The organism is Nioella ostreopsis (genome assembly GCF_004000255.1).
Classification (GTDB): Bacteria; Pseudomonadota; Alphaproteobacteria; order Rhodobacterales; family Rhodobacteraceae; genus Nioella; species Nioella ostreopsis.
Map to the genome: position 1 here is coordinate 110,670 of NZ_RCIQ01000007.1, position 54,819 is coordinate 165,488.

A 54,819-nucleotide genomic window follows, 5' to 3' on the forward strand; every position below is an offset into this window, starting at 1 on the left:
GAAAGTTGCCATGGAGTTGCTCGGTGCCCTTAATAAAACGACCCTCCGCATGCGGGCGGCAGTCGTGATTAATGAAATTGAAGGGCAGGCACTCGATAACCAGAACCGTCAGCGCGGACACCTGCCCCCATGCGCTGGCAATGTGCTACCGCAGGCAGAAAGCAGACCAAACGTGGCTTTTCTTATGTGTCAGATATTATGTGTCATTTCTTGCATATTCCGTGCCCTGCTGATTGTCCCCGGTACTCAGGAACACGGTCAGCTCGTTCTGATGGGCACGGGTCATCGGATCGGGCACCAGGCCGATCCGCATCGCCAGGGCCGCAAGGTCGGCACGATTGCGGCAGCCGGTCTTGCTCTGCAGGGCGCTGATCCTCTGGCGAACCGTTGAAATGGACACGCCAAGCCGGGCCGAAATCTCCTTGTCGGTCATGCCCGCCCCGACGGATTCGACGATCTCGCGCTGCTTCTCGGTCAGCTTGTTGCGTTCCATGAATTCGGTCTTGAACAGCTCCATATGCCGGATATGGGCATAGAGCGCACAGGCATGCAGCACCCACCCGTGCTGCGCCATCAACTCCTCGAACACAGCCCTAGGCAGATCGGCGGCCAGCATCATATGCGCGGCCTGCCCCGGATCGGTCATCCGCATGGGAATCGCAATGCCGCTGCGCCCGCCATATTTCTCGGCTGTCTGTTTCAGCAGAAAGGCCCGCTCCTCATCCATGTTGTGCATGAGGTCGTGATACTCGTATCCGGTCAGGACCGGTTCCAGACGGTTGATCGAGTGCAGCCGAAAGGTCGATTTGCGCCGCACCCGAGTGTCGGTATTGGCAAAATCGATCCAGCTGGAATCCATCGTCGTGCGGATGAACTGAACCTTCTGCCAGTTCTGGTAATCGGTGGCGATCACGTAATCGACAAGCGTGATCCCCTTGCGCTTCGCCAGATCGACGAAAAGCTGCCAGACCTCTTCAGAGGTGGCCGTCTCATTCAGGGCCGTCACAAAGGTAAGAATATCCTGCGGAAGAACCGTGCAGGGTGCGGCATTCAACTCGGAACTCTGGGTCAAAGGGATCCTCATCTGATCTGGGCCCATTGCGTTTTCGAAATGCGTTTGGGGTCAAAAACGGAAGAGTCTCATAGGACGCCCCGCGCTTCAAGACACCGCGCATGTGGTGGCTGGTCGCTCCCATACGGCTGGCAGCCGGGCACCGCGCATTGCTTACGGCTCCCCCTGCAACCGACACTGATCAGGAGGCCTCGGACTGCGCCAGTTTCGCAATGCTGGCCGCGTCCAGCAGTTCCACGTTTCCGCGCGTCTGCTTGATCCAGTCGCGGCGCTGAAACTCCGACAACTGGCGTGAGATCACCTCTCGTGCGGTGCCCAGTTCGGCGGCCAGTTGCTGATGCGTGGCCTTGACCGTCTGCCCCTGCTTCAGGTCCAGCAGCTTCTGTGCCAACCGGATATCCATGCGTTGAAAGGCGATGTCCTCGATGACGTGAAACAGGTCGGTGATCCGCTTGGAATAGGCCGAAAAGACGAAGGTGCGAAACTCCTTGGACTGGGAAATCAGGTCGTCGAACACCGAGCGCGGAATCGCGGCGGCCTTGATGTCGGTCTCGGCTACGCCCTCGGCGCTGTAATCCTCATAGGCCAGCAGGCAGGCCGTGGTCATGACACAGCTTTCGCCCGCCTGAACACGATAAAGCACGATCTCCCGCCCGTTTTCCGACAGTTGCTGCACGCGCACCGTGCCATCCAGAAGAAACAGCAGGTTTTCCGGCGAATTGCCGGGGCCGAAAATGACCGTGCCCTTGGGCATCGTGATCACGGTCGAGCGGGCATCCAGAATGCTCCGGATGCGCTCGGGCAATCGGGACAGCCCCTGAAAGCGGGAAATCCAGTCTTCGCTCATCTCTCTGGGCCTTCCCTCATTGACCGTGCCAAGTCTGCCCCCGCGGAACGCCGCGTCAAGCCTTTCCGGCGGGACTAGCCGAATGCCCCCGGCTTGATCATAGTCAAGGCAGCACCGACACCTTCTCAGATAACGGTGGACCATGCCCATCTCAAGACGCAGCATAGAGGCTGGACACGCCGCATTCGAGACAAGGGGTCTCACCAAGACCTATGGCGAGGGCGAGGCCGCCGTTCATGCGCTGCGCGGCGTGGATCTGACCATTCCGGCGGGGGAATTCGTGGTTCTGCTGGGGCCGTCAGGGTCGGGCAAGTCCACGCTGCTCAACATCCTCGGTGGGCTGGACAGCGCCAGCGAGGGACAGGCGTTTTTCGGTCAGGAGGAGCTGACCGCGATGAGCGACAAGGAGCTCACGCAATACCGGCGCAATCATGTGGGCTTCGTCTTTCAGTTCTACAACCTGATGCCGTCGCTGACCGCCGAGGAAAACGTCGAACTGGTGACGGAAATCGCCCGCGATCCGATGACCCCGGCGGAGGCGCTTTCTCTGGTCGGGCTGACAGACCGCATCACCCATTTTCCCGCGCAGCTTTCGGGCGGCGAACAGCAGCGGGTGGCGATTGCCCGCGCGATTTCCAAACGGCCCACGGTGCTGCTCTGCGATGAACCCACGGGCGCGCTCGATTCCACCACCGGGCGAGAGGTGCTACGGGTCTTGCGCGATGTGAACCAGGAACTGGGCACCACGGTGCTGATCGTCACCCATGCGGCGGCAACCGGGGCGATGGCTGACCGGGTCATCAGTTTTGCCGATGGCGCAATCCGTGACGTAACGCTCAATGACACCAAGCTCGACCCGAAGGACATCCATTGGTAGGCCCGCTGACCCATAAGCTCTGGCGCGACCTGTGGCGCATGAAGGGACAGGCCGCCGCGATTGCCGCCGTGATTGCCGTGGGGGTGCTGCTGCTCGTCATGCAGACCGGGCTGGTGACCTCGCTTCAGGAAACCCGCGACGCCTATTACGACCGCTACCGCATGGCGCAGGTCTTCGCCCCTGCCGCCCGCGCGCCCAACCATCTGGTCGAGCGCCTGGCAGAAATCCCCGGCGTCACCGCCGCCTATGGCCGGGTCACCGGCAGTGCGCTGATCGACGTGGACACCCGCGCCCTGCCCGTTCAGGCGCAGGCGATTTCGCTGCCCGACCGCGGGGAACCGCCCGTGAATGGCTACCTGCTGGTTGATGGCCGCCATCTGGACACGCGGCAGGAGGATGAGATCCTGCTGCTGGAAAGCTTCGCAGCCGCCCATGATCTGCATCCGGGCGACCGGCTGTCGGCCACGATGAACGGCGCGCGGCGGCATTTCCGTATCGTGGGCCTCGCGCAGGCGCCCGAATTTCTCTACGTCGCCGCGCCGGGCGAGATCATTCCAGACGATGCCCGTTTCGGGGTGATCTGGATGAGCCGCTCTGCCCTCGCCGCCGCCTATGACATGGAAGGCGCGTTCAACGAGGCACTTCTGACCCTTGGCCGCAGCGCGCGGGAGGCCGAGGTTCTGGCCGCCGTGGATCGCATCCTCGACCCCTATGGCGGTCTTGGCGCCTACGGGCTGGCCGATCACGGCTCCGACCGCTTCGTGACCGAGGAAATCGCGGGCCTGCGCGCCACGTCGAAATCCGTGCCGCCCATCTTCCTCGGGGTTGCGGCCTTCCTGCTTTATATCGTCATGACCCGCATCATCCAGTCCGAACGCGAGGAAATCGGGCTGATGAAGGCTTTCGGCTATAGCGACCGCGAAGTGGCCCTGCATTACCTGCGCATGGTGCTGGTGATCGCAGGGGGTGGCGCGGTCATCGGCGCTTTGCTCGGCATCCTCGCAGGCCGCTTGCAGGTGCAGGTCTATCTGGAATTCTACAAGTTCCCCTTTCTGGTCTTCCGCATCGACCCCGCCGCGTTGATCTGGGGCGTGGGTCTGTCGATGCTGGTGGCTTCTCTTGGCGGGCTGATGGTGCTGGCCCGCGTCTTCCGCCTGACGCCCGCCGCAGCCATGCGCCCCCCCGCCCCGGCCGACTATTCGCGCACCGGCCGCATCGGCGCGGCTTTCAACCGGTTTCTCGACCAGCCCTCGCGCATGGTGTTGCGGCGGATCACCCGGCAGCCTGTCCGCATGGCGGGCAGCACCGTGGGCATTGCCTGCGGCATGGGCCTGTCGGTGGCGATGATTTCCCTGATGGCCAGTTTCGACGGCACCATCGAACACACGTTTTCCGTGGCCGACCGCTCCGATCTCAATGTCAGCTTCACCCATGCGGTCAGCGAGAGCGCGATTTTTGCTCTGCAACGAATGGAGGGCGTGATCGAGGTGGAACCGATCCGCCATGTCCCCGTGGTCTTCCGCAACGGGCTGCACAGCTATCAGGGCGCGCTTTCGGGACTGGTGCCGGACGCGCGCCTGTTCCGGGCGCTCGACAGCGATGACCGCGAAATCGCCATGCGTCAGGACGGCGTGATCCTTGGCGCGGCCCTGGCGCGCATTCTTCAGATCGAGCCGGGCGACCGGCTGAGCGTCGAGATGCGGCAGGGCCGTCAAGAGGTGCTGGACCTGCCCGTTGTCGGCATCGCCGAAACCCGTATGGGCGCGCCTGCCTATATGGAACTGACCGCCATGAACCGCGCCATCGGCGAACCGGGGCGGGTGTCGGGCGCATATCTGCGGATCGACACCTCCCTTTCCGATGACATTTTCGAGCGATTGAACGACATCCCCACCATCGCCGGGGTCAGTCTGAAATCCGACAGCCGCGAAGCGTTTCAGCGGATCATGGATACCGGCGCAGGCGCGGTGCGCTATGTCATGGCCTTCATTGCAGGCGTGATCACCTTTGGCGTGGTCTACAACGCCGCCCGCATCGCCTATGCCGAACGCGCCCGCGATCTTGCCAGCCTGCGGGTCGTAGGCTTCACCCGCGCCGAGGTCAGCTTCGTCCTGCTTGGCGAACTGGTCGTCGTCACCCTGCTCGCGATCCCCATCGGATCCGGTTTCGGCTTCGGTCTGGCCTGGGCGGTCAGCGAGGCCTTTTCCAACGACATCTACCAGGTCTCCGCCTATCCCGACCCCAGTTCCATTGGTACGGCAGCCGTTGCCGTGCTGGCCTCGGCGGTGTTTTCCGGCTGGATGGTCAAACGCCAGATCGACAAGGCCGACCTTGTCCTGGCCCTGAAAACGAGGGAATAATTCCGCATGGCCCGCAGACGTTCCAGACTGCCCCTCACCCTTGGCGCGATTGTCATCGTGGCAGGCGCCCTGACCGCCGCCTTCTGGCCGCAACCGACGCTGGTGGATCTTGGCACCGTGACGCGTGGGCCCATGATGCAAACCATCGACGAGGAAGGCCGCACACAGGTCCGCGATGCCTATGTCGTCTCCACCCCCGTGGCCGGGCGGCTGCTGCGGGTCGAGGTGGAGCCGGGCGATCCCGTGACGCGCGGCGAAACCCAGGTCGCGGTGATGGAGCCGCTGAACCCCGCCGCACTCGACATCTCGTCGCGCGAACAGGCCCGCGCCGCCGTTGCGGCCGCCGAGGCGGCGTTGCGCGTGGCGCAGGCCGACCGCAACGCGGCACTGGCCAATCAGGAACTTGCTCAGGCCGATCTGGAGCGGACCCGCACACTCGCCGCAAGCGGAACCGTTTCTCAGGCCGCGCTGGACCGGGCCGAACGCGCCGCCCGCGCCGATGACGCCACCGTCGACACCGCCGAGGCCGCGATTGCGATGCGAGAGGCCGATCTCGACATCGCGCAGGCCCGCCTGATCAGCTTTGACGATCAGGGGCTGTGGGGCGCGATTGCCAATGACGACCACGCCATTCCACTGATGGCGCCTGCCGATGGCACCATCCTGCAAGTCATCCAGCAAAGCGAAACCACCCTTGGCGCGGGCACGCCGATCATGGAGATCGGAAATATCGAGGGCGATCTGGCGGTTTCCGTCGCGCTGCTCTCCACCGATGCGGTTCAGGTCAGCCCCGGCGACCGGGTGATCATCGAAAACTGGGGCCAGCCGGTCCCCCTGCCCGGTGTCGTGACCCGAATCGACCCGTTCGGCACCACGCAATATTCGGCGCTCGGGGTGCAGGAACAGCGCGTGAATGTGCAGGTCGATTTCACCGGTCCCGGTGAGGACCGGGAGGGTCTGGGCCATGGCTTCCGCGTTGAACTGCGTATTGTGGTCTGGGAGGATGAAAACGCGTTGATCGTGCCCTCAGCCGCGCTGTTTCGGGCGTCCGGCGGGTGGGCCGTCTTCGTGGTGGAAAACGGCACCGCGATCACGCGGGCAGTCGAGATCGGCCACAACAATGGCATCGAGGCAGAGGTTCTGTCCGGCCTGTCGGAGAATGAGACCGTCATCCTCTACCCCTCGGCGGCCCTGTCCGAGGGACATTCCGTCGCGCAACGGGTGGTGAACTGAGCGAAGCTGCACGGGGACGGCCTGCTCGAACGCGAGCATAGCCATTGCGATCCAGGCTGGCCGCGATCCGTGACCCGCTTCGCCACAGACCCATGTCTGGCCCAGAGGCATGAGACAGGCCCGCGCGGGACGACAGACCTCCCCGGTTGCAGGTCAGCGGAACCGTCGGAACGTGTCCTGCGCGGCAGGGCCATCGCAATCTTCCGCGAAAAGCGTGCTCGCCTCGGCATCCATCGCCTCGGCCTGCGCCGCCATATCGGGACCGAAGAAGCGCTTCACCTTGCGCGCGGCGCTTTCGGGCAGCATGGCGATGCGCATGGCTGCTCCCTTGGCGGACTCAAGCGCCTTTTCATCCCAGGTCAGCCGGTCAGCCACCCCGGCCTTCACCGCATCCTCGCCGTTGAACTCTTCGACGCCCAAAACGATCAGCTTTGCCTGCGCCGGGCTAACCCGCGCCAGCAGGGGGGCCATGCCCCAGGGCGGAAAGAACCCCTTGGGCACTTCCGGCATCGCCCATCTGGCCGAGCGCGCCGTCACCACCAGATCGCAGGCCGTGGCCAGCACGAAGCCACCGCCCAGGGCATGCCCCTCCACCGCCGCAATGACCGGAACGGGATGGGCCGAAATCGCCCGCACCGCAGCGGCCGTCGCCGCCTCATGCGCCACCCGCCCGTCCCGGTCGAGCGCCGCCAGTTCCCGCAGGTCGCTGCCCGCGCAAAAGCCTCTCCCGGCCCCGGTCAGAATGACCGAACGGATGGCGTTATCCTCGGCCAAAGCGGCCAGATGAGTCTGAAGGTCCAAGGCGGTCTGCGTGCCCAGAACATTGCGGCGCGCAGGTTTGTTGAGTGTCAAAATGGCATAAGTATCAAATGTTTCGCAAAGAATTCTGGTCATCAAATCTCCTTCATATCTATTTCGCCAAATCGGGTTTCGTCCGCGAAAAACGCGGCGCAGGGGCCGGTTCTATCACATTTTCGCGCCGAATGAACGCCTTTCGTGCCAGCGCATGGGGATGATCCGGCGCTTCCCAGAACGGCAGGACCGGGGCGAAACAGGCGTCCGTCCCTTCCAGCAACTCGCACCAATCGGCCTGCGTGCGGGTAGCGAAGAGCGCGGCCAGTTCCGCCTTCAGCGCGGGCCAGCTTGCCCGGTCCATATGCTTGTCGAGCCAATCCGCAGGCAGCCCCGCCTTGTCGATCAGCACTTGCATGAAGGGTTTCTCGATCGCCCCAACCGAGACGAACAACCCGTCCGAGCAGGCATAACAGCCATAGAAATGCGCCCCGCCGTCGAGGAAATTCGCCCCCCGCTCCTCGGCCCACCAGCCCGAGGCGCGCAGGGAATGGAACATGCTCATCATCAGCGACGCCCCATCGACCATCGCCGCATCGACGACCTGCCCCCGGCCCGACCGCTGCGCCTCATAGACTGCGGCCATGACGCCAAAGGCCAGGAACATCGCGCCGCCGCCATAGTCGCCCACCAGATTCATCGGAACGGGCGGTGGCGCGTCCGGCTCCCCCATCGGGTGCAGCGCGCCCGCCAAGGCAATGTAATTCAGATCATGCCCCGCCGCCTGCGCCAACGGCCCCTCCTGCCCCCATCCGGTCATGCGGCCATAGACAAGGCGCGGATTGGCCTGCCAGCAATCATCAGGCCCGAGCCCGAGCCGTTCCATCACGCCGGGGCGGTTGCCTTCGATCAGCACATCGGCGGTCAGGATCTCGTCCAGCACGGCGGCGCGGCCCGCGCGGGTCTTCACATCAACTTCAAGAAACCGCTTGCCCCGTCGGCATATATCATGCGGCAGGTTGATCGAGACACCGCCGGGCCGGTCGATGCCCACCACCTCGGCCCCCATATCGGCCAGCAGCATGCCCGCGAAGGGTCCGGGGCCAAGCCCCACCATTTCCACCACTTTCAGGCCCGCGAGTGGCCCGCCGCGCTGTGTTTCGCTCATCCCGTCCTCCGTTGTCGCCGCCAGAATGGCGGGCGCATCCGTGGGGTCAAGCGGTCAAACCGCCCCGCCGATGGCCGCGCGCCGGTCGGTCGAGGGCGTCACCCCGAATTGCCGCAGGTAGGTCTTTGAAAAACTGCCCGAGGTGAAGCCGAAATCATGGGCGATATCCTGCATCGGACGACGCCCTTGCCGCACCTCGATCCGCGCGGCCTCCAGCCGCATTTCCCGGTAAATCGGCGCGGGCGTATCGCCCAGTTCCCTCTCGAAAAGCCGCTCCAGCTGTCGCTGCGAGAGGCCGAGCGACAAGGCCAGCGCCGCGACGGACACAGGCCGGAAGAGGTTCGCACGCATGATCTGCAACCCCGCAACCACCACCTTGTGCCGCGTCGCATAGCGTTCCTCCAGCGGCAGCAGCTGTGACCGCGCGGCCTCGGCGCCCCGGTCGGCGGGCGACAAGGGCGTGGCATCGGCATCAGGGCTTCGGTCGATCGCCAGATCATAGCGCATCAACGCCGCCACATGGGCCGCCCGCGCGGTGGCCACCTCCGGCGTCCAGACGAAGGGCGCATCGGTCAGCGCCGGTTTGCGCCGCATCCCCTCCATCGCCGCGGCGGTTGCGGGATTGACCGACAGCTCCAGCCCCTGCGGCAGATCGAGCTGCGCCAGCAACCACACCCCGCCGCCCACGGCCCAGATCCGCCCGCCCTGCCGCCGCGCCCGGCGCAGTGCCGCCAAAGCGCCCTCTCGGTCCATATCCGACAGGGCCAGCCCGCTGAACACCACCAGCGCATCGCCCGGCTCCATTGGCGGCACCGGCCCGCCATGGGCCACATGCACGCCGCTATCCCCCGGCACCGACGCGCCCGAAAGTGCCGTGGTCTGGAAATTCACCCCCGCCTCGGTCAGCACGGTCGAGGCCGCGCCCAAAGCGGCCAGGTCAAAGCCGGGCAGCAGCAGAAACCGATAGGGAAGCGCGTTGGTCATGGCGAAACCCTACCCCGTTGCCCCGCCCCGGGATAGTCCGGGTTGATCCCGACGCGAAAGACGGGTCATCTTGGGGCCAGACCCATTCGCAGGATTCCCCCAATGCAGACCGTTTTCGTCCAGATCCGATGCAAACCCGGCACCACCTATGACGTGGCCTTCAATATCGTTCTGAAGGAAATCCATGCCGAGCTCTACTCGACCTCCGGCGAATATGACCTGCTGGTCAAGCTGATCATCCCCGAGGGCGAAGACATAGGCCGCTACATCAACGAACGCCTCTGCGACGTGCCGGGGATCGAGCGGACCCTGACAACGCTGACCTTCAAGGCGTTCTGAAGGGCGGCTGCGGGCCGCCCATGCGCGGAATGCTCCAGATCACAGGCGGGCGCTATTTGAGGCGTCGCACGCCAGGCGGATGTCGGCCCCAAGCCCGCAGGGACCACTGTGGCTTCCGCAAAATGAGCTGACTGGTCGGGGGACATACTGCGCCCCGGATGGTCCTTAGAGCTTGCCAACGTTAGATTATTCTTGACCCCGGCACTTGTGCGAAGGCAACGTCGGCCCTGAAGGAGATTGGTCCATATGGTTACCATTATTGCAGCCGAAACGCCGAAGCATTTGCAGGATTTTGGCGTTCTGGCGCGTGAGTTTGCGTCATGGGCAATGGCATCCTTTCACAAGGACACGTCCGCTCCGCCTGCCGTCTTTGCAAAGTTGGAACAGGAGCTTTCCAACCTGCCGGGAAAATATGCCGCGCCGGAAGGTGCTTTGTTCATAGCCTATGAGAACGGTGAAGCCGTGGGCTGTGTTGCGGGTTTCAAAAGCGAGAGCGGTGCCTTCGAGGTGACCCGCCTTTGGGTGCGATCGGAATGTCGGGGCATGGGCGTGGGTGACAAGCTCGTGGACGCCCTGCTGAAAAGCGCTTCGCAGTCGGGCTATAAAACCTCTGTGCTTCGCAGCCGAAGCGACATGACATTCGCACATAACGTCTATCGCCGTGCGGGCTTCGTTGACGTTGACGGGAATATGCTTTTCTCGAACTTCATGGACATTGAGGTCGCGATGCAGCGGGACCTCACGTGACAGCCTGGACACAACGGTGACCCTCAGGGCTCTGCGAGGAACGCCTCCTTTGTCAGCATAGTCGGCAGTCAAACCCGTCTAGTGCGCCCTCTCCGCCTCAGTCGGCAGCCCTGCACCGCGATGGCTTAGCCTACGGCTTCCGGCGCGGCATCGAACCAGTCCAGCAGCGCCTGCAATTCCGGGGTCAGCGCCTCGGCCATGCCGCCGCAGAAGGTCTCGAAGGCGTCACGATTCAGCCCGTTCAGCCCCACCACGACCGGAATGTCCTGCGCCAGCGCCGCGCCGATGACCTCTCGGAACCCGCGGCCCTCCGCCTCCTGCTTGCCGAACTTGTTGACCACCAGCAGCCGTGTATCCCCATTGAGCCGCTGCCCCACCAGTCCTACAGCCAGTTCCAGCGCCTCCGGGTTCAGGCGGCAGCCGCGCGACCCCGGCCCAAGGTCCTGGCTGATCCGCAAAACGGGTCCAGCGGGCAGCACCTCCACATCCATGTCGCAGGCTTTCGCAGGCCCGCAATCGGTGTTGGTCTGCACCACGCCCGCCACGTCCACGCCGCGCGCCATCAGCGTTTCGGCCAGTCGGCCAAGCACCCGGTCCACATCGCCGCGCCCCGGCGACATGACATATCCGATCTTCATGGCTCCGCCCTTTCACTCCTTTGCGTCACGGCCCAGATGCGCCCCTGTCAGCGTGACGTCAAGGTTGCGCAGTTCGCCCTCGGACAACCGATAGAGCAGCCCGTGCACCGAAACCCGGTCGCCCCGCGCCCATGCGCGCTGCAGGATCGGCGTTTCAGCGAGCCGCGCGACCGCCTCGATCACGCTCAGTTCCGCCAGCCGGTCATTGCGGGCCGGACCCTCGGGAAAGGCCGACAGATCCGCCTCGTTGCGCCGGGCCAGCCGCCGCAGAGCTTCCAGCCAGTGATCAGCCAGCCCGTTGACCAGCCCCCGGCTGGCCGCCGCGATGCCGCCACAACTGGTATGGCCACAAACGATGATCTCGCGAATCCCCAGAACGTCGATGGCGAACTCCAGTGCACTGAGCAGGCTGAAATCGGTGGAATGCACAAGGTTGGCGACGTTGCGATGCACGAAGATCTCACCGGGGTCGAGCCCGCCCACCACGTTCTCCGGCACCCGGCTGTCGGAACAGCCGATCCAGAAGTAGCTTGGCTGCTGCCCTTGGGCCATGCGCTCGAAATAGGCAGGGTCCGCCCGCCGCCGGTCCTCGGCCCAATCCGAATTTCGCGCCAGCAGATGGTGCAGCATGGGAAGGTCCTCCGCCCTGGCCGGTCTCCATCCAAATCCGGGCGCGGGCCTGCGTCAAGGCAAAGCACAGCCCGCCCGACCCTGAAGCGTCTGAATAATGGGCTCTGATGCTCAAATTTCAGGCACCCGAACGGGTCATCGAGCTGCCATGCTCCCCATGCCACAGATCAGCTTGCATCCCCGATAACCGAATTTGCCAATTGATTAGTCTAAAAACTCACACATAGTGGTTACATGGCAGACACAGGTCCCACCTTCGATGAAATGCTGGCACAGCCGGACCAGCCCCGCCCGCCCTACGAGTCCTATTTCCAGTGGTTCGCCAATGAGGATCTCAAGGATCTCCGCCGCAAGTCGAGAGAGGCCGAGGCCTTCTTTCGCCGGATCGGCATCACCTTCAATGTCTACGGGCAGGACGAAGCGGACGAGAGGCTGATCCCCTTCGATATCGTGCCCCGCATCATCTCGGCGCGCGAATGGGCCACGCTGGAACGCGGCATCGAACAGCGGGTGCGCGCGATCAACGCCTTCCTGCACGACATTTATCACCGGCAGGAAATCCTGCGCGCGGGCCGCATCCCCAAGGAAATCATCTCGAAGAACACGGCCTTCCTGCCGGAAATGATCGGGGTCAACCCGCCCGGCGGCGTCTATACCCATATCGTCGGCACCGATCTGGTGCGCACCGGAGAAAACGAATTCTTCGTGCTGGAGGACAATGCCCGAACCCCGTCCGGTGTCAGCTACATGCTGGAGAACCGGGAAACCATGTTGCAGATGTTCCCCGAGCTGTTCAGCCAGCTGAAAGTGCGCCCGGTCAGCGCCTATCCGCAGCTTCTGCGCCGCTCGCTGGCCGATTGCGCGCCCGAGGGGCTGACCGACCGGCCCACGGTGGCGGTTCTGACCCCCGGCATCCACAACTCCGCCTATTTCGAACACGCCTTCCTGGCCGACCAGATGGGGGCGGAACTGGTTGAAAGCCACGATCTGGTGGTAGAACATGGCCGCGTCGCAATGCGCACCACGCAAGGGTATCACCCGATTGACGTGCTCTACCGGCGCGTCGATGACGATTACCTCGACCCGCTGACCTTCAACCCCGACAGCCTGCTTGGCGTGCCGGGCATCATGGATGTCTATCGCGCCGGCAATATCACCATCGCCAATGCGCCCGGCACCGGCATCGCCGACGACAAGGCGCTTTACAGCTACATGCCCGATATCGTCGAGTTCTACACCGGCGAACGGGCGATCCTGCAAAACGTGCCGACATGGCGCTGTTCCGAGGCGGATTCGCTGGCCTATGTACTCGATCACCTGTCGGAACTGGTGGTCAAGGAGGTGCATGGATCAGGCGGCTACGGGATGCTGGTCGGTCCCGCCGCGTCTAAAAAGGAAATCGCAGCATTTGAGAAGAAACTGCGCGCCCGGCCCTCGAACTACATCGCTCAGCCCACGCTGGCCCTGTCCACCGTGCCGATCCTGTCCAAGGCAGGGCTTGCGCCGCGTCATGTCGATCTGCGCCCCTTCGTTCTGGTCTCCCCCAACAAGGTCGAAATCACGCCCGGCGGCCTGACCCGCGTGGCGCTGAAAAAGGGCTCTCTGGTGGTCAATTCCAGCCAGGGCGGCGGCACCAAAGACACCTGGGTTCTGGGGGACTAAGCCGATGATGCTGGGAAAAACCGCAGGCGGCCTCTTCTGGATGTTTCGCTATATCGAACGGGCCGAAAACACCGCACGACTGCTGGAGGCCGGCTGGCGCATCGCGCTGACCCGGTCCGACGGCGAGTCGAATGAATGGCAATCGGTGATCAGCACCGCCGGGATCGACGCCGCCTATTGCGCGAAATTCGACAGTTTCGACTCCGGCTCAGTGATCAACTTCCTGCTGCGCGACCGCGACAATCCCTCGTCGGTGCTGAATTCCATCGAAGCCGCCCGGTCCAATGCCCGCATGGTGCGCACCGCGCTGTCGTCGGAAGTGTGGGAGGCCGTCAACGAATGCTGGATGGAGGTGAAGTCGGCACTGGCCCGCCCGGTATCGGAACGCACCCTTCATGAACTTCTGGCCGCGATCCGCTATCGTACCTCAGTGGTACGCGGGGCGCTGCACGGGACCATGCTGCGCAACGACATCTTCGCCTTCTCGCGCCTCGGCACCTTCCTGGAACGCGCCGACAACACCGCCCGCATCCTCGACGTCAAATACTACGTCCTTTTGCCCTCCGCCGCCTTCGTCGGCAGCCGCATCGACAATGTGCAATGGGAGGTGATCCTGCGTTCGGTCTCGGCGGAGCGCAGCTATCGCTGGCTCAATGGCGGCGAAACCACGCCCATAGGGATCGCAGAGTTCCTGATCCTCGACAAACGCATGCCCCGGTCCCTGGCCTTCTGCTATTCCAAGATCGGCGAGAACCTGAACTGGCTGGCCAATGACTACGGCGTCCGCCACGACAGCCACAATCTTGCAGACCGCATCTGCGGCCAGTTGAACGGGACCACCGTGAACGCCATCTTCGAGGAAGGGTTGCATGAATTCCTGACCGCCAGCATCAATGACACCTCGACGCTGGCAAGTCTCATCCAGACAGATTTCAGGTTCTTCCAATGAGCAGCCCGATCCGCCTCGCCATCACCCATGTGACCACCTACAGCTATGACCAGCCGGTGCATTACGCGTTGCAGCAACTGCGCCTTGTGCCCCGGTCGGGGCATGGGCAGACCGTGCTGGACTGGTCATCGACCATTATCGGCGGCACCAAGCAGGCCAGCTTTTCCGACCAGTTCGTCAACCACACGGAACTGGTCAAGGTCGATGCCGGTGCCACCCGGATCGAGATTCGCAGCGAAGGCACGGTCGAGGTCGAGGACAATCACGGCGTGATCGGCACTCACAAGGGCTTTGCCCCGCTCTGGCTGTTCGAGAATCCCACCCCAACCACATCCCCCGGCCCCGCGATCCGGGCGCTTGCACGCCAGCTCCGGGCCGAACAGGACGGGGCCGATACGCTGGCGCAATTACACGCATTGTCCGCGATGATCCTGTCGCAGGTCAGCTATGAAACCGGCCGCACCAACAGCGACACAACCGCCGAATCCGCCCTCACCTCGGGCCATGGCGTCTGTCAGGACCACGCCCATATCATGATCGCGGCTGCGCGCCTGTTGGGCCATCCCGCGCGCTATATCTCTGGCTACCTGATGATGAACGATCGCGTCGATCAGGATGCCAGCCACGCCTGGTGCGAGGTCTGGACCGAGGCGCTCGGATGGGTCGGCTTCGACGTGTCGAACGGAATTTCACCGGATGCCCGCTATGTGCGCGTTGCCACCGGCCGCGACTACCGCGATGCCGCCCCGATCATGGGCATTCGCCAGGGCCCCGGTGACGAGCATCTTCAAGTCAGCTTGCAAGTTCAGCAATAGCCTGATTTCTAGACACCGGGATCATACAGAGGACTGCGGCAGTGACGTATTGCGTGGGGCTGAAACTGAACCGGGGGCTGGTGTTCATGTCGGACACACGGACCAATTCCGGCATCGACAATATCTCCACCTTCCGCAAGATGTTCATCTTCGAGCACCCCGGCGAACGCTGCATCACCATCATGACGGCGGGCAATCTGGCCACCACGCAATCGGTGATCAGCCTGCTGGAAGAACGCGGCAAGGCCCCCGATGACCGCAGCCCCGGCATCTACAAGGCCAAGTCGATGTTCCAGGTCGCGACCCTGATCGGCAACACGCTGAAAGAGGTCATCGCCAGCCATGCCGATACCGGCCAGCAGGCCGACGCGATGTTCTCGGCCACGATCATTGTCGGCGGGCAGGTCGGCGACGGCGAACCGCGTATGTTCATGATCTACCCGGAGGGCAACTTCATCGAAGCGAGCGAAGACACGCCCTTCTTCCAGATCGGCGAAACCAAATATGGCCGCCCGATTCTGGTCCGCGCGTTCGAGCCTGAAATGAGCTTCGAGGACGCCATCAAGCTGCTGCTCGTTTCCTTCGACTCGACGATCAAGGCCAACCTCTCGGTCAGCCTGCCGCTCGACCTTCACGCCTATGACACGAACAGCATGAAGCGAGGCCGGGAAATGCGGATCAAGGCGGACAACCCCTATTTCGAAGAGATATCGACCGGCTGGGGCGTGGCCTTGAAAAACGCGTTCCGGGAATTGCCGGATTTCGCCTTCCCGTCCGAATAATCGGTCAAACGTCTGTACGGGGGGTGCACGGGGGGTGTACGCCCGGTGTACGGGGGGTGATGGGCATTTTTTGTCTCTCCCGCCCTTGACCTTCCAGAGACTGGAACCCCTATCTACCGTGCTGACCGAAGATTCGGCCCGAAGGGTTTCACCATGTCCGATCAAGCCAAGACCCACCTGCACATCACCGGCCTCAGCTGCGCCGGATGCGTGCGCCGCGCGGAAACCGCGCTGGCCGCTGTGCCCGGTGTCAGCAGCGCCGAGGTCAGCTTTGCCAGCGAAAGCGCGCGGGTTCTGCACGACCCTTCCGTCGGGGTGGACGAGCTGACAAACGCTTTGGAAACAGCAGGTTACCCGGCAGCGCAGGCGGACGTCACCCTGTCGGTCGAGGGCATGACCTGCGCCTCTTGCGTGGGCCGCGTGGAAAAGGCGTTGCAGGCCGCGCCGGGGGTCTTGTCGGCCTCGGTCAACCTCGCCACGGAAACGGCGCAGGTGCACTATCTGCTGGGGCAATCCAGCCCCTCGCAAATCGCGGGCGCGGCCACGGCTGCGGGCTTCAAGGCGACGATCAAGGGCACGGAACCTGACGGCAAGGATGAACGCAAAGCACAGGAAATTCAAAGCCTTGCGCGGAAAACAATGCTTGCCGCCGCGCTTGTTCTGCCGGTCTTCATCGTCGAGATGGGCGGGCATGTCTTCCCTGCCCTACACCACTATGTGGCGATGACAATCGGCGATCAGACCAGCCGGGTTTTGCAATTCCTGCTGATCGCAATCACCCTCATCGGCCCCGGTCGCGGCTTCTACACCAAGGGCATTCCGGCGCTGCTGAAGGGCGCGCCTGATATGAACTCCCTCGTCGCGCTCGGCACCCTTGCGGCGTTCGGATATTCCACCGTATCCACCTTCGCGCCGGGCCTTTTGCCAGACGGCACCGCGCATGTCTATTTCGAGGCGGCGGGCGTCATTGTCGTGCTGATCCTCCTGGGCCGCCTGCTGGAGGCGCGCGCCAAGGGACGCACCGGAGAAGCGATCCGCAAGCTGTTGAACCTGCAAGCAAAAACCGCCCGTGTGGAGCGTTCCGGCGAGGTCATTGACCTGCCCATAGAAGAGGTCGTCGCAGGCGATATCCTGCATGTCCGTCCCGGTGAGCGGATCGCCGTCGATGGCCGGGTGATCTCGGGCGAAAGCCATGTGGACGAGTCCATGCTGACCGGTGAGCCGGTCCCGGTTCTGAAATCCCGCAAGGCGCAGGTTGTGGGCGGCACCGTGAACGGCGCGGGCGCACTGACCTTCCGGGCCGAGAAGGTGGGCCGCGACACGATGCTGGCGCAGATCATCGCCATGGTCGAGGAAGCCCAGGGCGCGAAACTGCCCATTCAGGGCATGGTGGACCGCATCACAGCCTGGTTTGTCCCTGCGGTCATCGCCGCAAGCCTGCTGACCGTGCTGGTCTGGCTGATCTTCGGCCCAGATCCCGCGCTCAGTCTCGCGCTGGTCGCGGGCGTGTCCGTCATGATCATCGCCTGCCCCTGCGCCATGGGTCTGGCCACGCCGACCTCAATCATGGTGGGCACGGGCCGCGCCGCTGAAATGGGCGTGCTGTTCCGCAAGGGCGACGCGCTGCAAAGCCTGCAAGCGGCGCAGGTAGTGGCCTTCGACAAGACGGGCACGCTGACCGAAGGCCGCCCGGAACTGGTCGCGCTGACGCCCTTGGGCATGTCTGACGATGATGTGTTGCGGCTGGTCGCCAGCGTCGAAAGCAAGTCCGAGCATCCCATAGCCGCCGCCATCCTGCGGGCCGCCAGAACGCGCGGGCTGGAATTTCCGAAACCCGAGGGGTTCCAATCGGTTACGGGCTTTGGTGCGGAGGCGATGGTAGATGGCCGCAAGGTGCTGGTCGGGGCGGATCGCTACATGGATCGCGAGGGCATCGACACCGCCCCGCTGGCGTCAGAGGCCGACCGGCTGGCCAATGATGGCAAGACCGCGCTCTTTGCCGCCGTGGACGGGCAGCTTGCGGCGCTGATTGCCGTAGCCGATCCGGTCAAGCGATCCACCCCCATAGCCCTGACCATCCTGCGTGACATGGGCCTGCAAACCGCCATGATCACCGGCGACACCCCCGCCACGGCCGAGGCCATTGCCCGAGAGCTGCACATCGACCACGTGATCGCGGGCGTACTGCCCGATGGCAAGGTCGAGGCCATCGCGCGGCTGCGCACCCAAGGCACGGTGGCCTTCGTGGGCGACGGGATCAACGACGCGCCTGCACTGGCCTCTGCCGATGTAGGCATTGCCATCGGCACTGGCACCGATATCGCGATTGAGGCGGCGGATGTGGTGCTAATCTCTGGCGATCTGCTTGGCGTGACGAACGCATTGCGCATCAGCGAACGCACGATTGCGAATATCCGGCAAAACCTGTTTTGGGCCTTCGGCTACAACGTGCTGCTTATTCCCGTTGCTGCGGGCGTACTCTATCCGCTTACGGGCATGCTGCTGTCCCCTGCCCTTGCGGCGGGCGCTATGGCGCTGTCCTCGGTCTTCGTGCTGTCCAACGCCCTGAGGCTAAGATGGGTGGGCGCGGCGCATGATGGCGGCCCCGCACCTGCGCAAACCGCCCGGACTTCAATCCCTGCCCCCGCCGAATAAGGACCAGCCCATGAATATCGGAGACGTGGCCGACCGGTCCGGCCTGCCCCCCAAGACGATCCGCTACTACGAGGATATCGGCCTTGTGACCCCGAAACGTGCGGCCAATGGCTATCGCAGCTTTCGCGACAGCGACCTGCACAAGCTGACCTTTCTGGGCCATGCCCGCTCGCTTGGGTTTTCCATCGAGGATTGCAGGGCTCTGCTGGCGCTCTACGAGGATGAAACCCGCGCCAGCAGCGATGTGAAGCGGATCGCCAAGGATCATCTTGCGAGAATTGACAAAAAAATCGCGGACCTGGCCGCGATGCGCGATACGCTGTCCCATCTGGTGCGGGAATGCGCGGGCGATGATCGGCCGGATTGCCCGATTCTGCAGGGGCTGGAAGACGGGTGATGGCTTCCGATCCGCTCCATTCCGCCACGATCCGGCGCGCGAAGGTCTGCCTGCGACGCGGAAAAGTCGCGCGTGGTGGATCGACATTTCCAAATGCATTGCTAGTCTGACCCCAAGACGCCCACGGGCTATGGCCCGGGGCGCGAAGATCAGGGAGATGACATGAACTATCATAGTCCTTCGAGTTTCGAAGAAGCCTCGGCCATTGCGGCGCAGGCGGGGGGAACCACGCGGTTTCTGGCAGGTGGAACGGATGTGCTGGTGCAGTTGCGCGCCGATATCGTGACGCCCGACGACCTTATCGACATCAAGCACATCCCCGGCGTGAAAGAGATCGCCCGGACAGACGGTGGCGGCTGGCGCATCGGCGTGGCCGTGGCGGGCGCAGAGATGACGGAATGCGCCGAACTTTGCGCCGACTGGCCGGGTGTGGTCGAGGGGATGGACCTGATTGGCTCCACCCAGGTGCAGGGCCGCGCGACGCTGGTTGGGAACCTCTGCAACGGCTCGCCCGCCGCCGACGCGGTTCCCGGCATGATCGCGGCGGGCTGCACCGTCACCGTGACCGGCCCCGAGGGCACGCGCGAGGTGGCGGTGGAAGACATCCCCACAGGCCCCGGCAAGACCGCGCTAGCCAAAGGGGAGCTGATCACCGCCGTGACGATCCCTGCGCGGGGCGAGAACGGCGGCGACGCCTATCTACGCTTCATCCCGCGCACCGAGATGGATATTGCCGTTGTGGGCTGCGCCGTGAACCTGCGGCTCGATGGCGATACCATTACTGAAGCGCGCGTGTCGCTTGGCGCGGTCGCCCCCACGGCCCTTCTTGTAGAAGAAGCAGCGCAGGCGATCATCGGCACCACGCTGGATGACGCGGCGCTCGACGCGCTGGCGGCGGCGGCCTCTGCCGCCTGCAACCCCATTGACGACAAGCGCGGCACGATCGAGTTCCGCACCCATGTGGCCGGCGTGCTGGCCCGACGGGCGGCGAAGATCGCCTATGCCCGCGCGAAAGGAGAAAACGCATGACCAAGCGTATCCATGTCAGCACAACGGTAAACGGCGACGAGGTCGACTATCTCTGCGACCCGCGCGAAACCCTGCTCGACTGCCTGCGCGACCATCTGGGCGTGATGGGCGTGAAGGAAGGCTGCGGCACCGGCGATTGCGGGGCGTGCTCTGTCACACTGGACGGGCGGCTGGTCTGTTCCTGTCTTGTCTTGGGCGTCGAGGCCGAGGGCAAGGAGATCGGCACCGTCGAAGGCATGGCCGACGGCGAGGTCCTGCACCCGCTGCAGCGCAAGTTCATCGAACATGCCGCCCTGCAATGCGGGATCTGCACGCCGGGCATTCTGGTTGCGGCCAAGAACCTGTTGGAGCGGAACCCCGACCCCACGGAAACCGAGCTGCGTTATTGGCTGGCGGGCAACCTCTGCCGCTGCACCGGTTATGACAAGATCATTCGCGCCGTGATGGATGCGGCGGCTGAAATGCGGGAGGCTTCGTAATGGCTCTGGACGGACAAAAGACCGCTTACAAATATATCGGCACCACCCCCAACCGCCCCGACGGGCTGGACAAGGTCACGGGCCGGGCGCGCTACGGCGCGGATATCTCGGTGCCTGGCATGCTGCACGGCGCAGTGGTGCGCAGCCCCCATGCCCATGCGAAGATCGTCAAGATCGACGCAACGAAGGCGCTGGCGATGGAGGGTGTGAAGGCCGTCATCACCCGTGCCGATTTCCCCGAAGGGCTGGAAGGCGAGGACTGGGATATCCAGGAAAACTGCATGGCCGGGGAAAAGGCGCTCTATGACGGTCATGCCGTCGCCGCCGTCGCCGCCACATCGCCGCTCGTGGCCCGCGACGCGGCCAAGGCGATCGAGGTGACCTACGAGATCCTGCCCCACGTCACGGACGTGGATGAGGCGATGAAGGAGGGCGCGCCGGTCATCCGTGAAGGCGCTGCCGATTTCTCGGTGCCCGAAGGGCTGCACCCCAATGTGGTGCGCTATTTCGACAGCGGCCGGGGCGATCTGGACAAGGGCTTTGCCGAGGCCGATCTGATCATCGAGCGCAGCTTCACCACCGAGGCCGCGCATCAGGGCTATATCGAACCCCATGCCTGCCTCGGCCAGATGGGCGCCGATAACCGGGGCGAGCTTTGGGTCTGCACGCAAGGTCATTGGTTCATGCGCCGCATGTCGACCGCCGTTCTGGGCATCGAGACCACCAATATCCGCGTGACGCCCTCGGAAATCGGGGGCGGTTTCGGCGGCAAGACGACTGTCTTTATCGAACCCCTGTCACTGGCGCTGAGCCGCAAGGCAGGCGGCAAGCCGGTGAAGATGGTGATGAGCCGCAACGAGGTGCTGCGCGCCACCGGGCCGACGGCCTCGGCCTCGATGGACGTCAAGATGGGCATGACCAAGGATGGCAGGATCACCGCCGCCCATGGCACCTTCCGCATGCAGGGCGGCGCTTTTGCCGGTGCCCCCGTGGATGTGACCACTATGCTTGCCTTCGCCAATTACGACATCGAGCATGTGCACCATATCGGCTATGACGTGATCACCAACCGCCCCCGCCAGGCCGCCTATCGCGCGCCGGGGGCCCCGATGGCGGCCTTCGCCACCGAAAGCGTGATTGATGAGCTCTGCCGGGAGCTGGGGCTCGACCCGATCGACACGCGGTTGAAGAACGCCGCCAAGGAAGGCACGCGGGCGACCTTCGGGCCGAAATACGGGCCGATTGGCTTCATGGAAACGCTGGAAGCCGCCAAGGCGCATCCGAATTACTCTGAACCGCTCGGCCCCAATCAGGGGCGCGGGGTGGCCTCGGGCTATTGGATGAACTGGGGTGGCGAGACCTCGGCCTCGGTGGCGATTTCCGAGGATGGCTCGGTGACTGTTTCCGTGGGCACCCCCGATATCGGCGGCAGCCGGGCCTCGATGGCGCTGATGGCGGCGGAAGCCTTTGGCATTCCTTACGAAAACGTGCGGGTCAACATCTCGGACACCGGTGCGCTTGGCGTCAATGAACCCACCCATGGCAGCCGCGCGACCTATGCGTCGGGTCTGGCCACGATCCGCGCGGCGGAGGAATGCATCGGCAAGATGTGCAAACGCGCCGCCGACAAATGGGGCATCGACCCGGAGGCGGTGGTCTGGGAAGACGGCTGCGCCAAGCCCTCTGGCCCCAATGCCGGGGAATTCCCGCCGATGACCATCGCCGAAATCGCGGGCGAAATGGGCGGCACTGGCGGGCCGATCTCTGGCCATTACGAGGACAGCCCCGCGGGCTTCTCCGGCAGCTTCGGCACCCATGTGGTGGATGTGGAGGTCGACCCCGAAACCGGCCGCACCACGATCCTGCGCTATCTGGTGGTGCAGGATGCGGGCAAGGCCATTCACCCCGCCTACGTGGAAGGCCAGTTCCAGGGCGGTGCCGCGCAGGGCATCGGTTGGGCGCTGAACGAGGAATATATCTATGGCGAGGACGGGCGGCTGCAAAACCCGGTCTTCCTCGACTACCGCGTGCCGGTCGCCTCGGACCTGCCGATGATCGACACGGTGATCGTGGAGGTGCCCAATCCCGGCCACCCCTACGGCGTGCGCGGCGTGGGCGAGACCGGCATCACACCGCCCCTGCCCGCTGTCGCCAACGCGGTGCGCGACGCCACCGGCAAGCGCATCTGCAAACTGCCGCTGCGCCCCTCTCGCGTTCTGGCCGCGATCCAGGGCAAGGAGGTCTGATGGCAGAGCTGCACCTGTGGTCAGGGCTGCGTGCCCTGGCCGACGGGAAAGAGATGGTGGAGATCGAGGGCGAAACCGTGGGCCAGGTTCTGGACGGGCTGGTCGCGGCCTATCCGGGGCTGGAACCGGCGCTGAAACGCGGCGTCTCGGTTGCGGTGGACGGGCAGATCGTGCCCAATAGCCGCAATCACCCGGTCAAGCCCGACAGCGAAATCTTCCTGTTGCAGAAACTGGCGGGCGGCTAGGCGGACGTCGGTTACGCCCCGTCATCTGGCGGGCGTTGCACGGGTCGGCCCGAGAAAAGCTGTCCAACATCAAAGCACTCGGCTCGTGTTTCGGGCTTCTTGGTGCCGTTCACAGGAACTTCTCCCATTGGGGGGCGCACCCGGATCAACGCCGACAGGCGGTGTCGCCATTGATGACAGATTTGCGCGGAGGGCCTGTAAGCCGGATTCTGTCCCCCGCGGGTTTCCTCGCGGATCGATGACCATTCCTCTAGGCCTGCGTTTGCACGCAGGCTCCAGCTGCCAACCCGGACCTCTCGGGCTGAAGCGACCCTGTGACAGGCACGCGAGGTCCCTATTTGGCGTTGCTCCCGGTGGGGCTTGCCGTGCCGGTCCTGTTGCCAGTCCCGCGGTGGTCTCTTACTCCACCGTTTCACCCTTACCGCCGGCGGTATCGGTTGCCCGACCGGCCCGGTGGCGGTTTCATTTCTGTGGCGCTTTCCGTCGGATTGCTCCGCCCGGGCGTTACCCGGCACCGTTGCTTCAGGGAGTCCGGACTTTCCTCGGACGGGTTGCCCCGCCCGCGGCCATCCAGCCCTCCGCGCCATCGCGACCTAGGGGCGTGCGGGGGGAAGGTCAAGCCCGTCTGGCAGGGAAACGTGCGGCGAGATCGGCCATGATCCCCATGTCACGGGTATCGAGCGGCCCGTCGTGGCGCGGGCGAAAGCGCAGGCGCAGCGTGGTCAGCAGCAGATCGTCGGTCGTCTCGGGGTAGCCAAAGCGCGCGGCATCTGCGCGAAACCGGGGCCAATCCACGGCGATATCCTGTGGCTCCGGCCAGACCGACAGCCCCTGTCGGGCGAGCCTTTGCCAGTCGAAGCGCGGGCCGGGGTCGTTCTTTCGGTCGGGCGCCATGTCGGAATGCGCGATGACCCCCTCGGGCGCGATAGACCAGCGTGACAGGATGCCCGGCAGCAACGCCTCCAGCGCCGCGATCTGGCGCGCGGCGAAGGGGGTGTAGCCGGTATTGGCCAGCTCTATCCCGATCGACCGGGAATTGACATCGTCCCGCCCGGCCCATGCGCCCGCGCCTGCGTGCCAGGCGCGCATCTCTTCTTCGACCAGCGCCATGACCTCACCCGCCTCGGAAATCAGGTAATGCGCCGACACCTCGCGCGCAGGGTTGCACAGCGCGCGGCATGCAGCTTCGCAGCTGTCCATGGCGGTGTAGTGCAGGACGACCAGTTCCGGTCTCAGCCCGTCGCGGCGGGGGCTGAAATTGGGCGAGCGGATCACTGGTTGCGGGCAGCGGCGGCGGCGTTGCGGTAGACGGTCGGATCCCATCCACAGGCATAGCCATCGCCATCGGGGTCGAGCGCCTGCCGGTCGCGCTCGGGCCCGCCCATGGACAGGAACGCCTCCTGCGCCAGATCGTCGGACCGGTAGGCCAGGCAATTCCGTTCATGCCGTCCTTGCCCGAAGGGCGACCGGCGAAAGACCTGATTTCCCAATGGGTTCGAGGTGGTCAGCGCGTATTCGATGATATTGGGGCCGGTGGAGCCGGGGCGCTCGGGCACCGCTATGGGGGCGATCTCGACCCGCTGTTCCTGCATGCGTTGCAGCCGTTCGGCATCGCTTTCGATGGATTCGCGCCCCGCAACCGCCTCGAAATCCTGTTCGTCCGAGATGCTGGTGTGGCCAGCTGTTGGTGGGGGGGCCGGGGTCGTTCCCTCGGCCTCGTCGATGGCCCCCGCTGCCAGCGCGGCGATATCAGGACGGTCCTCGCGAGCGGGTGGCAGAACGGTCTGCGGCTGACCACCCGCAAGCGCGGCCTCACGCTCCGCCCGTTCCTGCGCCAGATGCTGGTTGTAATCGCCAAAGCCGACGCCGCGCGCGTCCTCGGGCTGGGACGCACAGGCCCCAAGCAGCAGGAACGTCAGCCCCGTCATCGCCAGTTTCTGCATCTGCCCACCCTCGATCGTGTTTTGTCAGGCTTTTACCACCATTTGGCGGGTTTCGCCACAAAACCGGCCGCGTTTTCCAGCGCATAAGCGGTGTTCAGCAGATCGCCTTCCTCCCACGGGCGGCCAATCAGCTGCAGCCCAAGCGGCAGTCCCTGCGCGTCGAGGCCTGTCGGCACCGCCACACCGGGCAGTCCGGCAAGGTTCACGGTCACGGTGAAGACGTCGTTGAGATACATCTCGACCGGGTCCGACACCTCTTTGCCAAGCTCGAAGGCAGCAGAGGGCGTGGCGGGGGTCAGGATGCTGTCGACACCTTCAGCGAAGACATCGTCGAAGTCCTTCTTGATCAGCGCGCGCACCTTGCGGGCGCGGTTGTAATAGGCGTCGTAGAAGCCCGCCGACAGCACATAGGTGCCGATCATCACGCGGCGCTGCACCTCGGCTCCGAAGCCCTCGGCGCGGGTCTTTTCATACATCTCGGTGATGCCGTCGCCATGGCCCAGTTTGGCGCGGTGCCCAAAGCGCACCCCGTCATAGCGGGCGAGGTTCGAGGACGCCTCGGCGGGTGCGATCACGTAATAGGCGGGCAGCGCGTATTTGGTGTGCGGCAGGCTGATATCGCGGATTTCGGCGCCCGCATCGCGCAGCATCTCGGCCCCCTGATGCCAAAGCGTCTCGATCTCTTCGGGCATGCCGTCCATGCGGTATTCCTCGGGAATCCCGATGACCTTGCCGCGAATGTCGCCGGTCAGCATCGCCTCGAAATCCGGCACCGCCAGATCGGCGGAGGTCGAGTCTTTCGGGTCATGCCCCATCATCGCGCGGCCCATGATCGCCGCATCGCGGACGGTCTTGGTCATTGGCCCCGCCTGATCCAGCGAGGACGCAAAGGCCACGATGCCCCACCGGGAACAGCGCCCATAGGTGGGTTTCAGGCCCACGGTGCCGGTGAAGGCGGCGGGCTGTCGGATCGAGCCGCCGGTATCGGTGCCGGTCGCGGCCAGGCACAGGTCAGCCGCCACGGCAGAGGCCGAGCCACCGGAAGAGCCGCCGGGCGTCAGCAGGTCCTCGCCATTGCCGGCCTTCCACGGATTCACCGCATTGCCATAAACGGAGGTTTCGTTCGAGGACCCCATGGCGAATTCGTCCATGTTGAGCTTGCCGAGCATCACGGCGCCTGCGTCTTTCAGCTGGCCCGAAACGGTCGATTCATACTGCGGCAGGAAGCCTTCGAGGATTTTGGAGGCCGCCTGCGAGGGCACACCCTCGGTGCAGAAGAGATCCTTGATGCCCACGGGAATGCCGCACATGTCGGGCGCATCGCCCGCCGCGATCCGCGCGTCGGCGGCCTTGGCCCGCTCCAGCGCCAGATCCGGCGTCTTGTGCACGAAGGCGCCAAGCGCATCAGCACCGTCGATGGCGGCCAAGCAAGCCTCGGTCAGCGCGACAGAGGTGGTTTCGCCCTTACGCAGCGCGTCGCGCGCCTCGGCGATGGTCAGCTTGTTGAGATCGGACATTATTCCACCACCTTCGGAACCGCGAAAAACCCTTCCCGTGCATCGGGGGCATTGGCCAGAACCTTGGCCTGCTGATTGCCATCGGTCACCACATCCTCGCGCCGTTTCAGGCGCATCGGCGTGACCGAGGTCATCGGCTCCACGTCATCGACATTCAGTTCCTGCAACTGCTCGATGAAGCCGAGGATCGCGTTGAACTCGCCTGCCAGCGCGGGCAGGTCTTCCTCTTCCACCTTGATCCGCGCGAGCTTCGCGACGCGGGCGGCGGTTTCGATGTCGATGGACATGGGGTGTTACACCTTCGGGCTTGTGCAGTCTGGATCGGGCATCGGTTTACCGGGCAAGGCGCAGAGCCGCAAGCGCCTGCAACGCTGATTTGCGGCGAATCCCGTTTGACGAAGGTCCCTCTGCGGCTAACCTTCGGGCAATGTGATCTTTAGGACAGGGAGAAGACCCATGAACATCATCTGGCTCGGGCACGGCAGTTTCCGCATCGAGATCGCAGGACAGGTCCTGCTGGTCGATCCATGGTTCACCGGCAACCCGGTCTTTCCCGAGGACCGCAAGGCGGACGCGATTGCCGGGGCCACCCATATCCTGCTGACCCATTGTCACTTCGATCACGTAGCCGATGTGGTGGATCTGGCGAAGGACATGGCGGTGCCGGTCGTGGGCCAGTATGACCTGATGGGGTATTGGGCCGAAAATGAGGGGATCGAGACCGTCGGTTTCAACAAGGGCGGTACGGTGCAACTGGGCGATGTGGCGGTGACGATGGTCAACGCGGTGCATTCGTCGAGCTTTGGCACGCCCGATGGACCGAAATGGGGCGGCACCGAATGCGGCTTCATGATCGCGGGCGAGGGCCGGACCATCTATTTCTCGGGCGACACGGATGTGATGGCGGATATGGGCGTCTTCGCCGACCTGCATGCGCCCGATATCGGCATTCTGGCCGCAGGCGGGCATTTTACCATGGATATGAGACGGGTGGCCTACGCGGCGAAAAAATTCTTCGATTTCAAGACGGTGATCCCCTGCCATTACCGGACCTTCCCGATCCTGGAGCAAAATGCAGATGCGCTGGCCGCTGCCCTGCCCGGTGTCGACGTAATCGAGCCGGAGGTGATGGAAGCGATTGCGCTGTAAGGGATTTCGAATGGCCTTCGGCCATCCGACCCGCGGGGGGATCCTCCCCGTCGCCATTGGGCTTGAACCAATGGCGCATCCAATGGCGACCCCCTGAGGTATTTGGGCCAAGATGAAAGAGTTATCTTCGGGGCGCGAAGAATTTCTTGAGCAGCTCCGACGCCTCGCGTTCCCCTATCCCGCAATAGACCTCGGGCTTGTGATGGGCCTGCGGGTGATCGAAGACGCGCGGGCCTTGCGCGACGCCACCCGATTTCGGGTCCGCCGCGCCGTAATAGAGCCGCGCGATGCGGGCCGCCGAAATGGCCCCCGCGCAGGCCGGGCAGGGTTCCAGCGTCACGTAGAGATCGCAGCCGCTCAGCCGTTCCGACCCAAGCGCCGCGCAGGCCGCGCGGATGGCCAGCATCTCGGCATGTGCCGTGGGGTCCTTCAGCTCTCGCATCCGGTTGCGGGTTTGCGCCAGAACCGTGCAATCGGGGCCGACGATCACGGCCCCCACGGGCACCTCGCCCGCCTCTGCGGCAAGGCGCGCCTCATTAAGCGCGGTCTGCATATGGCTGATGAAACCGGTCATTCCCTTCCCTTTGCCGCTTTCCAAGCCGCTGTCAAACCGCTAGTCCAAAGCCATGAGCACCAACACCCCAGAGGGCGACCGCATCGCCAAGGTTCTGTCCCGCGCCGGCATCGCCAGCAGGCGGGAGGCGGAACGCATGATCGAGGCGGGCCGCGTCACCGTCAATGGCAAGAAAATCGACAGCCCGGCGCTGAACGTGACGCCTGCCGACAAGATCACCGTTGACGGCAAGGAGGTGGGTGAGCCCGATCGCCCGCGCCTGTGGCTCTATCACAAGCCGCAGGGCCTGGTGACCACGACGAGCGACGAAAAGGGCCGCGAGACGGTCTTCGACACGCTGCCCGAGGGGATGCCGCGGGTGATGAGCGTCGGGCGGCTCGACCTCAATTCCGAGGGTCTGCTGCTGCTGACCAATGATGGCGGCGTCAAGCGCAAGCTGGAGCTTCCCTCGACCGGCTGGCTGCGCAAGTATCGGGTGCGGGTGAAGGGCACTCCCAAGGACGAGGATCTGGCCCCGCTGCGCAAGGGTGTGACCATCGAAGGCGAACGGTTCCAGCCGATGGACGTGACGCTCGACCGCCAGCAGGGCGCGAATGCCTGGCTGACCGTGGGCTTGCGCGAAGGCAAGAACCGCGAGATCCGCCGCGCCATGGGCGAAGTGGGCCTTGATGTGAACCGGCTGATCCGGGTCAGCTATGGCCCCTTCCGGCTGAACGAGCTGAAACCCGGCGAGGTCGAGGAAATCAAGCCCAAGGTGCTGCGCGACCAACTGGGGATCGCCCTGCCCGACGGTCATGCGGAAGCAAAGGCGAAGCCAACGCGGCCCGGTGTAAAGAAACCCCGCAAGGCACCGCCCAAAGGGCCCAAGGGCCCCGTAGCCAACAGGCGCTGAGCCTAGCGCACAACGTAGACCGAAACCGGCGCATAGGTTGCCACATAGCCCGCATTCGAGGTCAGGAAGTGGTCTTTGAACCCCGGCACATGGCTGGCCATCACGATAAGGTCGCACCCGGCATCCTCGGCTGCCTTGATGATCTCGCGCCCCACATGCAGATGCAGGTCTCCGCGCAGGAGGACGTGGTCATCCGTGCGAATCCCGTGGGTGTTGGCCTGGGTATCGGCAAAGGCATCGAGCTGCTTCTGCGCCTCGTGCCCTTCCAGCCGTTTCGAGGCGGTTGGCACCGGGTCGATCACGCTCACATAGGTGACCGTGGCCTCATGCTCTTTCGCGGCTTTCCCGGCAATGTCGAGAGCCTTGTCGAGCTTGTCGATATGATCCAGATCGACCGGCACCAGAATGCGAGACGTCATGTTGGGTCCTCCTCTTTCCTGCTGCCAGTCTATCAGGGCAGGAAAAGAAGGCCCCTGATCTGAGTCAAGGGGGTCAGCCCTCGTCCTTTTCGATCATGTGACGCTCAAAGAGCTTGGCCTGAAACATGAAGACGACGAAGAGGAAGCCGGGCAGGACGAAGGTTTCAAACGTCACCCAGAATTCGGTGGTCTGGGTGCGCCAGACGATCTCGTTGGCAAGGGCCATGAGGGCGAAGGCCGCCACCAGACGCTTGGTCAGGATCATCCAGCCCTCTTTCGCCATCGGCATCATTTCCCCCATGACGAATTGCAGCCAGCTTTCGCCACGTAGCAGGCCGATCCCCAGAACCACCGCGAAGAAGGTGTAGACGATCGAGGTCTTCATCTTGAAGAACGCCTCGTTGTCGAACCAGACGGTGAGCCCGCCGAAGACGACGACAAGGACGGCGGTGAAGATCTGCATGCGGGACAGCTTGCCCGTCAGCCACCAGAGCGCTGCGATGGAGGCCAGCAGCAGCGGGATGAAGCCAGCGGTGGCGATGATGAAGCCGGAATAGTCATGGCCCGCGATGGTGTAGGTTTCGTCCTTCACCCACAGATAGGCGATGAAGAACAGGATCGGCGGCCCAAGCTCCAGTGCGCTCTTCACATAGGGGTTGATCTTGCGTTCTTCCATCAATCGCGCCTCAGATTATCCGCCCATCTCAACTATCACCGCCCCGGCCGCGATCAACCCCATAAGCGCCAATCGGCGGGGGCCGACGCGTTCGCCAAGCATCAGCCAGCCGATCAGCGCGGCAAAAACGGTCGAGGTTTCGCGCAGCACCGCCGCCTGTCCCACCTGGTCCAGTCGTGTGGCCAGCAGGATCGAGCCGAAACTGGCCATCGCCACCAGCCCGCCGATCAGACCACGCAGGGCGAGCGGCCCAAACGCAGGCGGGTTGGGCATCCGGCGATAGGCGTAATACGCGACCAGAGGCATGGTCATGCCATCGAGAAAGAAAAACCACGCAAGGAAGGTAAACGGATCGTTGGCGGCGCGGATGCCATAGGCGTCGTAGGTGGTGTAGGCTGCCACGAAAAGCCCGGTCAGCACCGCAAGCCACAGCGCCGGCACCAGCGTTTCCCGGTCCACGGTGATGGTGCGCAGGTTGTAGAAGGCGAGGCCATAGATGCCCGACAGCAGGGTCAGGACCCCCAGCCACTGGGTCAGCGTAAAATGCTCGCCAAAGAAGATCGTCGCCCCGATCACTGTGAACAGCGGCCCGGTGCCGCGCATGACGGGATAGACGACCGTATAGGCGCCGCGCTGATAGCTGGCCACCTGCGCCGCCTTGTAGCCCACATGGATCAGCAGCATGACCCCGAAAATCGGCCACATATGCGGCGCGGGCCAGGGCACGATAAACAGCGCAAAGGGCGCCGCCATCAGCCCATAGCCCGCGTCGATCACGCCCCGCGACAGCAGCGGCGAATGCCGCCCCTTCTGCAGCGCGCCGAAGACCGCGTGCAGGATCGCCGCCAGCAGAGCCAGAAAAGTCGCGAGTGTCGCCCCCTCCGGCGTGCCTGCCAGCGAAACGATCCAGTCGCTCATTCCTCACCATATCTGTAGTAGCTGACTTGCAGATCGGCCCCGGCCAAGGCGGCAAGGGGGTCGGACGCGGGCAAGCGCCCCAGCAATCCGGCATCCTCGCTCAATTGGCTGATCGGCAATCCGTCATCAGCTTGCAGGTCGAAAATGACCCGGCCCGCCGGGTTGGGTATATCCTGCACCAGCATCACCAGCGCGGCCCGCGTGGTGCGGTGGAATTGCGGCTCTGGCAATGCCTCAATGGCAGCGATGGCCTCGGCCTGAAGCCGGGCCACCTCGGCCTCGGGATCACCGGCAGACCCGATCAGCAGATTGGCCAACGGCATCAGCGCATAGGTTTCGAACAGCCCGCGGGTCAGAACCTCCAGCCGGATCGCGCGGATCACGGTCTGATCGGGGGCGCGCGGGTCCACGCCGGTCAGGTGCAGGGTGGCGTCAATGGCATTCTCGCCCGGGAAATCCACATGCAGGCGGTCAAGCATGACGTCACCGTCCGCATGGGTGGCCAGCAGATCGACCGATATGCCTTCGCCCACGCGGGCTTGTGCTTCCATCACATAGTCGAAATCAGGCATCCCGGTCGCGGCCAGCACATAGACCCCGCGCGCGGTCACCTCGACCCGATCCAGCAGCGCCCCGCTGATCAACAGCGCCTCCAGCCCGTCCATTTGCCAGCGCAGTTCATCGACCAGAACGCGGATGCGCCCAGTCACGATCTCCAGATCGCGGGCAACGCAGCTTTCGTCCTCCAGCTGAGCGGTGGCCAGATCCGGCGGCAGGCCAAGCGGGGCGCTGACCATGCCCCAGCTGACGGCACAGCTGGACTCGGTCATCTGGGCATGGACAGGGGCCGACAGGGCAAGCCCGGTCAGCGCGGCAAGGATGGTGCGTTTCATGGTAAAGGCAGACTCCCTCAAAGGTTTGCTCAACCTTTGTGGGTCGCCCCGACGCATCTCTCGGTTCACTCTGCCCCCGTCAGGGCCTTGGCGAAATCCTCCGGGTCGAAGGGGGCCAGATCGTCGATCTGCTCGCCCACGCCGATGGCATGGATCGGCAGACCGAACTTGTCGGCCAGCGCCACCAGCACGCCCCCCTTGGCGGTGCCGTCGAGCTTGGTCATCACGAGGCCCGAGACATCGGCCATCTTCTGGAAGGTTTCCACCTGAGACAGCGCGTTCTGCCCGGTGGTTGCATCGAGCACCAGAAGCGTATTGTGCGGCGCGTCGGGGTCTTTTTTGCGGATCACCCGAACGATCTTGGCCAGTTCTTCCATAAGATCAGCGCGGTTCTGCAGCCGCCCCGCCGTGTCAATCATCAGCAGGTCGGCCCCCTCCGCCTCGGCCTTGGTCATGGCATCGAAGGCCAGAGCGGCGGGATCGGACCCTTCGGCGGCGGTCAGCACCGGCACGCCCGCGCGGTCGCCCCAGACCTGCAGCTGTTCCACGGCAGCGGCGCGGAACGTGTCGCCCGCCGCGATCACTACGCTTTTTCCGGCGGCCTTGAACTGGCTGGCCAGCTTGCCGATTGTCGTGGTCTTGCCTGAGCCGTTGACGCCCACGACCAGCACCACCTGCGGCTTTTTCGGGTAAAGCGGCATCGGCTTGGCTACGGGCTCCATGATCCGCCCGATCTCCTGCGCCAGCAGCGATTTGATATCGCCCGCCGTCATCAGCTTGCCAAACCGCCCCTCGGCCATGTTGGCGGTGACGCGCATGGCGGTGTCCACGCCCATATCGGCGGTGATCAGCAGCTCCTCCAGTTCCTCCAGCATATCATCATCGAGCGCCCGGCGCGGGGCGCTGCTGCGGCCCATGATCCGGCCCAGAAGGCCGGGTTTTGCGGCGGGCACCGGGGAGGGCTGCGGGGTGGGGATGGGCTTGGGCGCCTCTGCGATGGGTTCTGGCGCGGGGTCTTCCGCAACCGGATCAGGAGCGGGCGCCTCCTCAACAGGTTCAGGGGCGGGCTCAGGCGCAACGGGGTCCGGTTCAGGTGACGCAACCGCCTCCGCTGTATGCCCCTCGATCTGGTCCTCTTCTTCGACCGCGCCTTCCTCGATGATCGCATCGAGGCCCTCATCGAGCTTCGACGAGGATTTGAACATCCGGTCCTTGAGTTTCTTGAAGAACGACATGAGGCCCCCTGGGGAATAGTGCTTGGTATTCACCTAATACGGGCGCGCGCCGGATGGAAGCGCCGCATGTCGACGCGGGCGCGGATTGCACCTATGCTGCCTGCGATGACCCTCACGCGCCCTTTGCAGCCGATGCCCGACGATATCGCGTCCCGACTGGATGCGGCGGGCCTGCGCGCCGCCTATGACGCCCGCCCACCCTATCAGCGCAACGACTATCTGGGCTGGATCGCGCGGGCCAAACGGCCCGAAACGCGGGAAAAGCGCCTTGCCCAGATGCTGGACGAACTGCGCGCGGGCAATGTCTACATGAAAATGGCCTGGGGTGGCGAGCGTTAGGTCCAGGCGATCCCCACCAGGATCAGCCCCTGCCCGCCCCAATAGAGCGGCCAGACGAGGTGAGAGGCGATCCGCGTGGCGGGGCTTCCCTCTTTCATGCGAAAGAGCTCCACCGACAGAACAATATCCGAGGCCACGAACAGCCCCGCCCCCAGCATCGCCAGCCCTTGCGCGGCAGGCAGATGCAGCGCTGCCAGCCCCATGGCGCTGATGATCGCCACATAGGCCGCGACCGGTCGTTTCAACCCACCCGTGTAGGGCAGCAGCCAGATGACCGTCGATTGCGCCATGATGACCAAGGCGGCCACCCCAAGCCAGCGCAACGCCGTCAGGTCAAAGGGGGCAAGCCGCCCCTCCACCCCGACGAAAACCACCGCATAGGCCAGATGCGCCAGCGCGAAACTGCCGAGCCCCGCCATGAAGGCCGCCTCCCCTTTGCGGGACAACGCAAAATCTCCGACCGCGCCAAGAGCCAGACCGAAGGCCAGCAGCAAGGGCGCACCCGACATCATCGCAGCAAGGGAAAACAGCGCCACGGGGGCCGTTTTCAGGACCGAACGCAGGGCGCTGACATCGTCGTTCACCCGTGCCTGGTAGACCAAGGCGATCACCGCCCCTGCCGCCGCCACCATCATTGCCGCGTCCATTCCCTGCCCTTTCGTCAACCTGATCTAAACCAGAGCCTATCAGGATGGGCGCGGCAAGAGGCGCATTGCCTTGTTTGCCACGCTTGACCATTGGTAATCTCGGTAAACCAGTCACGAGGACCCGCCCCATGCCGATCTGGCGCTATGCCCTGGCCAACCTGCCCCCGCTTGCCCTGCTGCTGGCGGGCGCGCTGTGGGGGGGATGGTGGGCGGCACTGGCGCTTTTATGGCTGACGCTGATCGCGGCAGGGCTCGACCAGATCCTGACACCGCCCAAGGCAAAGGCCCTGCATTCCGAGATTGCCGATCCCTTGTCGGTTGTACTGGCCATCGGTCATCTGTCGCTTCTGCTGCTGGCCGCCCGGGCCTTCGGCGACCCCACGCGCGGCGTCGGGGAAACCGTGACGCTATTGCTCGCGGCGGGCTCTTTTCTGGGCCAGATCAGCCATCCAAACGCCCATGAGCTGATCCACCGCGCGCCCCGCACCCTGCGCCGCCTTGGCGGGGCGGTCTACGTCTCGATGCTCTTCGGTCACCATGTTTCCGCGCACCGGCTGGTGCATCACGCCCATGTGGGCACGCCCGAGGATCCCAACACACCAAGGCCGGGTGAAAGCTTCTGGGCCTTCCTGCCGCGCGCCTGGATCGGGTCCTTTCGCGCCGGTCTGATCGCTGAACGCCGCCGGGATGCGCGCAGGCGCGGTGTGAATCCCTATGCCTGGTATATGGGCGGCGGGCTGCTCTGCGCGACACTGGCGTTCTGGACTGGCGGCCTCGCAGGTCTGACCGGGTTTTTCGCGCTCGCACTCCTCGCTCATCTGCAAATTCTTCTGTCGGACTATATCCAGCATTACGGCCTCACCCGCCGCCACCTGCCCAATGGCAAATGGGAACCGGTCGGCCCCCATCACAGCTGGAACGCACCGCAGGGCTTCACCTCCTACCTGATGGTCAACGCCCCGGCCCATTCCGACCATCACATGCATCCCGACACGCCCTATGACGCGCTGATCGTGCCTGGCGGCGCGCCGGTTCTGCCCTGGTCGATGCCGATCATGGCGATGCTGGCCACCATGCCCCGCCACTGGCGCAGGATCATGGACAAACGCGCCGCCAAGGCCATGGCGCGCGCTGCCCCTCTCAACCCGCGCCCGGCGAACGGACCGCAGACCTGACCTCGCAACAACTCCGTGGCAACACGGCCCGACGAAGGCCCCGAAGGGGTCTGAGGAGGGGCGTTCCCCGGGCGATGCCGCAGGCAGCGCAATCCCGGTCAGAACAGGCTCCCCTGGTCCGGTTCGTCCTTGCCACCGCCCCGCTTCACCCGTGCGGGCCCGCTTTCCGTCATCACCCCAAGCGTGCCATCCGAGAATTCCACCTCAAGCCGCGCATGAGCCTGCGCCGCCTCTCGCGTGGTCAGCACCGACGCCCCGGCCCGCACCACCGCATAGCCCCGCTTCAGCGTCTCGGTATAGCCAAGCGTCTGGCGCAACCGCTCCAGCGCCGCCAGCCGCTCCTGCCGCTGCGCCACGCCCTGCACCGCCACCCGGGCGAACCGGGCGGAAAGCTCGTCGAACCGCTGCCTCTCGCGGCCCGTGCGATCGGCCAGCCGGTCCGGGGACATCCGCGCCGACAACCGGTCGAGCAGGTCGCGCCGCTGCCGCACAGCCGCGCCGAGCCGCGCGGGCGACAGGCCCGCCTCTGCCCGTCCCAGCACCACCCGCCGCGAAGCCACGCCGCGTTCCAGCGCCGGGGCCAGCCGGGCGGCCTGTGCCTCGAACCGCATCCTTTTTTCACGGGTCAGCGCCCGTAAGGCCGGGTCAAGACCCGCGCCCAGATAGTCCAGCCGCTGCCGTGCCGCGTCGAGCAGCGTCTCGGGACGTGGCAGCCCGCGCGCCAGATCGCCAAGCCGCTGCCGCCTGAGCGCCACAGCCTGCGTCGCCGCCCGTGTGGCCCGCGCCCCCTGATCGCCAACCCAGTTCAACAGGTCCAGCCGCACCGGCACCGCCATTTCCGCGGCCGCCGTCGGCGTGGGTGCGCGCCGGTCGGAGGCGTAGTCGATCAGGGTCGTGTCGGTTTCATGGCCCACGGCAGAGATCAGCGGGATCGCGCTTTCCGCCGCCGCCCGCACCACCGCTTCCTCGTTGAAGCCCCACAGATCCTCTAGCGAGCCACCGCCGCGCGCCACGATCAACAGGTCGGGCCGTGGCAAGCGGCCAACGGGAAAGGCGTTGAACCCCCGGATCGCGGCAGCCACCTCGGGCGCGCATTTCGCGCCCTGAACGGCCACCGGCCAGATCAGCACCTTACGCGGAAACCGGTCGCGCAAACGGTGCAGGATATCGCGGATAACTGCGCCCGAGGGCGAAGTAACGACCCCGATCACCTCGGGCAAAAACGGCAGCTTCTGCTTGCGATCCTCCGCGAAAAGCCCCTCCGCTGCCAGCGCCGCCCGCCGCTTTTCCAGCATCGCCATCAGCGCGCCCATACCGGCGGGGCGGATATCCTCGATCACCAGCTGGTATTTGGATTGCCCCGGAAACGTGGTGAGCCGCCCGGTGGCAATGACCTCCATCCCCTCCTCGGGCTGCGTGGCCAGCCGCGCCGAGACGCCCTTCCAGATCACGCTGGCCAGAACGCTGCGGTCATCCTTGAGATCCAGATAGATATGGCCCGACCGGGGTCGCGACAGCCGCCCGACCTCTCCGCGCACCCGGACATGCGAAAAGCCCGCCTCGATCGAGCGTTTGACCGCCCCCGAGATCTCGGAAACCGTGAATTCCGGCGCATTGCCCGGGGCGTCGTCTTCCAGCAAATCACTCATGGGGCAAACCTAGCCGCGCCCGGCCCCGGGGGCCAGATCAATTCAACCCGCCCCACCCATGCCGCCGCCATAGCGCGCCGCGTCGGACATGCCGTCCGATCCGGCCATCTTTCCCTTGGTGCGGGCGTAGAGAAGGACGAGCGCTGCCGGAATTCCGCCCAGGGCAAGCGGGGCGAGGCTGCCATCGAGCGCGGCAAGCCCCGCGCCCGCAATGATGAACAGCGCGGCAATCGCCCAATACGCGGCTTTCGACCGGCTGTCCCAGTACCAGCCATAAGGCGCTTCGCCGAACTCTGCCTCATAGGCGCGCGTCAGCGCCTCGCGCTCAGCCCGCCGCAATCGCGCCCGCACGCGCCAGGACGCGCCATTCAGAACCTCGCGACGATAGCGGGGGCCATCGCCAGAGGCTTCGTGCAATTCCGCGACGCGCCCGACAAGACCGGCTGCAACGGGATCCTCCAGCGCATGTGTGGCGGCGAGATAGGTGAACCGCTTGTAGTCTCGCAGCAGGCCCTTGGCCTGGCTCGGCGTGATGTCTTCCTCCTCGGCGCACCATGCCGCGAAGTCCTGTCCTTCGGGGCCCCGTGGCAAGGAATAGTCCAGACAGCGTTGCCAGAGCTTTGGGTCTCTCATCCGGGTCCTGCCTTCATATCCGTTGGCCTCGGGCCTGCCGATGTCGTTCCGTGCCATCCTAGCAAAGCGGGGCGTTGAAGGGAACGATCCGGGATCCGTTAGCGGCGGGATGGTCGAGGGTGTCGCCCGTGTCACGATTGGCATGGCTGTGCCGGGCTCCACGTCCTGGGACACGGGTGGGGCACCGGTTCAATCGCCACCGCCTCCTCCACCCCCATCACCGCCCCCGCCATCGAAACCGATGTCGTTGGGGGGAAGATACCACCAGTGATCGCCCGCCTCCACGCTACCGCGATTGCCGAGCCAGAGGATGAGGATGGCCAGCGCGGCACCGGCGACCACCGGCAGGACGGACACCGCGGCCAGAGACCCCGCCGCGCCCGCCACCACGGCACCGCCCGCGATGCCAAACCGCAGCCGCCGGTTCGGATCGGGCCAGATCCGCGCCGGGGCGCGGTCACCGAATTCGCGGGCATAGGCCTTCAACGTCAGCTCCATGTCCCGGCCGCTGCGTCGGGGGAAGGGGCCACCCGGCAGATGCCAGTCCCGCCCGAGCGCCTCGGCACAGAACCGGGTATAGGCGGCGCGGTCCTCTCCATGCAGTCGCCAGACCTGTTCCACAGCTTTCGACGGCACCCGGCGCGCGGTTTTGACCAGCGCGACCAGGTGGGCCAAGCGCCGGTATTCGGCAACCGCCGCCTCGGCCCGGTCGCGGGGCCAGCCGGTGCGCGCCACAAGCAGTTCGACGAAGCCCTCCGGCATTGGATGGGCCTCGATCCGTTCCCAAAGCAGCTGATCTTTCATGCTGCGGCATCCCCTCTGCTTGTGCCCATGGCCGGGCTTGGGTATTCCCCGCCCAAACCTATCAGGCGGGGAGTGCCACGTGAATATTCTGATCCTTGGCAGCGGCGGGCGCGAACATGCTCTGGCATGGGCGGTGCTGCAAAATCCCAAATGCGACAAGCTGATCGTGGCACCGGGCAATGGCGGCATCGGCCAGATTGCCGATTGTGCTGCGATTGACCCGGAAGATGCGGGCGCGGTGCTGGACCTCTGCGCCGAGGAAGCGGTGGATTTCGTCATCATCGGCCCGGAAGCGCCGCTGGCGGCGGGCGTGGCGGATGCTCTGCGCGAGGCGGGGATCCTCACCTTCGGCCCCTCCAAAGCCGCCGCTGCGCTGGAAGCCTCCAAGGCCTTCACCAAGGAGATCTGCGACGCCTCCGGCGCACCGACGGCGGCCTATGCGCGGTTTACCGACGCGGGTCCGGCCAGGGACTATATCCGCGCGCAGGGGGCTCCGATCGTGATCAAAGCCGACGGGCTGGCCGCGGGCAAGGGCGTGATCGTGGCGATGACCGAGGCCGAGGCGCTGGCCGCCATCGACGACATGTTCGGCGGCGCCTTCGGGGATGCGGGCACGGAAGTGGTGATCGAGGAATTTCTGGAGGGCGAGGAAGCCTCCTTCTTCGTGCTTTCGGATGGCAAGACGGTGCTGCCTGTGGGCACTGCGCAGGATCACAAGCGGGTGGGGGACGGCGACACCGGACCCAATACCGGCGGCATGGGTGCCTACAGTCCCGCGCCGGTAATGTCGGATTCTATCGTATTGAAAACGATGGAGGAAATTATCAAGCCGTCGATGGCCGAGATGGCGCGGCGGGGGATGCCGTTCCAGGGCGTGCTGTTCGCCGGGCTGATGATCAAGGACGGGCAGCCGAAGCTCATTGAATACAACGTGCGCTTTGGCGATCCGGAATGCCAGTGCCTGATGCTGCGCCTTGGTGCGCAGGCGCTGGACCTGATGCTGGCTGCCGCCGAGGGGCGGCTGGATGAGATGGCCGTCAACTGGGCCGATGACCATGCGATGACCGTGGTGATGGCGGCGCAGGGCTATCCGGGATCCTATGAGAAGGGCAGCGTCATCAAGGGGTTGGAGGCTTTGCCCGAAACCAGCCATGAGATGTGCTTTCACGCCGGGACGAGACGGGAGAACGGGATCGTGACGGCTGCAGGCGGCCGGGTCCTGGCGCTGACGGCGCGGGGTGAGACCCTTCAGGAGGCACGCGACCGGGCCTATGCGCTGGTCGATCGGGTGGACTGGCCGGGCGGGTTCTACCGGTCCGATATCGGCTGGCGGGCGCTGTCGGACTGAGGGATTTCGCCGTGGCTGCGCCACGTCGACCCGCGCGCCCGTGCCGGGCGCGGACCCCGATTTTGATATGTCACCCCCCGTACACCGGGCGTACACCCCCTGTGCACCCCCCGTGCATACGATATGGGGTTTCGCCGCGCCTGCGGCGCGTCGACCCGCGCGGCCCTTGCGGGCCGCGATCCTGCGCGTCGAGGTGCGGATCGGGGCCTTCGGCCCCGATCCGGTTCCAATGCTCTTCTCGAGAGCATTCCACCGGCGCAGGGGGCGCTGCCCCCGTCGCCTGCGGCGACTCCCCCGAGGTATTTGAGCCAAGCTGAAAGAGGCTCAGCGCGTGCCGAGACGTGTGGTGCCGAAGGCGCTGACAGTCACCATGAGGGCCGCCGTCGCAAGGCAGAGGGGCAACCCGCCGAGCTGGTAGCTTGCCCCGGACAAGAGCGTGCCGAGGAGCCGCCCTGCGGCATTGGACATGTAGTAGAACCCCACATCCATGGTCACCCGGTCCTCGCTGGTGAAGGCGAGGATGAGATAGGAATGGAGCGCGGAATTGACCGCGAAGATCGCGCCGAAGATCAGGAGCCCGGCCACGAGGCTTGCGGTGAGCCATGGCGCGGGCGACCCGGCGAGCGCCACCAGTGCGGCAAGAAGCGCGGGAACGGGGATCAGCGCCGCGGCCCAGGTTCGGGCGGCGCGGGTGATCTCTGCGCCGGGACGCGCGGCGGCGCGCAGGAGCTTTGGTGCCCAGGCCTGCACCCCGCCATAAAGGATGATCCAGAGCGCCATGAAGCTGCCGATGGTGAAGAAGGCGGCGCGGTTTCCGGCCTCGGACCCGTCCGACAGCACGGCGTAGAAATAGATCGGGATGCCGACCACGAACCACACATCGCGGGCACCGAAAAGGAAGAGCCGCGCGAAGCTCAGCCAGTTGATGTCACGGTTCTTGGAAAAGACCTCTTTGAACTTCGCGTCCTTGCGGCCCGTGGGCAGGCCCTTGGGCATCTTGAGCGCGATGAGAAGCAGGATCGCGGCCAGAAGGACCGCCATTCCCAGGACCGAGGCCCTGAAGCCGAAGAGACCCAGAAGCACCGCACCAAGGAAGAAGCCAAGCCCCTTCACCGCGTTCTTCGACCCCGTCAGCAGCGCCACCCACCGGAAGAGCCCGCCCTGCCCCCTCGGCGCCAGAAGCTTGACCGCCGACTTGGAAGACATCTTGGCCAGATCCTTGGCCACTCCGGAGGCTCCCTGCACCGCCATCACGAAAGCGACCGAGGCGGCGATGGACCATGCAGGGTCGAGCTGCGTCAGTGCCAGCAGCGCCGCGACCTGCAGCGCCAACCCTGCGTAGAGCGTCGAGGTCAGGCCATAGCGCGCGGCGATCCAGCCCGCCGACAGGTTCGTCACCACGCCCGCGACTTCGTAGAGCACGAAGAGATAGGCCAGCTGCACCGGCGAGAAGCCGAGCGTATGGAAGTGCAGGAGCACCAACATCCTCAGCGCCCCGTCGGTCAGCATGAAGGCCCAGTAGGCCGCCGTCACTGCGATATAGGCGGCAAGGCCCTGCGGCTGGTTCACAGGTTTGCCCCCACCATGAAGGCGACGTCGGCAAGGCGGTGCGCATAGCCCCATTCGTTGTCATACCAGGCGTAGATTTTCAGCTGCGTGCCGTTCACAACCATGGTCGAGGGCGCGTCCACGATCGTCGATCGCGGGTCGTTGGTGTAATCGGCGCTGACGAGGGGGCGGGTCTCATAGCCCAGGATGCCTTGCAGCGCGCCCTCCGAGGCGGCTTTGAAGGCGGCGTTGACCTCCTCCTCCGTCACGGGGCGCTCCAGCTCGAACACCATGTCGGTGAGCGAGGCATTCAAGAGCGGCACGCGCACGGCGTGGCCGTTCAGCTTGCCGGTAAGCTCGGGGTAGATGAGCGTGATCGCGGTGGCGCTGCCCGTTGTCGTGGGGATCAGCGAATTCAGCGCGGAGCGGGCGCGGCGCAGGTCCTTGGCGGGCCGGTCCACGATGGTTTGGGTGTTGGTCACGTCGTGGATCGTGGTGATGGAGCCGTGCCTGATGCCGAAGGTTTCGTGGACGACCTTCACCACGGGCGCGATGCAGTTGGTGGTGCAGCTCGCCGCCGTGACGATCCGGTGGGTGGCCGGGTCATAATCGTGATTGTTCACGCCGTAGACGATGTTGGCCGTGGGGCCGTCCTTCACCGGGGCGGAGACGACGACCTTCTTGACGCCCGCCGCGAAATAGGGGGCGAGCTTGGCTTCGGTCTTGAAGGCACCGGTGCAGTCGATGACCACGTCGACGCCTTCGAGCGGCAGGTTGTCCAGCGCGCGTTCGTTCAGGACCGGCAGGCGGGTGCCGTCGATGGTAAGGCTGTCGGCATCGTGGGAGAACTCGGCGTTCCACCTGCCATGGACCGTGTCGAATTCCAGCAGATGCGCGTGCATTTCCGGGTCGCCCGTGGCGTCGTTGATCCAGGCGATGTTTGCGCCGCGCTCCAGCAAGGGGCGCAGGGCGAGTTTCCCCATGCGGCCAAGGCCATTAAGGGCATAGGTGGTCATGCGGTCTCTCCTTCGGAGGCGATGTCGTCGAGCCGGGATTGCAGCGACACGGCATCGAGCGCGTCGAACGGCAAGGCGGTGAAGGCGGCGATGCGGTTTTTCAGAAGCCCATAGGTCTGCTGGAAGGCGAGCATCCGCTGCGCCTCTGTGCCCTCTGCCTTGACCGGGTCGGGCAGGCCCCAATGGGCGGTGATCGGCTGGCCTTGCCAGGGCGGGCACTCCTCGTTCGCGGCGCGGTCGCAGACGGTGAAGACGAAATCGAGCGCGGGGGCACTTTCGCCCTGGAATTCCGCGACGTTCTTGGCACGCAAGCCGGTCACGTCATGGCCCTTCTGGGCCAGCATCCGGACGGCGAGCGGGTTCAGCTCCGAATAGGGTTGTGTTCCGGCGGAATGGACGGTGAACCGGCCCGCGCCCATGTCGCGCAGCAGGGTTTCAGCGATGATCGACCGGGCGGAATTGCCGGTGCAGATGAAGAGAACGCTGTAGGTCTTGTCGGGCATGGTCCCGGCTCCTTTCGCGGGAAGGGTCATGGCGGGCGGGCAGATGTCGGGGCGGCCCCGGCAGCACTCGGAGAACAGGAAATCGACCAGCCCCTGCGCCGCGCCCGTATCGGCGCGGTAAAGGAGCGAGGTGCCTTGCCGCGTTTGCGTGATCAGCCCGGTCTCGCGCAGGGCCGCCAGATGAGCCGAGGCGGTGGAGGGTTTGAGGCTGAGCGCAGCGGTGATCTCGCCCGCTGGAACCGCGTCGGGGTAGCGGCGCATCAGCAGGCGGAAGATCGCGTTGCGGCCCTCATGGGCGAGGGTTGAAAGCTGGGCAAGTTCTTTTTCCATATTTCGTGAATTACCGAAATAAACGAGTCGCGCAAGCCCCCTGCCCTGCGACAGGTCTGATTTCATGAAAGTTTCATATTGCAGCGCGGGATATTTCAAGCCCGATACTTTAAGCTTGAAATAAATCTCCGCCTCGCTAACCTCAAAGCTGACCCGAGTCTCTCTCGGCGCTTATCCAGGGGAAGGTTTCCATGAAGATCATCTGTCTCGGCGGCGGTCCTGCGGGGCTCTATTTCGCGATCAGCATGAAGCTGCGCGACCCCTCGCACGAGGTGACGGTGGTTGAACGCAATCGCGCCAATGACACGTTCGGCTGGGGCGTGGTGCTGTCGGATGACGCGCTGGAGCGGATGGAAACCAACGATCCCAAGTCTACGCAGGCCATCCGCGATCACTTCGCCTATTGGGATGATATCGCCGTTGTGCATGACGGGGTGCGGACTGTGTCCGGCGGGCATGGCTTTGCCGGGATCGGGCGCAAGCAGATGCTGATCCTGCTGCAGGAACGGGCGCGGGACCTTGGCGTGAACCTGCAATTCGAGACCGAGTTCGGCAGCGCCGAGGACTACCGCAAGGAGTATGACCTCGTGGTTGCCACGGACGGGATCAATTCACGCGTCCGGGCGGAATATGAGGACGTGTTCCAGCCCGATATCGACACGCGGCTGTGCAAGTTCGTCTGGCTGGGAACCCATCAGAAATTCGACGACGCCTTCACCTTCATCTTCGAGAAGACAGAGCACGGCTGGATGTGGGCGCATGTCTACCAGTTCGACGATCAGACCGCGACCTTCATCGTCGAATGCCTGCCCGAAACCTGGGATGCCTGGGGCTTCGAGGACATGACGAAGGAGGAAACGGTCGAGACCTGCCGCAAGGTCTTCGAAAGGCATCTCGACGGGCACGCGCTGATGTCGAACGCCGCCCATCTGCGCGGCTCTGCCGTCTGGATGCAGTTCCCCCGCGTGATCTGCGAGAAATGGTACAATGGCAACGTGGTGCTGATGGGCGACGCCGCGGCGACGGGGCATTTTTCTATCGGCTCTGGCTCGCGGCTGGCCTTCGACAGCGCGATCGCGCTGGCCGAATACCTGCATTCGGAACCGACCTTGGAACAGGCCTTCGAGCGCTACCAGGAAGAACGGCGGCTGGAGGTGTTGCGCCTGCAATCGGCCGCGCGGAACTCTCTGGAATGGTTCGAGGAGGTGGAACGCTACCTTGACCAGGACCCGGTGCAGTTCAACTACAACCTGCTGACGCGCAGCCAGCGGATATCCCATGAAAACCTGCGCCTGCGCGACCCCGAGTGGCTGGAAAGCGCGGAACGCTGGTTCATGACGCAGGCCGGGCTGCCCGCCGACGCGCCGCACCGGACGCCCATGTTCACGCCCTTCCGCCTGCGCGACATGGAGCTGACGAACCGCGTCGTCGTCTCGCCCATGGCGCAATACAAGGCCGTGGATGGCTGCCCGACCGACTGGCATTTCGTCCATTACGCCGAACGCGCCAAGGGCGGCGCGGGGCTGGTCTACACGGAAATGACCTGCGTCTCGCCCGAGGGCCGGATCACACCGGGCTGCCCCGGGCTCTACACGCCGGAGCATGAGGCCGCGTGGCGGCATCTGGTCGACTTCGTCCATGCGGAAACGGATGCGAAAATCTGCTGCCAGATCGGCCATTCGGGCCGCAAGGGCTCCACCCAACTAGGGTGGGAGGAGATGGACGCGCCGCTGCCAGAGGGGAACTGGGAAACGCTCTCAGCCTCCGCCATTCCGTGGTCGGACCGGAACCCGGTGCCGAAGGAAATGACCCGCGCGGATATGGACGCGGTGACGGCTGAGTTCGTGGCCTCGGCCCGGATGGCTGAGCGCGCGGGCTTCGACATGATCGAGCTGCATGCCGCCCATGGCTACCTGATTTCCTCCTTCATCTCGCCCATGTCGAACCGGCGAGGGGATGACTATGGCGGATCGCTCGAAAACCGCATGCGCTACCCGCTGGAGGTCTTCGCGGCGATGCGCGCGGCGTGGCCCTCCGAGAAACCCATGTCGGTCCGGATTTCCGCGAATGACTGGGTGGGCGACGCGGGTGTGACCCCCGAAGAGGCGGTCGAGATCGCGCGCATGTTCCGCGACGCGGGTGCCGATATCATCGACGTGTCGGCGGGTCAGACCAGCACCGAGGCAGAGCCCATCTACGGCCGCATGTTCCAGACGCCCTTTTCCAACCGCATCCGCAATGAGCTCGACATGCCGACCATGGCCGTGGGCAATATCTACGAGACCGACCATGTGAACTCGATCCTGATGGCGGGCCGCGCCGATCTGGTCTGCCTTGCCCGCCCGCATCTGGCCGATCCCTACTGGACGCTGCATGCCGCCGTGGAATTGAACGACACGTCGGTGCATTGGCCCGATCCCTATCTTGCGGGCCGCGATCAGGCCTATCGTTTGCAGGAGAAGAAAGCGCAGGAGGAGATCCGGGCATGACCGAGCAGCGGCGGGTTCTGATCACGGGGGGCGGCACGGGGATTGGCCGTGCCATCGCCCACGCCTTCGCCCGCGCCGGGGATGCCGTCACCATCGCCGGGCGGCGGGAAGGCCCGCTGCGGGAGGCCGCCGAGGGCTTTGAGATCGAGATCGCGACTGCCGATGTGACGAAGGAAGAGGACGTGGCCGCTCTGTTTGTCCGGTACTTCGACGTGGTCATCGCCAATGCGGGCGCGGGGACCGCAAAGAAGCTGGTGGATGTGTCGCTGGCCGACTGGCAGGCCACGTTGGATGTGAACCTGACGGGCACCTTCCTGACCTTCCGGGAAGGCTTGCGCGTGATGCCCAAAGGCGGGCGGCTTATCGCCATCGCCTCGACCGCAGCGTTGCAGGGCGGGTCCAACATTGCCCCCTATGCGGCCTCCAAGCACGGGGTTCTGGGGCTCGTGCGCTCCGTTGCCAAGGAGGTGGCCAAATCGGGCATAACCTGCAACGCGATCTGCCCCGGCTTCGTCGACACGGAAATGGCCGACGCCGCCGCGCAATCGGTCATGGATCGCTTCGACGTGCCGCGCGAGAAGGCGATTTCGATGATCACCAGCGGCAACCCCATGGCCCGGCTGATTGCGCCCGAGGAAGTGGCGGCAGCGGCGCTGTTCCTGGCGTCCGAGAGCGCAAGTTCGGTCAACGGCCATGCGCTGTCGGTCTCGGGGGGCGAGGTTTGATGCGTGAGACCGACCTGCCCGCGCGCCGCCTGCGCACCTGGATCCGGCTCCTGCGGATGACGCGGGGGATGGAAAACCACCTGCGCGAATACCTGCGGGTGAACCACGATACCACCCTGCCCCGGTTTGACGTGATGGCGGCGCTCTATCGCGCGAAGGGGCCCTTGAAGATGAGCGACCTCAGCCGGCAATTGCTGGTCTCGAACGGCAACGCGACGGCGGTGGTCGAGCGGCTGGAGAAAGAAGGCCTCGCCCGCCGCGTCCCCGGGGAAGGCGACCGGCGCGTGGTTCTGGCGGAACTGACCGACAAGGGCCGCGACGTTTTCGCGGCGCAGGCGGCAGAGCATCGGGGCGAGGTCGACCGGCTTTTCTCGATGCTCGGACATGAGGAACTGGATGCGCTGCGGGATATCCTGCACCGCGTGGAGGAGGCGAGCGATGGCCAAAATGGCTGATCTGAAACCGACGCATTTCGAATGGCAGGTGCGTGAGCGCATCGCGCGGGTGCGGCTGGCGCGGCCCGACCGCAAGAACCCGCTGACCTTCGACAGCTACGCGGAACTGCGCGACACGTTCCGGGCGCTCGTCTATGCCGAAGATGTGGATGTCGTCGTTTTTGCCTCCAACGAGGGCAATTTCTGCTCTGGCGGCGACGTGCATGACATCATCGGGCCGCTCACCAAGATGAACATGAAGGAGCTTCTGGCCTTCACCCGGATGACCGGCGATCTGGTCAAGGCCATGATCGGCTGCGGCAAGCCGATCATCTCTGCCGTGGATGGCGTGGCCGTGGGGGCTGGTGCGATCATCACCATGGCCTCCGACATGCGGCTGGCGACGCCGGAGGCGAAATGCGCGTTCCTGTTCACGCGGGTGGGGCTGGCGGGCTGCGACATGGGCGCCTGCGCGATGCTGCCCCGGATCATCGGCCAGGGCCGCGCGGCGGAACTGCTTTACACGGGCCGCACGATGCGGGCTGAGGACGGGCTGGCCTGGGGCTACTGGAACGCGCTGCACCCGGCGGAGCAGTTGGAAGACAAGGCGATGGAACTGGCGGAGCGGCTGGCGGCGGGGCCGGTCTTTGCCCACGGGATCACCAAGACGCAGCTCAACCAAGAATGGAACATGGGGCTCGATCAGGCGATCGAGGCCGAGGCGCAGGCGCAGGCCATCTGCATGCAGACGGCAGATTTCGAACGGGCTTACCGGGCGTTCGTCGCCAAGGAAAAGCCGGTGTTCAGGGGGGATTGATGGCGGATCGCAGCTTTCTCGACTGGCCGTTTTTCGAGCCCCGCCACAGGGACTGGGCCGAGGGGCTGGATGCCTGGGCGGCGGAGGCCGTCGCGGCGGTGGATCACGCCGACACCGACGCGGCCTGCCGAACGCTGGTGAAGGCGCTCGGCGCGGATGGCTGGCTGCACCCAACCGCTGCCGGGGATGGCGAACGCTTTGACGTGCGCACCCTGTGCCTGAGCCGCGAGACCCTGGCGCGCCATGACGGGCTGGCCGATTTTGCCTTTGCGATGCAGGGGCTTGGCACCGGGGCGATATCGCTCTTCGGGACGCCCGCGCAGAAGGCCGAATGGCTGCCGCTGACGCGCACGGGTCAGGCCATCGCGGGTTTCGCCCTGACCGAACCGCAATCGGGGTCCGACGTGGCCAATTCCACCATGACAGCGGAGGAGGACGGCGCCCACTTCGTTCTCAATGGCGAAAAGACCTGGATTTCCAATGGCGGCATTGCCGATGTCTACACGGTCTTTGCCCGCACCTGCGAGGCCCCCGGCGCGCGGGGCCTGTCAGCCTTCGTGATGCCTGCCGACACGCCCGGATTGGAGATTGTTGAAAGATTGGAAACAATCGCACCGCATCCGCTGGCCCGCCTTAGGTTCAGCGACTGTCGCATCCCGAAATCCGCCCTGATCGGCGGGCGCGGCGACGGCTTCAAGATCGCCATGTCGGTGCTCGATGTCTTCCGCTCCACCGTCGCGGCAGCGGCCCTTGGCTTTGCCCGCCGGGCGCTCGACGAGGCGCTGGCGCGGGTTTCCACCCGTCATGTGCAGGGGGCGCCGCTCTTCGAGCTGCAGATGGTGCAGGGGCATATCGCGGATATGGCGGTCGATGTGGATGCGGCGGCGCTGCTGGTTTACCGCGCGGCCTGGGCCAAGGATTCCGGCGCGGCGCGGATCACGAGAGAGGCGGCGATGGCCAAGCTCTTCTCCACCGATCAGGCGCAGAAGGTCATCGACAAGGCCCTGCAACTCCATGGCGGCGAAGGGGTGAAATCCGGCGAGACCGTCGAGAAGCTCTACCGCGAGATCCGGGCGCTGCGCATCTACGAAGGCGCCTCGGACGTTCAGAAAGTCATCATCGCCCGCCAGGCCATGGCGGCATTCACGGGAGGCCAATGATGCTCGGACCCACGGCTCATACAGATACGTTTTCCCGCGACGGCCTGCCCCCGGAGGACCAGTGGCCCGACTTCTGTCTCGATGGATTCAATTATCCTGACCACTTGAACGCCGGGTGGGAACTCACGGATTCCATGGTGGAAAAGGGGTTCGGGGATCACACGGCCCTGATCGGGAATGGCCGCCGCCGGACCTACAAGGAGCTTGCGGACTGGACCAACCGGCTGGCGCATGTGCTGGTCGAGGATCTGGGCGTGAAACCGGGCAACCGGGTGCTGATCCGCTCCGCCAACAACCCCGCCATGGTGGCGGCGTGGCTTGCTGCGACCAAGGCCGGTGCGGTCGTAGTCAACACCATGCCGATGCTGCGCGCGGGAGAACTCACCAAGATCGTGGACAAGGCCGAGGTGCAATTCGCGCTGTGCGACACGCGGCTGATGGAAGACATGATCGCCTGCGCCAAGACGAGCAAGTTCCTGAAATCGGTCGTGGGTTTCGACGGGACCGCCAACCATGACGCAGAGCTTGACCGGCTGGCCCTGACAAAGCCCGTGAAATTCGACAGCGTCCAGACCGGTCGGGACGATGTGGCGCTTCTGGGCTTCACCAGCGGCAGCACAGGCGAGCCCAAGGCCACGATGCATTTTCACCGCGACCTGATGATCATCGCCGATGGCTACGCGAAAGAGGTGCTGCAAGTCACGCCCGAGGATGTCTTCGTGGGTTCACCCCCGCTTGCCTTCACCTTCGGGCTTGGCGGGCTCGCAATCTTTCCGCTCCGCTTCGGGGCGGCGGCGACGCTTCTGGAAAACGCCTCGCCCCCCAACATGATCGAGATCATCCAACAGTTCAAAGCGACCGTCTGCTTCACCGCCCCCACGGCCTACCGGGTCATGCTGCGCGCGATGGATGAGGGCGCGGACCTGTCGTCCCTGCGCGCGGCCGTTTCAGCGGGCGAAACGCTCCCTGCCCCGGTCTATGACGAATGGATGCAGAAGACCGGCAAGCCGATGCTCGACGGAATCGGCGCGACGGAAATGTTGCATATCTTCGTCACCAACCGCTTCGACGACCACCGCCCCGCCTGCACAGGCCGCCCGGTGACGGGCTATGAGGCGAAGGTGATGGATGACGACATGACCGAAATGCCGAGGGGCGAGATCGGGCGGCTCGCCGTGCGTGGCCCGACCGGGTGCCGGTATCTCAACGACGACCGGCAGACCGCTTACGTAAAGGACGGCTGGAACATCACCGGCGACAGTTTCACCATGGACGCGGACGGCTACCTGCATTTTGCCGCGCGCAACGACGACATGATCGTGTCGGCGGGCTACAACATCGCAGGCCCCGAGGTGGAGGCGGCGCTGCTGGCTCATGCCGCCGTGGCGGAATGCGCCGTGGTGGGCGCACCGGACGAGGCGCGCGGCCATATCGTCGAGGCGCATGTGGTGCTGGCCGAGGGGCATGACGGCAACGCTGCATTGGTGGAACTGCTGCAGACCCACGTCAAGAGCACGATCGCGCCCTATAAATACCCGCGCCGGATCCACTTTATCGAAGCGCTGCCAAAGACCCCTACAGGCAAGATCCTGCGCTACAAACTGCGCGAGGAGGGCTGAGGATGCAGACCGTTTTCGTCCAGATCCGCTGCCGCCCCGGCACCACCTATGACGTGGCCTTCGCCATCGTGCTGAAGGAAATCCACGCGGAACTCTATTCCACGAGCGGGGAATATGATCTTCTGGTGAAGCTCATCATTCCGAAGGGGGACGATATCGGCCGCTATATCAACGACCACTTCCGCGATGTGGACGGGATCGAGCGGACATTGACGACGCTGACCTTCAAGGCATTCTGAGACAACGAACAACAGGGAGAGTAACAATGAACCTTAAGACACTTGCGATGGCGGGCCTGATGGCTTCCACCTCTACAATGGCTCTGGCTGACGGCGTCAGCATCGGCATGATCACCACGCTTTCTGGCGGCGGGGCCGGGCTTGGCATCGACGTGCGCGACGGCTTCATGCTGGCGATTGAACAGTCGGGCCGCGACGATATCGAGATGATCATCGAGGATGACGAGCGCGCGCCGGATCGGGCCGTGCAACTGGCCGACCGGATGATCCAGTCCGATGACGTGGATATCATGACCGGCATCATCTGGTCGAACCTCGCCATGGCGGTCATTCCGTCCACCACCGCGCAGGGCGTGTTCTACCTGTCGCCCAATGCCGGCCCTTCGCAGCTGGCCGGTGCCGGCTGCCACGAGAACTATTTCAACGTGGCCTGGCAGAATGACGGCCTGCACGAAGCGGCGGGCGCCTATGCCAACACGGCGGGTTATGGCAACAGCTTCATCCTTGCGCCGAACTATCCGGCGGGCCGCGATGCGCTGACCGGCTATCAGCGGATGTTCGAAGGCGATGTGGCCGAAGAGGTCTATACCCAGCTTGGCCAGACCGACTACGCCGCCGAGATCAGCCAGATCCGCAATTCCGGCGCGGACAGCGTCTATTTCTTCCTACCCGGCGGGATGGGCATCGCCTTCGTCCGTCAATATGCGGAATCGGGTGTCGATATTCCGCTGATTGGCCCGGCCTTCAGCTTTGACCAGGGCATTCTGGGGGCCGTGGGCGAGGCCGCGCTTGGCGTGCACAACACCTCGCAGTGGAGCCAGGATCTGGACAACCCCACAAACGTGGCCTTTGTCGAGGCGTTCCAGGCCGAATATGGCCGCCTGCCCTCGCTCTATGCGTCGCAGGGTTTCGACACCGCGAACCTGATCCTCTCGGCCATGGAAGTCGCGCATCCCGATGACGCGGATGCCTTCCGCGCCGCGCTGGAAGCGGCCAATTTCGACAGCACCCGTGGCGATTTCGCCTTCGGGCCGAACCATCACCCGATTCAGGATATCTATGTCCGTGAAGTGGTGATGCAGGGCGACGTGCTGACCAATGTGGTTGTCGGCACCGCGCTGGAAGATCACGGCGACGCCTACGCGGACCAGTGCCAGATGTAATGGCCTGACCGGCCGGGCCTGCCCCCGCGCAAGGCCCGGCCAACAAAGGGATTTTCCATGTCGGCAGCTCTTCTGATCGAGCAGCTTCTCAACGGGCTGCAATTTGGCGTCATGTTGTTTCTTATGGCAGCAGGCCTGACCCTGATTTTCGGGGTCATGGGGCTGATCAACCTCGCTCATGGCTCGCTCTACATGATCGGGGCTTTCGCGGCGGCGGGGGTCGCGGGCTGGACCGGGTCGTTCTGGCTGGCCCTGATGGGCGCGCTGATGGCCGCCGCGATGATCGGGGCATTGGTGGAGATGGTGGTGATCCGACGGCTTTATGACCGGGACCATCTGGACCAGGTGCTGGCGACCTTCGCGCTGATCCTGATCTTCTCAGAGGGCACGCGGTTTTTCTTCGGGTCGCTGCCGCTTTATCTCGACACGCCCGATCTGCTGTCGGGGCCGACCACCCTGCCCGGCGGGATCGAGTATTCGAAATACCGGCTTTTCATCATCGCCGTGGGGCTTGCCGTTGGCGGCGGGCTGTTCTGGCTCATCTCCCGCACCCGTATCGGCATCCAGATCCGGGCTGGTGAGGCAGATCGGGAAATGATCGCCGCGCTCGGCGTCGATATCCGCAAGCTTTATACCATGGTCTTCGCCCTCGGCGCGGCGCTGGCGGGACTGGCGGGGGCGATGATCGGGCCCATTCAGTCGGTCGAGGTCGGCATGGGCGAGCCAGTGCTGATCCTTGCCTTCGTGGTGATCGTGATCGGCGGCATCGGGTCCATCAAGGGCGCCTTCATCGGCGCGTTGCTGGTGGGTCTGACCGATACGCTCGGCCGGATCATGCTGCCGCAACTCTTTGGCATGTTCATGGATGCGAGCAGCGCCACGACCGTCGGCGCATCGCTGGCGTCCATGTCGATCTACATCCTGATGGCGGGGATCCTGCTGTTCAAACCCTCTGGCCTGTTCGGAGGGCAATCGTGATGCGGCGCGAAACGATCCTGAACCTTGCCATTCCCGGCATCCTTCTGGCCACGGCGCTGATCGCCTATGCCATGGAGGAACCCTATATCATCACGCTCGCAACCAAGGCCGCCATTCTGGCGCTGGCGGGCGTCGGGCTGAACATTGCGCTTGGGCTTGGCGGGCTGGTCAGCCTTGGGCACGCGGCATTCTTTGGCGTCGGCGGCTATGCCATGGGCATCCTCGCCTTCCATGCGCAGAACTACATGCCGATCTGGGGCGTGCTGGAGGGCACCAAGTCGATGCCGATCATCTGGCTGGTGGCGCTGATTGCCTCGGCACTGGCGGCGCTGGTCATCGGCGCGCTGTCCCTACGCACCTCGGGCGTCTACTTCATCATGATCACATTGGCCTTCGGGCAGATGCTGTTCTACTTCGCGATTTCCTGGCCGACCTATGGCGGCGAGGACGGCATGTCGATCTACCTGCGCAACGATTTTCCGGGCGTGAACACGCTGGTGCCGCTGAACTTCTTCCTGATCTGCTTCGCGGTGCTGACGGTGGTGCTGGTGCTGGCCGACCGGCTTGGCAAATCGGCCTTCGGTCTGGCGCTGCAAGCCACGAGGCAGAACGTGGCGCGGGTCGAGGCCGTGGGATTGGCCCCCTACCGGCTGCGGCTGGTGGCCTTCACGATCTCGGGCGCTGTCACGGGGCTGGCCGGCGCGCTTTTCGCGGACCTGAACCGCTTCGTCAGCCCTTCGATGCTGAGCTGGCACATGTCGGGGGAAATCATGATCCTGATCATCCTGGGCGGTATCGCGCGGCTGTCGGGGCCTGTCGCGGGGGCAATGCTGTTCATCGCGCTGGAATATGTCCTCGAAGACCTGAGCCACTATTGGCACGTCTATCTGGGTGCGATCCTGCTTGGCGTGGTGCTCTTCGCGCGCGGAGGCGTGGTTGGCCTGATCCTTGGTCGGGAGGTGGCCCATGACTGAGGCCCTTCTGCAAACCCGCGCGATCTGCAAAAGCTTTGGCGCGCTTGAGGCATCGAAGGACGTGACGCTCGACCTGCGGCCCGGAGAGATCCACGCCCTGATCGGCCCCAATGGCGCGGGAAAATCGACGCTGATCGCGCAGATATCGGGCGCGCTTCGTCCTGACAGCGGGCGGGTGATTTTCGACGGACAGGATGTGACAGCCCTGACGACGACGCAACGTGCCCGCGCCGGGCTTGGCCGGACCTTCCAGATTTCCGCCCTGCCGATGGAATTCACCGTCCTGCAAAATGCCGTTCTGGGGGCGCTTGGGCAACGGGGTCGCGCCTTCCGCTTCTTCGGCAACGTGATGCGCGACAAGGCCCTGCTGGCAAGGGCGGAAGAGGCGCTGGACCAGGTGGGGCTGGCCGAGTTCCGCAATTTCGTGACGGCGGAGCTGTCCCATGGCCAGCGCCGCCAGCTGGAGGTCGCGGTGGCCCTGACCCTGCAACCCAAGGCCTTCCTGATGGATGAACCGATGGCGGGGCTTGGCGCGGAAGGCTCGCACCGGCTGACCGGGTTCCTGGACGAATTGCGCCACCGTGCGCCGATTCTGCTGGTGGAACATGACATGGACGCGGTCTTTGCGCTGGCCGACCGGATCAGCGTGCTGGTCTACGGTCAGGTGATCGCCACCGGAACGGCGGACGAGATCAAGGCCGATCCCCGCGTGAGAGAGGCCTATCTGGGCGAGGAGGACGCGGCATGAGCCTGCTGAAACTGTCCCATGTCTCGGCCTTCTACGGCGCGTCCCAGGCGCTGTTCGACGTGCATCTGGATCTGGCAGAAGGCGAGGTTCTGGCGCTGATGGGGCGCAACGGCATGGGCAAATCCACCACCGTCAAGGTGATCTGCCGGATGCTGAAGAATCGCGGCGGCTCGGTCATGTTCGACGGGCAGGATCTGGGGTCGGTTCCGGCGCACAAGGCCGCGCGGGCCGGGATCGGGCTGGTGCCCGAGGGGCGGCGCTGCTTTGCGCCGCTGACCGTGCAGGAAAACCTGATCGCCGCGGCGCGCAAGGGCCATTG

At 64.8% G+C, this 54,819-nt stretch carries 57 protein-coding genes and 1 other RNA gene (2 of these 58 running past the window's edge); 32 read left to right on the forward strand and 26 right to left on the reverse strand.

The window, feature by feature from the left end; genetic code table 11:
* The 3 genes from EP237_RS09590 to EP237_RS09600 form a co-directional block, all read right to left on the reverse strand.
* On the reverse strand, positions 1–12 hold the 5' portion of the coding sequence (locus EP237_RS09590; protein WP_164744676.1) for a Hint domain-containing protein. It extends 894 nt beyond the left edge of the window; the window shows 12 of its 906 coding nt (coding positions 1–12); its start codon is at positions 10–12; its stop codon lies off the left edge, out of view.
* Between the two features lie 184 nt (positions 13–196).
* Positions 197–1,084 carry a helix-turn-helix transcriptional regulator gene (locus EP237_RS09595; protein WP_164744677.1) on the reverse strand — a complete coding sequence of 296 codons (888 nt, stop codon included), beginning with the start codon at positions 1,082–1,084 and terminating at the stop codon, positions 197–199.
* 169 nt (positions 1,085–1,253) lie between these two features.
* Positions 1,254–1,919 (reverse strand): Crp/Fnr family transcriptional regulator, encoded by a 666-nt coding sequence (locus EP237_RS09600; protein WP_127560532.1) that lies wholly within the window; start codon positions 1,917–1,919, stop codon positions 1,254–1,256.
* 142 nt (positions 1,920–2,061) lie between these two features.
* On the opposite strand from EP237_RS09600, the gene EP237_RS09605 reads away from it, so the two are divergent.
* The 3 genes from EP237_RS09605 to EP237_RS09615 are packed head-to-tail and all read left to right on the forward strand — an operon-like array spanning position 2,062 to position 6,389.
* Positions 2,062–2,796, forward strand: coding sequence for an ABC transporter ATP-binding protein (locus EP237_RS09605; RefSeq protein ID WP_127560534.1), 735 nt, complete (start codon positions 2,062–2,064; stop codon positions 2,794–2,796).
* Entirely contained in the window at positions 2,790–5,156 is a 2,367-nt protein-coding gene (locus EP237_RS09610; protein WP_206052274.1) for an ABC transporter permease, read from the forward strand. Before EP237_RS09605 ends, EP237_RS09610 begins: the two co-directional genes overlap by 7 nt.
* Positions 5,157–5,162: 6 nt before the next feature.
* A complete protein-coding gene (locus EP237_RS09615; protein ID WP_127560536.1) occupies positions 5,163–6,389 on the forward strand; it encodes an efflux RND transporter periplasmic adaptor subunit in 1,227 nt (408 codons plus the stop codon).
* 153 nt (positions 6,390–6,542) lie between these two features.
* Here EP237_RS09615 and EP237_RS09620 read toward each other — a convergent pair whose 3' ends face one another.
* Genes EP237_RS09620 through EP237_RS09630 form a run of 3 tightly spaced genes read right to left on the reverse strand, consistent with a single transcriptional unit; the run spans position 6,543 to position 9,333 of the window.
* On the reverse strand, positions 6,543–7,283 hold the full coding sequence (locus EP237_RS09620) for an enoyl-CoA hydratase/isomerase family protein (protein WP_127560538.1): 741 nt from the start codon (positions 7,281–7,283) through the stop codon (positions 6,543–6,545).
* Between the two features lie 16 nt (positions 7,284–7,299).
* Positions 7,300–8,349: a CaiB/BaiF CoA transferase family protein gene (locus tag EP237_RS09625; RefSeq protein ID WP_127560540.1), complete on the reverse strand. Its 1,050-nt coding sequence runs from the start codon at positions 8,347–8,349 to the stop codon at positions 7,300–7,302.
* Between the two features lie 54 nt (positions 8,350–8,403).
* Complete coding sequence (locus EP237_RS09630) at positions 8,404–9,333, reverse strand: helix-turn-helix domain-containing protein (RefSeq protein ID WP_127560542.1); 930 nt, start codon at positions 9,331–9,333, stop codon at positions 8,404–8,406.
* Positions 9,334–9,435: 102 nt separating this feature from the next.
* Between EP237_RS09630 and EP237_RS09635 the strand changes: the two genes are divergently transcribed.
* Positions 9,436–9,672 (forward strand): Lrp/AsnC ligand binding domain-containing protein, encoded by a 237-nt coding sequence (locus EP237_RS09635; RefSeq protein ID WP_127560544.1) that lies wholly within the window; start codon positions 9,436–9,438, stop codon positions 9,670–9,672.
* A 246-nt stretch (positions 9,673–9,918) separates the two neighbouring features.
* Positions 9,919–10,419, forward strand: a complete 501-nt coding sequence (locus EP237_RS09640) for a GNAT family N-acetyltransferase (protein WP_127560546.1) — start codon at positions 9,919–9,921, stop codon at positions 10,417–10,419.
* 125 nt (positions 10,420–10,544) lie between these two features.
* Here EP237_RS09640 and EP237_RS09645 read toward each other — a convergent pair whose 3' ends face one another.
* Both EP237_RS09645 and EP237_RS09650 read right to left on the reverse strand, forming a co-directional pair.
* Positions 10,545–11,057: a DUF2478 domain-containing protein gene (locus EP237_RS09645; protein ID WP_127560548.1), complete on the reverse strand. Its 513-nt coding sequence runs from the start codon at positions 11,055–11,057 to the stop codon at positions 10,545–10,547.
* A 12-nt stretch (positions 11,058–11,069) separates the two neighbouring features.
* The gene (locus EP237_RS09650) at positions 11,070–11,687 is read right to left on the reverse strand and encodes a carbonic anhydrase (protein ID WP_127560550.1); all 618 of its coding nucleotides are present in this window, start codon (positions 11,685–11,687) and stop codon (positions 11,070–11,072) included.
* 234 nt (positions 11,688–11,921) lie between these two features.
* Here EP237_RS09650 and EP237_RS09655 point away from each other — a divergent pair, with 234 nt between their 5' ends.
* From EP237_RS09655 to EP237_RS09700, 10 genes are all read left to right on the forward strand, one after another.
* Positions 11,922–13,349, forward strand: a complete 1,428-nt coding sequence (locus EP237_RS09655) for a circularly permuted type 2 ATP-grasp protein (protein WP_240661595.1) — start codon at positions 11,922–11,924, stop codon at positions 13,347–13,349.
* 7 nt (positions 13,350–13,356) lie between these two features.
* Entirely contained in the window at positions 13,357–14,298 is a 942-nt protein-coding gene (locus EP237_RS09660) for an alpha-E domain-containing protein (RefSeq protein ID WP_127560673.1), read from the forward strand.
* Entirely contained in the window at positions 14,295–15,113 is an 819-nt protein-coding gene (locus EP237_RS09665; RefSeq protein ID WP_240661596.1) for a transglutaminase family protein, read from the forward strand. The genes EP237_RS09660 and EP237_RS09665 overlap by 4 nt, the downstream gene beginning before the upstream one ends.
* A 41-nt stretch (positions 15,114–15,154) precedes the next feature.
* Complete coding sequence (locus tag EP237_RS09670) at positions 15,155–15,895, forward strand: proteasome-type protease (protein WP_127560552.1); 741 nt, start codon at positions 15,155–15,157, stop codon at positions 15,893–15,895.
* Between the two features lie 153 nt (positions 15,896–16,048).
* Entirely contained in the window at positions 16,049–18,550 is a 2,502-nt protein-coding gene (locus tag EP237_RS09675; protein ID WP_127560554.1) for a heavy metal translocating P-type ATPase, read from the forward strand.
* 10 nt (positions 18,551–18,560) lie between these two features.
* Positions 18,561–18,947: a Cu(I)-responsive transcriptional regulator gene (cueR, locus tag EP237_RS09680; protein WP_127560556.1), complete on the forward strand. Its 387-nt coding sequence runs from the start codon at positions 18,561–18,563 to the stop codon at positions 18,945–18,947.
* 162 nt (positions 18,948–19,109) lie between these two features.
* Entirely contained in the window at positions 19,110–19,976 is an 867-nt protein-coding gene (locus EP237_RS09685; protein WP_127560558.1) for an FAD binding domain-containing protein, read from the forward strand.
* Positions 19,973–20,455, forward strand: a complete 483-nt coding sequence (locus EP237_RS09690) for a (2Fe-2S)-binding protein (protein ID WP_127560560.1) — start codon at positions 19,973–19,975, stop codon at positions 20,453–20,455. The genes EP237_RS09685 and EP237_RS09690 overlap by 4 nt, the downstream gene beginning before the upstream one ends.
* Positions 20,455–22,701, forward strand: coding sequence for a xanthine dehydrogenase family protein molybdopterin-binding subunit (locus EP237_RS09695; RefSeq protein WP_127560562.1), 2,247 nt, complete (start codon positions 20,455–20,457; stop codon positions 22,699–22,701). Before EP237_RS09690 ends, EP237_RS09695 begins: the two co-directional genes overlap by 1 nt.
* The gene (locus tag EP237_RS09700; protein ID WP_127560564.1) at positions 22,701–22,946 is read left to right on the forward strand and encodes a MoaD/ThiS family protein; all 246 of its coding nucleotides are present in this window, start codon (positions 22,701–22,703) and stop codon (positions 22,944–22,946) included. Before EP237_RS09695 ends, EP237_RS09700 begins: the two co-directional genes overlap by 1 nt.
* A 182-nt stretch (positions 22,947–23,128) precedes the next feature.
* On the opposite strand, the gene rnpB is transcribed toward EP237_RS09700, so the two are convergent.
* From rnpB to gatC, 5 genes are all read right to left on the reverse strand, one after another.
* An RNA gene (gene rnpB / locus EP237_RS09705) (RNase P RNA component class A) lies at positions 23,129–23,528 on the reverse strand.
* Positions 23,529–23,561: 33 nt separating this feature from the next.
* The gene (locus EP237_RS09710; protein ID WP_127560566.1) at positions 23,562–24,269 is read right to left on the reverse strand and encodes an N-acetylmuramoyl-L-alanine amidase; all 708 of its coding nucleotides are present in this window, start codon (positions 24,267–24,269) and stop codon (positions 23,562–23,564) included.
* Positions 24,218–24,889 (reverse strand): hypothetical protein, encoded by a 672-nt coding sequence (locus tag EP237_RS09715; RefSeq protein ID WP_127560568.1) that lies wholly within the window; start codon positions 24,887–24,889, stop codon positions 24,218–24,220. Before EP237_RS09715 ends, EP237_RS09710 begins: the two co-directional genes overlap by 52 nt.
* A 32-nt stretch (positions 24,890–24,921) precedes the next feature.
* Positions 24,922–26,406 (reverse strand): Asp-tRNA(Asn)/Glu-tRNA(Gln) amidotransferase subunit GatA, encoded by a 1,485-nt coding sequence (gene gatA, locus EP237_RS09720; protein ID WP_127560570.1) that lies wholly within the window; start codon positions 26,404–26,406, stop codon positions 24,922–24,924.
* Complete coding sequence (gene gatC / locus EP237_RS09725; protein ID WP_127560572.1) at positions 26,406–26,693, reverse strand: Asp-tRNA(Asn)/Glu-tRNA(Gln) amidotransferase subunit GatC; 288 nt, start codon at positions 26,691–26,693, stop codon at positions 26,406–26,408. Before gatC ends, gatA begins: the two co-directional genes overlap by 1 nt.
* A gap of 169 nt (positions 26,694–26,862) precedes the next feature.
* On the opposite strand from gatC, the gene EP237_RS09730 reads away from it, so the two are divergent.
* On the forward strand, positions 26,863–27,555 hold the full coding sequence (locus tag EP237_RS09730; protein ID WP_127560574.1) for a metal-dependent hydrolase: 693 nt from the start codon (positions 26,863–26,865) through the stop codon (positions 27,553–27,555).
* Between the two features lie 121 nt (positions 27,556–27,676).
* Here the strand turns inward: EP237_RS09730 and EP237_RS09735 are convergent, their stop codons facing one another.
* Complete coding sequence (locus tag EP237_RS09735; protein WP_127560576.1) at positions 27,677–28,129, reverse strand: nucleoside deaminase; 453 nt, start codon at positions 28,127–28,129, stop codon at positions 27,677–27,679.
* 52 nt (positions 28,130–28,181) lie between these two features.
* Here EP237_RS09735 and EP237_RS09740 point away from each other — a divergent pair, with 52 nt between their 5' ends.
* Complete coding sequence (locus EP237_RS09740; RefSeq protein WP_127560578.1) at positions 28,182–29,021, forward strand: pseudouridine synthase; 840 nt, start codon at positions 28,182–28,184, stop codon at positions 29,019–29,021.
* Positions 29,022–29,023: 2 nt separating this feature from the next.
* On the opposite strand, the gene EP237_RS09745 is transcribed toward EP237_RS09740, so the two are convergent.
* The 5 genes from EP237_RS09745 to ftsY all read right to left on the reverse strand — a co-directional run bounded on the left by EP237_RS09745 (position 29,024) and on the right by ftsY (position 33,162).
* A complete protein-coding gene (locus EP237_RS09745; protein WP_127560580.1) occupies positions 29,024–29,440 on the reverse strand; it encodes a universal stress protein in 417 nt (138 codons plus the stop codon).
* Between the two features lie 73 nt (positions 29,441–29,513).
* Positions 29,514–30,116, reverse strand: a complete 603-nt coding sequence (locus tag EP237_RS09750) for an inner membrane-spanning protein YciB (protein ID WP_127560582.1) — start codon at positions 30,114–30,116, stop codon at positions 29,514–29,516.
* 15 nt (positions 30,117–30,131) lie between these two features.
* On the reverse strand, positions 30,132–31,034 hold the full coding sequence (locus EP237_RS09755; RefSeq protein WP_127560584.1) for an EamA family transporter: 903 nt from the start codon (positions 31,032–31,034) through the stop codon (positions 30,132–30,134).
* Positions 31,031–31,927: a hypothetical protein gene (locus tag EP237_RS09760; protein WP_127560586.1), complete on the reverse strand. Its 897-nt coding sequence runs from the start codon at positions 31,925–31,927 to the stop codon at positions 31,031–31,033. Before EP237_RS09760 ends, EP237_RS09755 begins: the two co-directional genes overlap by 4 nt.
* A 65-nt stretch (positions 31,928–31,992) precedes the next feature.
* Positions 31,993–33,162, reverse strand: a complete 1,170-nt coding sequence (gene ftsY, locus EP237_RS09765) for a signal recognition particle-docking protein FtsY (protein ID WP_127560588.1) — start codon at positions 33,160–33,162, stop codon at positions 31,993–31,995.
* A 105-nt stretch (positions 33,163–33,267) separates the two neighbouring features.
* Here ftsY and EP237_RS09770 point away from each other — a divergent pair, with 105 nt between their 5' ends.
* Positions 33,268–33,501 (forward strand): YdeI/OmpD-associated family protein, encoded by a 234-nt coding sequence (locus tag EP237_RS09770; protein ID WP_127560590.1) that lies wholly within the window; start codon positions 33,268–33,270, stop codon positions 33,499–33,501.
* Here the strand turns inward: EP237_RS09770 and EP237_RS09775 are convergent.
* A complete protein-coding gene (locus EP237_RS09775) occupies positions 33,498–34,148 on the reverse strand; it encodes a lysoplasmalogenase (protein ID WP_127560592.1) in 651 nt (216 codons plus the stop codon). The genes EP237_RS09770 and EP237_RS09775 overlap by 4 nt on opposite strands.
* 128 nt (positions 34,149–34,276) lie before the next feature.
* Here EP237_RS09775 and EP237_RS09780 point away from each other — a divergent pair, with 128 nt between their 5' ends.
* Complete coding sequence (locus EP237_RS09780) at positions 34,277–35,323, forward strand: alkane 1-monooxygenase (protein ID WP_127560594.1); 1,047 nt, start codon at positions 34,277–34,279, stop codon at positions 35,321–35,323.
* 98 nt (positions 35,324–35,421) lie between these two features.
* Here EP237_RS09780 and xseA read toward each other — a convergent pair whose 3' ends face one another.
* The 3 genes from xseA to EP237_RS09795 all read right to left on the reverse strand — a co-directional run bounded on the left by xseA (position 35,422) and on the right by EP237_RS09795 (position 38,409).
* Positions 35,422–36,972, reverse strand: coding sequence for an exodeoxyribonuclease VII large subunit (gene xseA, locus EP237_RS09785; protein ID WP_127560596.1), 1,551 nt, complete (start codon positions 36,970–36,972; stop codon positions 35,422–35,424).
* Between the two features lie 42 nt (positions 36,973–37,014).
* Entirely contained in the window at positions 37,015–37,605 is a 591-nt protein-coding gene (locus EP237_RS09790) for a hypothetical protein (protein WP_127560598.1), read from the reverse strand.
* A 189-nt stretch (positions 37,606–37,794) separates the two neighbouring features.
* Positions 37,795–38,409 carry a glycine-rich domain-containing protein gene (locus tag EP237_RS09795; RefSeq protein ID WP_127560600.1) on the reverse strand — a complete coding sequence of 205 codons (615 nt, stop codon included), beginning with the start codon at positions 38,407–38,409 and terminating at the stop codon, positions 37,795–37,797.
* Positions 38,410–38,488: 79 nt separating this feature from the next.
* Here EP237_RS09795 and purD point away from each other — a divergent pair, with 79 nt between their 5' ends.
* Positions 38,489–39,757, forward strand: coding sequence for a phosphoribosylamine--glycine ligase (gene purD / locus EP237_RS09800; protein WP_127560603.1), 1,269 nt, complete (start codon positions 38,489–38,491; stop codon positions 39,755–39,757).
* A gap of 324 nt (positions 39,758–40,081) precedes the next feature.
* Here the strand turns inward: purD and arsJ are convergent, their stop codons facing one another.
* The 3 genes from arsJ to EP237_RS09815 are packed head-to-tail and all read right to left on the reverse strand — an operon-like array spanning position 40,082 to position 43,154.
* Positions 40,082–41,326 (reverse strand): organoarsenical effux MFS transporter ArsJ, encoded by a 1,245-nt coding sequence (gene arsJ / locus EP237_RS09805; RefSeq protein ID WP_127560605.1) that lies wholly within the window; start codon positions 41,324–41,326, stop codon positions 40,082–40,084.
* Positions 41,323–42,321 carry an ArsJ-associated glyceraldehyde-3-phosphate dehydrogenase gene (locus EP237_RS09810; RefSeq protein WP_127560607.1) on the reverse strand — a complete coding sequence of 333 codons (999 nt, stop codon included), beginning with the start codon at positions 42,319–42,321 and terminating at the stop codon, positions 41,323–41,325. Before EP237_RS09810 ends, arsJ begins: the two co-directional genes overlap by 4 nt.
* Entirely contained in the window at positions 42,318–43,154 is an 837-nt protein-coding gene (locus EP237_RS09815) for an arsenate reductase/protein-tyrosine-phosphatase family protein (protein ID WP_127560609.1), read from the reverse strand. Before EP237_RS09815 ends, EP237_RS09810 begins: the two co-directional genes overlap by 4 nt.
* Positions 43,155–43,345: 191 nt before the next feature.
* Here EP237_RS09815 and EP237_RS09820 point away from each other — a divergent pair, with 191 nt between their 5' ends.
* The 12 genes in view from EP237_RS09820 to EP237_RS09875 are tightly spaced (at most 57 nt apart) and all read left to right on the forward strand, a layout consistent with a single transcriptional unit that may run on beyond the window.
* Complete coding sequence (locus tag EP237_RS09820; protein WP_127560611.1) at positions 43,346–45,643, forward strand: bifunctional salicylyl-CoA 5-hydroxylase/oxidoreductase; 2,298 nt, start codon at positions 43,346–43,348, stop codon at positions 45,641–45,643.
* Positions 45,640–46,368: an SDR family NAD(P)-dependent oxidoreductase gene (locus EP237_RS09825; RefSeq protein ID WP_127560613.1), complete on the forward strand. Its 729-nt coding sequence runs from the start codon at positions 45,640–45,642 to the stop codon at positions 46,366–46,368. The genes EP237_RS09820 and EP237_RS09825 overlap by 4 nt, the downstream gene beginning before the upstream one ends.
* Positions 46,368–46,823, forward strand: a complete 456-nt coding sequence (locus EP237_RS09830; protein WP_127560615.1) for a MarR family winged helix-turn-helix transcriptional regulator — start codon at positions 46,368–46,370, stop codon at positions 46,821–46,823. The genes EP237_RS09825 and EP237_RS09830 overlap by 1 nt, the downstream gene beginning before the upstream one ends.
* On the forward strand, positions 46,807–47,619 hold the full coding sequence (locus tag EP237_RS09835; protein WP_127560617.1) for an enoyl-CoA hydratase family protein: 813 nt from the start codon (positions 46,807–46,809) through the stop codon (positions 47,617–47,619). The genes EP237_RS09830 and EP237_RS09835 overlap by 17 nt, the downstream gene beginning before the upstream one ends.
* Positions 47,619–48,779 carry an acyl-CoA dehydrogenase family protein gene (locus EP237_RS09840; RefSeq protein WP_127560619.1) on the forward strand — a complete coding sequence of 387 codons (1,161 nt, stop codon included), beginning with the start codon at positions 47,619–47,621 and terminating at the stop codon, positions 48,777–48,779. The genes EP237_RS09835 and EP237_RS09840 overlap by 1 nt, the downstream gene beginning before the upstream one ends.
* The gene (locus EP237_RS09845) at positions 48,779–50,398 is read left to right on the forward strand and encodes an AMP-binding protein (protein ID WP_127560621.1); all 1,620 of its coding nucleotides are present in this window, start codon (positions 48,779–48,781) and stop codon (positions 50,396–50,398) included. Before EP237_RS09840 ends, EP237_RS09845 begins: the two co-directional genes overlap by 1 nt.
* Positions 50,399–50,400: 2 nt before the next feature.
* A complete protein-coding gene (locus tag EP237_RS09850) occupies positions 50,401–50,637 on the forward strand; it encodes an Lrp/AsnC ligand binding domain-containing protein (RefSeq protein WP_127560623.1) in 237 nt (78 codons plus the stop codon).
* Between the two features lie 26 nt (positions 50,638–50,663).
* Positions 50,664–51,800, forward strand: coding sequence for an ABC transporter substrate-binding protein (locus EP237_RS09855; protein WP_127560625.1), 1,137 nt, complete (start codon positions 50,664–50,666; stop codon positions 51,798–51,800).
* Between the two features lie 57 nt (positions 51,801–51,857).
* On the forward strand, positions 51,858–52,778 hold the full coding sequence (locus tag EP237_RS09860) for a branched-chain amino acid ABC transporter permease (RefSeq protein ID WP_127560627.1): 921 nt from the start codon (positions 51,858–51,860) through the stop codon (positions 52,776–52,778).
* On the forward strand, positions 52,778–53,752 hold the full coding sequence (locus EP237_RS09865) for a branched-chain amino acid ABC transporter permease (protein WP_127560629.1): 975 nt from the start codon (positions 52,778–52,780) through the stop codon (positions 53,750–53,752). The genes EP237_RS09860 and EP237_RS09865 overlap by 1 nt, the downstream gene beginning before the upstream one ends.
* Positions 53,745–54,500, forward strand: a complete 756-nt coding sequence (locus EP237_RS09870) for an ABC transporter ATP-binding protein (protein ID WP_127560631.1) — start codon at positions 53,745–53,747, stop codon at positions 54,498–54,500. The genes EP237_RS09865 and EP237_RS09870 overlap by 8 nt, the downstream gene beginning before the upstream one ends.
* A protein-coding gene (locus EP237_RS09875; RefSeq protein WP_127560633.1) for an ABC transporter ATP-binding protein crosses the window boundary here: on the forward strand, positions 54,497–54,819 show its start. The gene runs 367 nt beyond the window's last position; only the first 323 of its 690 coding nucleotides appear in the window; its start codon is at positions 54,497–54,499; the stop codon falls past the right edge of the window. Before EP237_RS09870 ends, EP237_RS09875 begins: the two co-directional genes overlap by 4 nt.

What these genes read in the sequence shown, in the direction of transcription:
- EP237_RS09810 (WP_127560607.1), bottom strand. Translation starts at nt 42,321, where the DNA reads ATGACCACCTATGCCCTTAATGGCCTTGGCCGCATGGGGAAACTCGCC.
- EP237_RS09605 (WP_127560534.1), top strand. Translation starts at nt 2,062, where the DNA reads ATGCCCATCTCAAGACGCAGCATAGAGGCTGGACACGCCGCATTCGAG.
- gatA (WP_127560570.1), bottom strand. Translation starts at nt 26,406, where the DNA reads ATGTCCGATCTCAACAAGCTGACCATCGCCGAGGCGCGCGACGCGCTG.
- EP237_RS09780 (WP_127560594.1), top strand. Translation starts at nt 34,277, where the DNA reads ATGCCGATCTGGCGCTATGCCCTGGCCAACCTGCCCCCGCTTGCCCTG.
- EP237_RS09730 (WP_127560574.1), top strand. Translation starts at nt 26,863, where the DNA reads ATGAACATCATCTGGCTCGGGCACGGCAGTTTCCGCATCGAGATCGCA.
- EP237_RS09710 (WP_127560566.1), bottom strand. Translation starts at nt 24,269, where the DNA reads ATGGGATCCGACCGTCTACCGCAACGCCGCCGCCGCTGCCCGCAACCA.
- EP237_RS09795 (WP_127560600.1), bottom strand. Translation starts at nt 38,409, where the DNA reads ATGAAAGATCAGCTGCTTTGGGAACGGATCGAGGCCCATCCAATGCCG.
- EP237_RS09675 (WP_127560554.1), top strand. Translation starts at nt 16,049, where the DNA reads ATGTCCGATCAAGCCAAGACCCACCTGCACATCACCGGCCTCAGCTGC.
- EP237_RS09685 (WP_127560558.1), top strand. Translation starts at nt 19,110, where the DNA reads ATGAACTATCATAGTCCTTCGAGTTTCGAAGAAGCCTCGGCCATTGCG.
- EP237_RS09790 (WP_127560598.1), bottom strand. Translation starts at nt 37,605, where the DNA reads ATGAGAGACCCAAAGCTCTGGCAACGCTGTCTGGACTATTCCTTGCCA.
- EP237_RS09700 (WP_127560564.1), top strand. Translation starts at nt 22,701, where the DNA reads ATGGCAGAGCTGCACCTGTGGTCAGGGCTGCGTGCCCTGGCCGACGGG.
- EP237_RS09655 (WP_240661595.1), top strand. Translation starts at nt 11,922, where the DNA reads ATGGCAGACACAGGTCCCACCTTCGATGAAATGCTGGCACAGCCGGAC.
- EP237_RS09660 (WP_127560673.1), top strand. Translation starts at nt 13,357, where the DNA reads ATGCTGGGAAAAACCGCAGGCGGCCTCTTCTGGATGTTTCGCTATATC.
- EP237_RS09815 (WP_127560609.1), bottom strand. Translation starts at nt 43,154, where the DNA reads ATGGAAAAAGAACTTGCCCAGCTTTCAACCCTCGCCCATGAGGGCCGC.
- EP237_RS09630 (WP_127560542.1), bottom strand. Translation starts at nt 9,333, where the DNA reads ATGACCAACGCGCTTCCCTATCGGTTTCTGCTGCTGCCCGGCTTTGAC.
- EP237_RS09830 (WP_127560615.1), top strand. Translation starts at nt 46,368, where the DNA reads ATGCGTGAGACCGACCTGCCCGCGCGCCGCCTGCGCACCTGGATCCGG.
- EP237_RS09635 (WP_127560544.1), top strand. Translation starts at nt 9,436, where the DNA reads ATGCAGACCGTTTTCGTCCAGATCCGATGCAAACCCGGCACCACCTAT.
- EP237_RS09855 (WP_127560625.1), top strand. Translation starts at nt 50,664, where the DNA reads ATGAACCTTAAGACACTTGCGATGGCGGGCCTGATGGCTTCCACCTCT.
- EP237_RS09770 (WP_127560590.1), top strand. Translation starts at nt 33,268, where the DNA reads ATGACCCTCACGCGCCCTTTGCAGCCGATGCCCGACGATATCGCGTCC.
- EP237_RS09735 (WP_127560576.1), bottom strand. Translation starts at nt 28,129, where the DNA reads ATGACCGGTTTCATCAGCCATATGCAGACCGCGCTTAATGAGGCGCGC.
- EP237_RS09690 (WP_127560560.1), top strand. Translation starts at nt 19,973, where the DNA reads ATGACCAAGCGTATCCATGTCAGCACAACGGTAAACGGCGACGAGGTC.
- EP237_RS09595 (WP_164744677.1), bottom strand. Translation starts at nt 1,084, where the DNA reads ATGAGGATCCCTTTGACCCAGAGTTCCGAGTTGAATGCCGCACCCTGC.
- EP237_RS09860 (WP_127560627.1), top strand. Translation starts at nt 51,858, where the DNA reads ATGTCGGCAGCTCTTCTGATCGAGCAGCTTCTCAACGGGCTGCAATTT.
- EP237_RS09715 (WP_127560568.1), bottom strand. Translation starts at nt 24,889, where the DNA reads ATGCAGAAACTGGCGATGACGGGGCTGACGTTCCTGCTGCTTGGGGCC.
- xseA (WP_127560596.1), bottom strand. Translation starts at nt 36,972, where the DNA reads ATGAGTGATTTGCTGGAAGACGACGCCCCGGGCAATGCGCCGGAATTC.
- EP237_RS09850 (WP_127560623.1), top strand. Translation starts at nt 50,401, where the DNA reads ATGCAGACCGTTTTCGTCCAGATCCGCTGCCGCCCCGGCACCACCTAT.
- EP237_RS09870 (WP_127560631.1), top strand. Translation starts at nt 53,745, where the DNA reads ATGACTGAGGCCCTTCTGCAAACCCGCGCGATCTGCAAAAGCTTTGGC.
- EP237_RS09600 (WP_127560532.1), bottom strand. Translation starts at nt 1,919, where the DNA reads ATGAGCGAAGACTGGATTTCCCGCTTTCAGGGGCTGTCCCGATTGCCC.
- EP237_RS09820 (WP_127560611.1), top strand. Translation starts at nt 43,346, where the DNA reads ATGAAGATCATCTGTCTCGGCGGCGGTCCTGCGGGGCTCTATTTCGCG.
- EP237_RS09620 (WP_127560538.1), bottom strand. Translation starts at nt 7,283, where the DNA reads ATGACCAGAATTCTTTGCGAAACATTTGATACTTATGCCATTTTGACA.
- EP237_RS09745 (WP_127560580.1), bottom strand. Translation starts at nt 29,440, where the DNA reads ATGACGTCTCGCATTCTGGTGCCGGTCGATCTGGATCATATCGACAAG.
- EP237_RS09640 (WP_127560546.1), top strand. Translation starts at nt 9,919, where the DNA reads ATGGTTACCATTATTGCAGCCGAAACGCCGAAGCATTTGCAGGATTTT.
- EP237_RS09825 (WP_127560613.1), top strand. Translation starts at nt 45,640, where the DNA reads ATGACCGAGCAGCGGCGGGTTCTGATCACGGGGGGCGGCACGGGGATT.
- EP237_RS09615 (WP_127560536.1), top strand. Translation starts at nt 5,163, where the DNA reads ATGGCCCGCAGACGTTCCAGACTGCCCCTCACCCTTGGCGCGATTGTC.
- EP237_RS09755 (WP_127560584.1), bottom strand. Translation starts at nt 31,034, where the DNA reads ATGAGCGACTGGATCGTTTCGCTGGCAGGCACGCCGGAGGGGGCGACA.
- EP237_RS09845 (WP_127560621.1), top strand. Translation starts at nt 48,779, where the DNA reads ATGCTCGGACCCACGGCTCATACAGATACGTTTTCCCGCGACGGCCTG.
- EP237_RS09775 (WP_127560592.1), bottom strand. Translation starts at nt 34,148, where the DNA reads ATGGACGCGGCAATGATGGTGGCGGCGGCAGGGGCGGTGATCGCCTTG.
- EP237_RS09865 (WP_127560629.1), top strand. Translation starts at nt 52,778, where the DNA reads ATGCGGCGCGAAACGATCCTGAACCTTGCCATTCCCGGCATCCTTCTG.
- EP237_RS09835 (WP_127560617.1), top strand. Translation starts at nt 46,807, where the DNA reads ATGGCCAAAATGGCTGATCTGAAACCGACGCATTTCGAATGGCAGGTG.
- ftsY (WP_127560588.1), bottom strand. Translation starts at nt 33,162, where the DNA reads ATGTCGTTCTTCAAGAAACTCAAGGACCGGATGTTCAAATCCTCGTCG.
- EP237_RS09840 (WP_127560619.1), top strand. Translation starts at nt 47,619, where the DNA reads ATGGCGGATCGCAGCTTTCTCGACTGGCCGTTTTTCGAGCCCCGCCAC.
- EP237_RS09740 (WP_127560578.1), top strand. Translation starts at nt 28,182, where the DNA reads ATGAGCACCAACACCCCAGAGGGCGACCGCATCGCCAAGGTTCTGTCC.
- EP237_RS09760 (WP_127560586.1), bottom strand. Translation starts at nt 31,927, where the DNA reads ATGAAACGCACCATCCTTGCCGCGCTGACCGGGCTTGCCCTGTCGGCC.
- EP237_RS09645 (WP_127560548.1), bottom strand. Translation starts at nt 11,057, where the DNA reads ATGAAGATCGGATATGTCATGTCGCCGGGGCGCGGCGATGTGGACCGG.
- EP237_RS09665 (WP_240661596.1), top strand. Translation starts at nt 14,295, where the DNA reads ATGAGCAGCCCGATCCGCCTCGCCATCACCCATGTGACCACCTACAGC.
- cueR (WP_127560556.1), top strand. Translation starts at nt 18,561, where the DNA reads ATGAATATCGGAGACGTGGCCGACCGGTCCGGCCTGCCCCCCAAGACG.
- gatC (WP_127560572.1), bottom strand. Translation starts at nt 26,693, where the DNA reads ATGTCCATCGACATCGAAACCGCCGCCCGCGTCGCGAAGCTCGCGCGG.
- EP237_RS09695 (WP_127560562.1), top strand. Translation starts at nt 20,455, where the DNA reads ATGGCTCTGGACGGACAAAAGACCGCTTACAAATATATCGGCACCACC.
- EP237_RS09750 (WP_127560582.1), bottom strand. Translation starts at nt 30,116, where the DNA reads ATGGAAGAACGCAAGATCAACCCCTATGTGAAGAGCGCACTGGAGCTT.
- EP237_RS09625 (WP_127560540.1), bottom strand. Translation starts at nt 8,349, where the DNA reads ATGAGCGAAACACAGCGCGGCGGGCCACTCGCGGGCCTGAAAGTGGTG.
- EP237_RS09650 (WP_127560550.1), bottom strand. Translation starts at nt 11,687, where the DNA reads ATGCTGCACCATCTGCTGGCGCGAAATTCGGATTGGGCCGAGGACCGG.